Raw genomic sequence first — 52,938 nt, forward strand, 5'->3', positions numbered from 1 at the left:
GTGAGGGAGATTTTAGATGTTACAAAAGAATAAAGCAACGTTTTTATTGTTTTTAATGATGATTTTATTTATACTCAGCTATCCATATCGCGATGGTTTTTGGGGCGGCCTATTCAATGCTGGGATGCTTGCGGCTGTTATTGGGGGCTTAGCTGATTGGTTTGCTGTGCGAGCATTGTTTGAGAAGCCATTGGGAATAGGTTATCGAACAGAAGTAATCCCGCGTAATCGCGAACAGATTTTTTGCGATATGATTACGTTTATTAGTAAAGATTTACTTGGAAAAGAAAACATCATAAGGGTTTTAGATCGTTATTCATTAATGAAGCTAGCGCTTACCTATGTTGATGAATCAAAAGGTGATGAAAAAATCAAACAATTTCTTTATCAGATGGTTACCCTTTTTCTTAAAGAATCGAATAAAGAGCAGTTAGCTAAAATTTTAGAAAATTTATTGCAAGAAAAAGTAAAAGAAATGAATACAATTAAACCGGTGATTGAAGCTTTGATTCATATGCTTGAGCGTGATGAAGAAGATGCTTTCATTAAAGAATTACTCGTAGAATTGGAAGTATATGTTCACCATCCTGCTGTTGTAGGCGTAATTGAGCAAATTGTAACGCAGATTAAACGGCAATATACTGGTCAGACAGAAATGCGTGAAATGGCAAGTCGTTTCTTAGACTTATCAGAAGAAAAAATTGCAAAAATGGTACAGAGAGAAATTATTCAATATTTGCATGACTTACAATTTCGTACACATCCACTAAGAATTGATTTGAAAGTTCGCATCATTGAATGGTTACTTAATCAGAAAGAAAATAAACAACTTGAAGAAAGTTTAAACCAATTCTTAGAATATATGATTAACGAAAAACTAAATGTAAGTAATGCGATTGTAAATTTTTTAAACGTTCTTTTGGAAGAGCAAAAAATGAATTTAAGACGCTTAATTGATCAAATTGTTGATAATCAAATTCAACGATTGCGTAGTGATGATAAATTGCAGGAGAAATGCGAGCAATTTATGAAAGAAATCGTTATGCATGTTATTTCTGAAAAACATATTGTTTTAGAGATGAAAATACGAGAAAAATTAGATGGATTGTCTAATGATGATTTGAAGAATCTTGTGGAAAATCGGGTGGGGGACGACTTGCAGATGATTCGTATTAATGGTTCTGTTGTAGGCGCAATAGCTGGTATGATGCTTTATGTCCTTACATTTCTTGTAGAAAGGTTTGTTTAAGATGCAAAGAAGGCTTAATCAAGCAGACAAAGCTTTAGGGGTTGCTGCAATTTTATTTGTTATTTGTCTGCTATTAAAAATTTATTATCCGCAATCTATTTATATTAAAGGATTGTTATTTTGTGCAGAAGCTGCGTTGATTGGCGGGATAGCCGACTGGTTTGCTGTTACAGCGTTGTTCAAAAAACCGCTTGGTTTCCCTTATCATACGGAAATTATTCCGCGTAAACGTCAGCAAGTCATTGAAGGGTGTATTAAACTCGTACAAAAGGAATTTTTTACGAAAAAGCAAATGTTGTTATGGTCTAAAGAAGGAGGATTTATCGACTATATATTGGCCTACGTAGAAAAAAATAATTTTCAAAAGGAAATCAGCAGAAGAATTCTAGATTATTTTGAGCAGTTATTATCTTCTCTGAACGCAGAAGCGTTGGCAATGCAGCTTGACATGTTAATTCATGAAAAAGTGCAGAACACGAAGTTATTGCCCCAAGTAAAGAATATGATGATAGACTTTATCAATTCTGAGAAAGGGTCTACACAAATAGATATTTTGCTTAAACGGGCGATCCAAAAGGTAGAAGAAGGCGCGATTAACGATAAAGTGAAAGCTTATTTGGAAGAGTATCTGGAGGAAAAGAGTCAAGGGCTATTATCGATGATGATGATGTTTATGGCAAAGCAAAGCAATGTTTTAAATGTTGATGAAATTGCCCAAACTGTACAGGCGCAACTTATTTATACCCTTACAGAGATGCGTGAAAACCATAACCATCAGATGCGAAGAGCTTTGATAGATGAGCTTAAAAATAGTCTGCACCGTTTACCAGACAATATTGAATTATGTCAAAGCTTTGAATCTTTAAAGATGAGCGTTTTTAGCGGATTACAAACCAAGCAGTTATTAAAGGAATTAATTGAATCTATAATAATATCCTTAAAGCGCCCTGAGTCTGAGGAAAATGCACTCGTGAGGCAGGGTCCTTTAGTTGAAATTATTACAACAAATGTTGAGAATGCTTTATATACATTAAAGAATGATATTGTGTTGAAGCGTAATTTAGAATCTTATCTCCAAGATGTTGTGGGGAGAGCATTACTTGAAGGGCGCAATATGATGGCAGTAATTATTCGCGATGTATTAGAAGGGTTAACAAAAGAAGAACTTAATCGATTAATTTATGAAAAAGTTGAAGAAGATTTAATTTGGATTCGAATGAATGGGTGTATAGTTGGGGCATCTATTGGCTGTATTATTTTTATTGGGCTACACTTGGTTGGATAGTTTAAAAAAGACTTTTCTAAAATGAAAAGTCTTTTTTTCGTTGGGGATAATATCCATACATATTTTTTTTTATTAGGGGGAAGTTTTTGATAGGTAGTGTGAAAATAAAGACACTGTTAACAGTGGATAAAGGATAAGTGTATGGAGAATATTGCGGGCAATTTTATTATGATCTTCATTTTATTGGCCAACTTTTTATTTGTTTTATTTATTTTATGTATTGAAAGAAAGAATCCTTCTTTAGCCTTAAGTTGGATTTTAGCGTTAGTGTTCTTACCGATTATCGGGTTTATTTTGTATTTATTATTTGGTACTAATATTGTGATTCGGAAGAAGAAAACTTTGGAAATGAAAAGACAACAGGATCTTTTTTATCATCTAAGTACTATTACAAGAATAAAGCTTAAAGGTGATTCTTTAGCATTACAGCATAACGAATTATTTACTTACCAGAAGCTACTGAATTTTAATTACAATGTTGGCGCATGTGCCTGTACGTTTCATAATGATGTACAAATTTTTATTGATGCCCAAGAAAAATATTTTCAACTTTTACATGATATAGAACAAGCTAAGGAGAGTATTCATTTACTATATTTTATTATTCGTGATGATAAAATTGGCAGAAAAATTATTGCAGCTTTGGCTAAGAAAGCAAAAGAAGGAGTGAAGGTAAGGCTTCTTTATGACCATGCTGGCTGTATTTTGACACCAAGTAGAACTTTTGCACCTATTATTGCCTGTGGTGGAGAGGTGAAACGTTTTTTCCCTATTAGTATAAGCAATTATTTAAGAGTGAATTTTCGTAATCATCGAAAGATTGCTGTTATAGATAGTAAAATCGGGTATTTAGGTGGAATGAATATCGGGGATGAGTATATGGGGCTTAGTCCCGAACATTCTCCTTGGCGGGATACGCATTTAAGAATCCAAGGCGAAAGTGTTTATTTTCTTCAATCTAGATTTATTGAGGACTGGTTATTTGCATGTAATTATCGTAATGTTGAGCAGTTTTCTGATAGTGAAAAGTTTTTTCCACCGGTGAATCAAGAATGTATTATTCCAATGCAAATTGTTTCTAGTGGACCAGATACGGCTGAGGAAGAAATAAAATGGAACTTAATGAATTTATTAAATTCGGCAAAATCTACTGTATGTATTCAGACACCTTACTTTGTACCAGATGAATCATTTATTGAAGCAATAAAAATAACTGTTTTATCAGGAATTAAAGTTATGATTATGATTCCGCATAAAACGGATAATATGGTTGTGCATAAGGTAAGTTTATCTTATCTAGGTGAGCTTCTTGACTATGGAGTTGAGGTTTTCTTATATCCAGGTTTTTTGCATGCAAAGATGATGGTAATTGACGAAACTGTTGCAACAATTGGATCGGCAAATATGGATATGCGCAGTTTTTCTTTGAATTTTGAAGTGAATGCGTTTTTTTACAATGAGGAATTTGCAAAACGCTGTAAAAGAATTTTTTCTGACGATATGAAAGAGGCTCGCCCCTTTACATTGCAAGAATATAATAATCGCAATTGGGGCGAGCGGATGATCGAAGGTATTTTTCGGTTATTAGCTCCGTTGTTATAATTTTACTTTGTTGGCACAGGATTTAATTAATTCTAAAACGATGGTGGCTGTTTTATAAAGATCTTCTTCAAGGATAAACTCTTCTGTTGTATGGACTTTGCTCATTCCTACACCTAGTACAGCACATGGAAGACCTTTAGCATTAAAATAGTTGGCATCACTGCCTCCTCCAGTTGCAGCAAGCTCTAAATTAATATGTGCATTTTTTATTGCTTCTGTTGCAATTTGGATTAATTGACTGCTGGTATCAAGTTCGTAAGAGGAATATTCATGCTCTAAAATAATATCTATGCTGGCTTTATTCTCTATCGCTACTTTGGAAAATGTATCTGACATATGCTTTGTTTGATTCGCTAATTTTTGCGGAGAACAACTACGGGCTTCACAGAATATTTCTACGTATTCTGGAACAATATTTGTTGCAATACCGCCATGAATAATACCGATATTCGCTGTTGTTTCTTCATCAATTCTTCCAGATTTCATAGTGGCAATTGCTTTGCTGGCGATGGTAATTGCATTTATGCCACTTTCAGGAGCAATACCAGCATGAGCGGATTTTCCTTTGATTTTAGCAGTGATATTATCCTGTCCTGGCGCTTTGATAATAACTTTACCTGGATTGCCGCTAGAATCTAGGCAAAAGCCAAAATCTGATTTAATCCATTCTTTATCTAGGTATTTTGAGCCGTTGAGTCCGCCTTCTTCGGCTACAGTAAAAATCACTTGAATGCCGCCATGGGGAATTTCTTTTTCTTCAACGATACGAATAGCTTCGAGAATACTGGCGATACCCGCTTTATCATCACCGCCAAGAATGGTCGTGCCATCAGAGGTAATCATTCCATTTTTTAAACGGGGTTTTACGTTTTCACAAGGGTTAACACAGTCCATATGAGCGGATAATAACAAAGTGGGTGTATTTGCTTTAGTGCTATTCAAATAGGCGATTACGTTACCACAATTGCCACCAAAAGACTCGCCTGTTTTATCTTCAGTTACGGTTAGCCCAATATCCGTTAAGAGATTTTTTAAATAATCTGCTATTTGGCGTTCATTTCCTGTAGGCGAAGATATTTTTACTAAAGTCAAGAATTCTTCTAATATACGTATTTTATTTATCATGAAATCACCGTCCTTTAGTTATTTTTATATATTTTTTGACAATATTATAGATTTATCCTGCCAATAGTATAGACTATTTTGTTTGATGGCAAACATATTAATTCCTAGATAAATTAATTTGCAAATAAATTTAAAGTAATATTTGCATAAATCATTATAAAGATGTTATCATAAAAATATTTGCTATATAAAATCAATTAAGAATAGGAAGAAGGTTTAAATTTTGAAATTAAAAGGAAATTTGATTTTATTACTTGTCGCTATGATTTGGGGCGTGGCTTTCGTTGCGCAGCGGGCAGGAATGGAATATATTGGACCATTTACTTATACGGGAGTACGTTTTGCTTTGGGGTGTTTCTCCTTGTTGCCACTTTTATATTATTTCCGTGATTCAAAAGAGGAGAAGGATAAGCAGGATAGCAAAACAAGTGCTTGGAAAGTTGGCTTATTTACAGGTTTAATTATGTGTATTGCGGTGTCATTACAGCAAATTGGTTTAATCTATACAACTGCCGGTAAGGCGGCTTTTGTTACGTGTTTATATATTATATTTGTTCCGTTAGTTGGGTTTCTTTTAAAACAGCATATTAGTGGAAGTACATGGTTTGGTGCATTCTTATCTATCATAGGACTATATTTTCTTTGTGTAAAAGAAGGATTTTATATGGAATATGGTGATTTATTGGTTGTAGGAAGTGCTTTTTTTTGGACAGTACATATTTTGGTGATTGATCGTTATGCAAAAGCAATTAATTCAATTCAATTGGCATTTTTTCAGTTTTTCTTTTGTGCTTTATTTAGTGGGATAGTAGCAATCGTGGCAGAAACGATTTCTTTAGCAAGTATTATCGATTGTGCAGTACCAATTGCTTATGGAGGGTTAATGTCAGTTGGTGTTGCTTATACGCTTCAAATTGTAGGTCAAAAATATGCAGAGCCTGCGCATGCTGCGGTTATTATGAGTATGGAGACTGTATTCGGTGCATTAGCAGGTTATTTCTTATTGGGGGAAATTCTTGGAGTAAGAGAGCTAACCGGTTGTACGTTAATGATGATTGGTATGTTAGTGACTCAAATGGGCGGATTTAAACAATTAAAAGAAAAAATTAAACGGTATCAAAATTCGTCTGCTACGGAGTAACTTGGAGGCGTTTTTATGAATTGGCAGAGAAATTTATGGACATTATGTTTTAGTGTTATTTTTTCAGCGGCGAGCTATACGATGATTATTCCGTTTTTACCGGTATACTTACTAGAATTGGGCGTATCGGAAGGCGATATTTCTTTATGGTCAGGTGTAGTATTTTCTGCTAGCTTTTTAATTGCAGCAATTATGGCACCGATATGGGGGCGATCTGCGGATAAAAATGGGAAAAAACGAATGGTTCTTAGAGCTGGCTACAGTTTAGCCGCTTGTTATGTGCTAGGTGCAATTGTAACGAATCCATTACAATTGCTAGGAGTGAGAATTTTGCAAGGATTCGCTAATGGATTTTTGCCTGCCTCATTGGCAATTGTGGCATCAAGTGTGCCAAATGAAAAACTCGGGTTTAGTTTAGGCTGTATGCAGACGGGATTATTGATTGGCAGTATTATAGGTCCTTTGCTGGGAGGAACTTTATCACATTACTTAGGAATGCGTATGGCCTTTTTTGCAGCGGCGGGTGCATTGTTTCTCGTTACGGTTGCAGTAGCTTTTTTGGTACAGGAGCCAGAGAGTACAATAAATAACAATCCAAAGGGTGGTTTGTTAGATGATTTAAAAATAGCTTGTAAAGCAAAAGTAATGCGCGAGTTACTTTTGCTTACTTTTGTCGTTCAATTAGCGATTATGGTATTGCAGCCGATTATTACTCTCTATATTGGAAAGTTGCAAGGCAGTATGGAAGGTGTGGCCTTTACTGCTGGCTTGGTATTTAGTTTAGGTGGATTTGCAGGTGCTTTTTCGGCACCTGTTTGGGGAAGAATTGGTCAAAATAAAGGGTATTTCAATGTATTGGCAATTACTTTTCTTGGTGCAGGGATCTTTTGCTTCCTTCAATTTTTTCCAAAAAACGTTTTTATGTTTGGAGCTTTGCAGTTTATGGTAGGAATTTTTATTGTTGGGATTAATCCGGCCATAAGTGCAATTTTAGTAAATGCAAGCGATGAAGGTTTTAGAGGACGTATATTTGGATTATTGACAACAGCAAATCAACTTGGTTCAATGGTTGGCCCTTTAGTGGGCGGCATGATTGCTACATTAATTGGTATTGAATTTGTTTTTGTTTTTACAGGAACTCTATTGATTCTTATTAGCATTGGTGTATTCATAAGATATATGAAAAAAAATAATGCCTAACTTATCATATCCGTTGCAAATTATTTGGGAATACCATAAAATTATATCAATAGAATATTTTGTAGAATGGTATAGGATTTTAAAAATATATGATGCTCTAAGGAGAAAAGAATGCAAGAAATCGCTTTGTTTGGTACGGTTTTTATTGATATTAAAGGATTTTCAAAGAATAAGTATGACCCAGTTGGGCGTAATGTAGGTAATGTACAGTTTATTCATGGTGGCGTCGGAAGAAATGTTGCAGAAGATATGGGAGTATTAGGAACACCTGTGACTTTTGTAAGTACCGTTGATGATACAGCAATGGGAATAGATGTAGAAAAACGTTTATGGGAATATAATATCAATACGGAATATCTAAAAAAAGTTGAACAAAATGGCATGGGGATGTTTATGGCGATTCTAGATAATAACGGGGATTTAGCAGGTTCGATATCAAGCCCTCCAGATTTCACTTTTTTTGAAACGTTGCTGGAAGAAAAATGTGAAGAAATTATCAAGAGATCTTCTCATGTAGCTCTGGAAATTGATTTAAATCAAAAAATCTCTAGAAAGATTGTAGATACAGCAAATCGCTTAAAGAAGCCCATTTATGGCTTACCAGGGAACTTATCTGTTATTTTAGCTGATAAAGATATTTTAATGGGGATGGAATGTTTCATCTGTAATGATATTGAAGCTGAAAAGATTTTCGACTGCTCTTTTGGAAATGATGATCTTGATTTAATTAAAGCAGAGGTTGAAAATTTTGCTAATAAAATGGAGATAAAATCAATGATTGTTACAATGGGAGAAAAAGGTGCGGTATATTATCAAAAATCAATGGCAGAAGCGGTATATCATAAAGTAAATCCTGTTAAGATGATTGATTCTACTGGAGCGGGAGATTCTTTTTTTTCTGGTGTAGTAAGTGCATTAGTACAAAATAAACCATTGGAAGAGTCTGTTAAGTTTGGTAGTGAAGTAGCGGCTTATACGATTCAATCAGCAGAAAGTACGTGTGTAGGATATAAACTTAAATAAAAGATTGGATTAAGAGAAATGGGATATTTTTGTGGAATTCATGAGTTTTTTTTAGAAAACATTGATGAAACTTATCGACAGTTCGCAGCTAAACTTTTACCGGAAGATACAAATCTTTTGGGAATAAGATTGCCGATTTTGAAAAAAATTGCCCAGGAAATAGCGAATAATGACTGGCGGAGTTTTCTAAGAAAAGAAAATGACTTATATTTTGAAGATTTCATGCTAAAAGGATTTGTTATTGGTAAAATACGTGGAAATATAGAAGTTATTTTGCCTTATATTCAAGAATTTGTGCCTAAGATTAATAATTGGTCTCTTTGTGATAGTTTTTGTGCGTCATTAAAAATTACAAATAAGAATAAAAAAGTAATGTGGGATTTTATACAGCCATATTTTCTGTCATCTCAAGAATACGAAATTCGTTTTGCGGTAGTAATGGCTTTGGATTTTTTTCTTGAAGATGAATATATTGAAAAAGTACTGCAAAGATTAGACTCTATAAAACATGAAGGTTACTATGTAAAAATGGCTGTCGCATGGGCACTCTCTGTTTGTTATATTAAGCATAAGAATCATACAGAAGAATTTTTGGGGAAGAATCGATTGGATGATTTTACATTTAATAAAGCGTTGCAAAAGATGATTGAGTCTCGTCGCGTAAATGCTTGCGACAAAGAAAGACTTAAAATCTTGAAACGTAAAAAAAATACTAATTATTAATTTTTCTCTATTAGGAATTAAAACTTTATTCGGATTGTAGTTGAGCTTTAGATAAATCGGTGATTATAATGTAGCTTTTAAATACAAAATATATTTAAAGTTTTGGTGACTAAATCACAGAAAAATAAATAAATTAGGGTATAATAAATAGTAAATTTATATTAAAGTGAAAAGGGGTTATAAACGTGAGTGTGATGAAAATTACAAAAAGTAACTTTGATGCAGAAGTAATTCATTCGGATATTCCTGTTTTACTTGATTTTTGGGCAGAATGGTGTACGCCTTGTAAAATGCTATCCCCAATCATACATGAAATTGCAAATGAAAATACGGGAAAAATTAAGGTCGGAAAAGTGAATGTTGACGAAGAGCCAGAGTTAGCTACGCAATTCCAAGTAATGAGCATTCCCATGTTAATTTTATTTAAAGAGGGGAAAGCTGTAAATACATCTATTGGATTTATGGATAAAGAAGCAATTAAAAAATTTCTTAAATAAACAAATTTAATACAATATAAAACCGCATCGGTAAATAATATCTACCGATGCGGTTTTATATTGTATGCGAAATTTCTTCTAGTAATTGGATAAATCCTAATAGTGAATTTAAATCTTTTTCATTTAATTGATTGATTTTTTGCATTAGTTTTAATCTTAATGGCGTTATCGTGGTAGACATTAATTTTTCGCCTTTTCCTGAAAGAATCCAAGACCGTGAATAACCATAATTGTCTTCTATTATTTTGGCTAAATGCAATGAGATATTTAGTTTTTTTCCATTAGCTAATAAGTTGATATAATTTGCACTAACACCTACGGTTCTTGCAAAATCAACTTGTTTAATATTTTGCTCTTCCAAGATTAAACGGAGTCGAGTTTGTAAAGTGGGCATAAAATTACTCCTTATCCTTATTAAAGCGGTTAACATGAATTTTATGATAAAAATATAAATAATAAGACTTTTATAAATATATCTTTGTAATTATACACAAAGATATATTTATTTTATTATAATATGCAACAAAGAAATATGCAAAGTAAATTTCCTTAGACATGAAAAATTGGACATTTCTAACTATAGTGATATGCAAATTATAGGGAAATAGTATTGACAGAGATTTATTAAAATTTTTTATCAAATAGTTTAGTTAATCTTATGATTTGGATGATAAAATTTTATCAAAAAATAAGTAAAGAGTTAGAAAATTTATGATTATTGTATAGTAAAGAGAGATTTCATATAAGTTTTGTATAAAATACTTATATGGGATTGACATTTATTTATTTTAAATGGTAATATTTTATATAGTTAGATAAAGTTAGATAAAATCGAGGAGGATGCGCATACTTGGTTATAACGAATGATAAATGTATTAGAGATTTTTTAAGATTTATGTATGAAAAATTGACTTGATAGTCGATGGTTTCATTATAGTATGCGATAGAAGCTTATGCAAAGATTTTCCACGTGCAACCTAAGGGTTGGGATGACTTTAGCACGCAATATATATAACGTAGATGGAAAAATGCTATTAGCGGTAGGAACGGTGCTCGATCAACAATATATTATGAAGTTGAAAAACTTATCTATTCCGGGGGTATATGTACATTTAGGTGACCAAGACTTTGACGTAGAACTTCCGGAAGAGGTTTTGTCAGAAGAAACAAAGATTTTAGCAACAAAAAATTTGTTTCGAACATTTCAAAAATGTCAGTTGACCAATAATTTAGATGTAAAAAAAGTTCAAAAAACAACACAAACAATTATAGAAAATTTATTGCAAAATAAAAACAATGTGCATCAGTTAACAGATGTTCGAAGATATGATAACTATACTTTCTATCATTCGATTAGTGTTTGTGCTTTGGCAACGATGTTAGGGATATTACGTGGATACTCACCTAAACGATTATCTGAGGTTTCTATTGGTGCGTTACTACATGATGTAGGTAAAGTCAAAATATCACCGAATATTCTTAATAAACCAGAAAAATTGACAGATGAAGAAATGCAGGTAATGAAGACTCATTCTGAAGAAGGTTTTAAAACTTTAAGGAAGAATCGTGAATTGTCTGTAGTTCCAATGCATGTTGCCTATCAACATCATGAGAAATTTGATGGGACGGGATATCCGAGAGGTTTAAAAGGTGATTCAATTCATGAATATGCTAGAATTGTAGCTATTGCAGATGTGTATGATGCTTTAACTTCTGATCGAGCATATAAAAAAGCGTGTCATCCGTATGAAGCTTACAAAATTATGATAGAAATGGTAAATAGCCATTTTGATCCTGAACTTTTCGAATTATTTTTTAATCATGTAGCAGTTTTTCCTGTGGGTACAACAGTTATGTTAAATGATGGAGGCTATGCTATTGTAATCGAGATTAAAAACGGTGAGACCTTTACTCCAAAAGTAAAATTTTTAGCTGATTCAAATTATAATAAAGTATCGGGGGAAGTTTGCGTTGATTTGGCAAAGCAAAGTCGGTTCTTTATTACAGATGTTTTAAACGATGTAGAAGTGTTTGATTTGTTAGATAGGACGAAACATGTACGTTTTGCGTAATTTAAAGTATTTTTTCTAACTTGGCTTTATCAAGAAGGATTACTTGACCACGGGATAATTTCACAATTCCTTCATTGGAAAAATATTTTAACATACGTGATACGACTTCGCGGGCACTACTGACGTATTTCGCAATTTGTTCGTGGCTCAAATAAATAATGTCGGAATTGTTTTTTTTACTTTCATTAAGTAAAAATAGGGCAAGACGTTTGTCAAAACTCATAAAGAGAATTTGCTGCATTGCCCACATAACTTCAGAGAAACGACGAATGGTAAGCTTAGAAGCAAAGTTTTCTACATAAATATTTTTATTATATAGTTCTTGAAAAAAGTTTGCATTTAAAAGCAATAATTCGGAATCCTGCTCAGCATCAATATGTACATCAAATGTAATGTTTTTTAAAACGCAGGATGCTGATAAAACACAGACTTCACCAGGGGTTAGGCGATATAATGTAATGTCTCTGCCATCTTCAGAGAGTAGATATACTCTGAGTTCGCCGCTTTTTACAATTAAAATCCCCATACAATCTAACTCTGCATGGTATATATGAGTTCCTTTTTTGTAATGAAGAAGGGCAATGTTATCCATGATTAAACTTTGATCAATAGGTGTTATCTTATCCCAAAAAGTTAATGTATTTCTTACAAAATCGATAGAATTCAATTTAGATCTCTCCCAATAATGCTATGGTAAAGGCAGTATCTTCTGATACTGCCTTTAATTATTTTTTTAAGTTCTTTATATATTTAATGACTTCACGTCCTGCAATTGCACCTTCGTGGACTGCTTTAGCAATTTGCAGCATACCACCGGTACAATCTCCAGCGGCATATAAACCAGGCAGGTTAGTAGCCATTCGTTCATTTACGGCAATATTTCTACCATTTAATGTGACACCAAGTTTTCTGGCTAAATCAGCACTTCCCGCAACTCCAATTGCAACGAATAGACCGTTTATCTTTTGCTCTGCAGCATTTTCAAATTCAATAGAGTCAATGATATTATTTCCGTTTATTTTATTGATTTTAGCGGTATTTACTTTAATAGACTCGGGAACTGAGGTTTTGGGCTCTTTTCCATCAGTAAGTAAAGTTACGGATTTTGCAACTGGAAGTAAGACTTGTGCTTCATGTAAAGCATAATTTCCATGGCCTAATACCGCGACATCTTTACCACGGTAAAAAAATGCATCACATTCTGCACAGTAACTTACCCCTCGTCCCTCAAGTTCTTTTAACCCTTTGATTCGAGGAATAGTTCGTATTGCGCCGGTAGTTAAAATCATTGACGGAGCTTTATATTCACCGTGATTTGTCTTAATAATATATTGTCCATCATAGCCTACGCCGACCACTTCGTCATTTATTATTTCAGCACCTAATCGTTTAGCCTGTGAAATACCTATATCGAGGAGTTCGGTCCCTGAAATAGGTTCGGCAAAACCATAATAATTTTCGATTTTTTCTGCTTTTTCTAAGGAACCGCCATCACGACCGATAATTAAGGTTTTTAGATTTGCGCGGCAGGTATATAATGCGGCAGAAATCCCTGCTGGTCCGTTTCCGATAATAATTGTGTCCATGATTTACACCTCCAATATCTTTATTATAGTTGATGTAATAAATTTCTACTACTTATTATTGGCAATATTTTTAGGATAATGTAAAAGCAATTCTATAAGAAGGATGAAAATACCTTTGAAAAAATTTTAATTATACAATATGTATAATTTTATGAATATTATTACATATTTTGCAGGTTTTTTCCTAGGCGAAAACGAATTAGAAAGAAAATATTTGAAATAATGGGGAACATGATTTTTTTTGTAAAAAGAAAAGGAGTGCTAAAAATGAAGAAAAATATAATGCGGATGTTTATGTTAAGTTTACTCGGAGTAACAATGTGTGTAAGTGGATGTAATAATGGATTAACAGACGAACCAGATAAAGTAGATTTCCCGACGAAACCGATTAATGTTATTATGCCGTTTAGTGCAGGTGGGGGTGGCGATTTGCAAGCTAGAGCTTTAGAAAAATTAGCACCTAAATATCTTGGACAGAGCTTTATTGTTACAAATAAAACAGGCGGTGGTGGGACAGTTGGGTGGAATGAGTTAGCTATATCTTCTGCGGATGGATATACGATAGGGATTAGTGCAACGGAGGTGTTGTTGCAGCCGCTTTATGGAGAGACTAAATATCATTATCCAACTGCCTTGGAACCATTGGCACAGATGTCAACAGCTCCATGCTTAATTGTAGTTAAAGCTGATGCTCCATGGGAAAACCTTACTGAATTAATTAATTATTGTAAAGAAAATCCGAGGAAAGTTAAATTTGGGCATGGGGGAATAGGTGCAACAAGTCATTTAGTTGGACAAATATTTGCCCAAAAAGCCGAGATTGATATTGAGCAGGTGCCATTTCGCGGTGGGGCAGAATCTACTGCAGCATTGTTAGGTAATCATGTACAATTTGTTGTTGCTAATCCAGGGGCACTAATTGAACAGATAAGAGGAGGAACTATTAGAGCATTAGCTGTATCTAGTAAGGAGCGATTAATGAGACCTGAACTAGAACAAGTTCCTACCTTTGAAGAATTAGGGTATGATATTATTTTAGAAAATTGGTATGGGGTAGTAGCACCTAAGGAAATTTCACCCGAAGTTAAAGAAAAATTGGTAAAATCAATAAAAGCAATGATTTTAGATTCGAGTTTTAAAGAAAATGTTGAGCAATTAGGATTCCAAGTAGAATATTTAGATGCAGATCAATCTAAAAAGAAATGGATAAAAGATAGTGAAAATTTAAAGAAAATTTTAGATGATACTGGTGTTTTAGAACAAATTCAGGCCCAGAAGAAATAAAGTGCTTAGAATTTTAGTAAAGGCTGTTTAACTACAATAAAAGTAGAGTAAACAGCCTTTGTTTTATTTTTAGAAAGGATAAACTTTTTTTTTCTGGAATTATTTAAGCAGATGTAAATAGGTTAAATATTTTTGATAATTTATGGTTAGAACAGATTCGTGAATAATTAAATATATTTATGAGGAAGTGGATAAGATGATTCGATTTGGAATTGTTGGTACCAGCTGGATTACAGAGGAATTTATTCGTTGTGCAAAACTTTATCCGGAGTTTAAAATGAGTGCAGTCTATTCGAGAACATTAGAAAAAGCTGACGAATTTGCAAACAAAGTAGGGGCAGAGCATATATTTACGGATTTAGAAGCGATGGCGAAAAGTGATTTGATTGATGCTGTGTATATTGCCAGTCCTAATTCACTTCATGCAGAGCAATCACTATTATTTATGGAACATCAAAAGCATGTATTGTGCGAAAAGCCCGCTTCGGCAAATGTAGAAGAATTGAAAAAAATGATACAAACGGCGAAAGCGAATAAGGTTGCTTTTATGGAGGCGATGAAGTCTATTTTACAACCGGGGATGCAGGCAATTAAAGCAAATCTCAATAAAGTTGGCAAAGTAAGACGCTATTTCGGAAACTATTGTCAATATTCATCTCGTTATGATGCATATAAAGCGGGAAAATATAATAATACCTTTAACCCTGCCTTTGCAAACGGTGCACTAATGGATTTGGGGATTTATTGTATTTATCCAATGGTATATCTTTTCGGCAAGCCGGAATCTATTTTAGCAAGTGCAGTAAAACTTTCGTCGGGCGTTGATGGTGAAACAGCACTTATTTGTCGATATAAGGACATGGATGCAGTCATTATGTTTTCAAAGATAACGGCATCTGCTCTTCCTTCGGAAATTCAGGGGGAAGCTGGGACTTTAACCTTTAGTATTATCAATGAGATTAGTAAGGCGAATATTTATTATCACGATAAAAATAAAAAAGTTGAAGTAGTTGAATTTGATCCAATGCGAGATTATATGTATTTTGAAGCAAAAGAATTTATGGAGATGATAAAAGAAAAACGTATTGAATCAGCAGAAAATTCATTTGAGCTTGCGCTTGCAGTAAGAGAAATTATGGATGAAGTGAGACGGCAGATTGGACTTTCTTTTCCAAACGATATCGTAAATTAGTCATCGGATAAAAAATTTTAGGGATGGGTATAAATGAAGCGAATTGAGAAGATTCACGCATATATAAAAGAAAAATCAAATTTGTATAAGTTTTCTGATTTACAAGGCAGAGTAGGGATAGATGCAGGAAAGATTGCTGAGGATTTAGATATTTTGCGCAATAATGTCAGCATGGAGTTAAATGCACTTTATCGGCAAGGCAAAATCATAAAAATTATGGGAAGACCTGTTTTGTTTTTTGATCGACAGGTGTTAGAAAATTTACTTGGTGAATCTTTAGCAAATTCGACGAATCAAGTAAATTCTATCGAAGAAATTTTACCGAAGCATCAAATGAAAACGCCGTTTGATTATCTTGTAGGAGCAGATAGCAGTCTAAAGAAACAGGTTGAGCAAGCAAAGGCGGCAATTTTATATCCCCCAGACGGACTACATACATTAATCCTAGGGCAAACTGGAGTTGGAAAGACTTTGTTTGCGCATATGATGTATGAATATGGAAAAGCTGTGCATAAATTACCTCCTGAAGCACCGTTTATTACTTTTAATTGCGCAGATTATTATAATAATCCACAATTATTGGTATCCCATATTTTTGGACATGTAAAGGGAGCCTTTACAGGAGCCGATAGTAATAAAAGTGGATTGATTGAATCGGCTGATAAAGGGATATTGTTTCTCGATGAAGTCCATCGTCTACCCCCAGAAGGACAGGAAATGATTTTCTATTTCATTGATACGGGAACTTTTAATAAACTGGGCGAGACAACACGCCATAGAAAAGCAAAGGTTTTAATTATCGGTGCGACAACAGAAGATCCAGAATCTTCATTAACGAAGACTTTTGTTCGGCGTATTCCAAATGTAATCACGATTAAGCCTTTGGCTGAACGCACGATGAAGGAAAAAGTTGATATTATTAAGATTTTAATAGCACAGGAAGTGGAACGGATTCAAAAGCCGGTTAAAATTTCTGTAGAATCTATTAAAGGCTTGATTGGTAGTATTTCTTATGGAAATGTAGGGCAGCTTAAATCCAATATTAAACTGCTTTGTGCAAAAGCTTTTCTTAATAGTATCGATAATCCAAATTATATTGAAATTGATTTTAAAATTCTGCCGACAAAAATTAAAAATGGCTTGTTAACGTTGAGTGCAGATCGCAAAGCCTTGGCAGAGCTGAATACCTATATTAATGAATCTTTATTTGTTGTTCCAGAAGGTGTAAAGAATCCTGTTGATTCTAAAGAAAGCCAAGAAGATTTCAATTTGTATCAAGTAGTTGAAGATAAGGTCAATCTTTTAAAAGGAGAAAATATTAGCGACGAATTAATTAAGCAGATTGTGGCAACAGATGTGAATGTATATATTAAATCGTTTTACCATAAGCAAAATATCAATATGTCAGTACGTGAACGGTTGCTTAAAATTGTAGATAAAAGCTTAGCTGATTTTGCTCAGGAGATTAATACATTAGTACAAAATCGTTTAAATAGAGAATATAAAGAACGATTTCTATATGCATTTAGTTTGCATTTAAGTGCGTTTCTAAAAAGAATTAAAGATGAGGAAGAATTGCCAGATATCGAACTTGAGGGCGGAGTTCCCAAGGATTCATTAGAGTTTAAAGTCGCAATAGAGATTAAGGATAAAATTGAGGAACATTACCATATAGAAGTGCCGAGAAATGAAATTGAATATTTTGCATTATTATTGGTTTCAACAATGGAAGATGAAAAAGATGAAAAGGTTGTTATTATTGTCGCAGCACATGGGAAAAGTACAGCTGCCTCAATGGTAGAAGTCGCTCAGGGGTTATTTGGTAGTAATGATGCAAATTTAATAGCTATTGATATGCCTTTAGATATAAATCCTAAAGACATTCTCGAAAAAATGATTTGCAAACTAAATGAATTAAATTATCAAGAAGGTGTTTTATTACTGGTTGATATGGGTTCTTTAGCTAATTTTGGAACGTTGATCATGGAAAAGCTTCCAGTCAAGGTTAAGACGATTGATATGGTGTCAACGCCATTAATTTTAGAGGCAATGAGAAAAGCTGATATTGTGGGGATGGATTTAGATAGTATTTATGACTCGCTAGTGAATTTTAAAGGTTATGATATTGACTTTACTGCACCAGAAGAAAAGGCAAAAGAAGTAATTATTACTATATGCACTTCTGGTGAAGGTGCGGCAGTAAAGCTGAAAGAACTTATTGAAGAAGAATTAGACAGCATTACAAATCGAAAAGTTGATGTAATTCCTATTGGTGTTAATCAGATGAAATCAAGTATACTTGATTTAGAAACAAGTTATAAAATTATTGCTGCGGTTGGCATGGTAAAGCCACCACTAGATATTCCCTTTATCCCCTTGGAAAAAGTAATCAGTGGTGAGGCTAAAGATTTTTTGCGTAAAATATTAAAAAGCGATTTAAAAATTGTCAAAAACGATAAGAATGTTGTGGTACGGAATTTATGTGAAGAATCTTTAGAAAAGTTTTTAACTTATTTAAATCCAAAAAAGATTATGAGTGTATTAATAGACTTTCAAAGTGTATTAGAAAAAGAATCAAAACGAAAATGGAATAATCCACTTAGAATTCGTTTAATTGTTCATTGTGGTTGTGCATTAGAAAGAATGGTCGTTCAAGAGGGGCTAAAATATCAGGGGGAAATTGATGAGGTTGATACACTGAAGGTTAAGATGATAAAAAAGGCCGCAAGTGTATTTGAAAAAACATTGAATATCATATTAAGCGATGATGAAATTTATTACATGGCGCAAATGTTTTAACTTTTCGATACACTATCTTGGGGAAATACTGAGATAGTGTATTTTTCTATTTTAAAATAGTGTATTAATAAATTTTAAGATAGTGTATTATTTAGAGCCGTAGAGTATTGGAAAAGGATATTTTTAGCTTGTAAAGCAGATAATAAAGTAGAATTGATTCAGATAAATCTTTTATTTCTTTTGAATCTTAGTTGCCCTTATTCAGAGACTCAACCGGATCACCTATGCTCTTTGGGGATTATTCACGCTCAGAAAGGTGGGAATTTTAGAGCGGGTTAGTCATCGGATAAAGTTAATTTTAAATAATACACAAAGTTGGCACGCGATTTGCAATATATTATGGGTGTATAGAAAAAAGAAAAGTAACCAGAAGGAGGATACCAAATGCTGGCAGTTATCGTAGGGACTCACGGGAATTTTGCGATAGAACTGATTCGTACTTGTGAAATGATTTGTGGTACTTTATCCAATGTAAAGGCTGTAACTTTACTGCCGGGAGAAGGTGCAGAGGATTTAGCAAGGAAATATGAAACTGCTTTATCTGAACTGGATATTGAGGATGGAGTATTATTTTTGAATGATTTGTTTGGTGGTAGTCCTTATAATGCCGCTTGTCGAATTGCAGCAGGACAGGAAAAGTACGGAGTGGTTACGGGCGTAAACTTGTCAATGCTAATTGAAATGTTCGGATATCAACAAGCGTATTCTGAAGTAGATATCATAGGTGCCATGGAAAAAGCAGTAGACGCAGGCAAAAATGGAATGCAGTGTTTTCATATGAGCACAATTCAAAATGAGGAGGATGATTTATAATGATGAATATTGTATTAGCAAGAATTGATGACCGTTTAATTCATGGACAGGTAGCAACAATTTGGACGAAAGTCACGGGATGCGAACGTATTATCGTTTGTGATGACGATGTTGCCAACGATACGATTAGGAAAACATTACTAACACAAGTTGCTCCTCCAGGAATTAAAGCAAATGTTGTTGATGTAGAGAAAGCAATTCGTGCATATAAAAATCCTAAGTATGAGGGGGTAAAAGTAATGTTGCTTTTCACAAATCCAACGAGCGTTCTTAGAATGGTTGATGGTGGAGTTCAAATTGCCTCGGTTAACATTGGTGGAATGAGCTTTAAAGAAGGTAAAACACAGCTTACACAAGCGGTTTCTGTCGACGATCAAGATCGTAAAGCTTTCCAAGCTTTGCATGAAAAAGGCATTGAGTTAGAAATTAGAAAAGTAAATACAGATACAAAAATTGATTTGATGAGTATATTGAAATAATTGAAAGTAAAATTTTATTTATAAAAAGAGAATAGAGAAAATGGAGGGATAAATCATGGAACTTAGTACTATGCAGATTATTGCGGTTTTTATTGTATCGTGCATTAGTGGCATGGGGAGTGTACTAGACGAGTTTCAAACCCATCGCCCATTAATCGCTTGTACAGCAGTAGGTCTTATTTTAGGTGATATGACAACAGGAATTATTATTGGTGGTACATTAGAAATGATTGCTCTTGGCTGGATGAATATTGGTGCTGCAATGGCGCCAGATGCAGCATTGGCTTCTGTTATTTCTACGATTTTAGTTATTGCAGGACATCAAAGTATTGGTGCTGGTATTGCAATTGCAATGCCGCTTGCCGCAGCAGGTCAAGTACTTACGATTTTTGCAAGAACGATCACGATCTTTTTCCAACATAAAGCGGACGATTTTGCTAAAGCAGGTAATTTAAATGGCGTAGATTTTTGCCATATAGCGGCTTTATTTATTCAAGCATTGCGTGTTGCAGTTCCAGCTGTATTAGTTGCAATGTTTGTCGGTACTGGTGCAGTACAAAGCATGTTGGCTGCGATTCCACCAGTAGTTACTGGTGGATTACAAGTAGCTGGCGGATTTATCGTAGTTGTAGGGTATGCAATGGTAATCAATATGATGGGGGCTAAATATTTAATGCCTTTCTTCTTTTTAGGTTTTGTTTGTGCAGCGTTTACCAATTTCAATCTTGTCGCTTTTGGTGTAATTGGTCTTGTAATGGCAATTGTATATATTCAATTAAATCCTAAATACCAAGTTGCAAGTGCTCCAGCAGTTGCTGGAAATGCATCAGCAAATAACTTAAATGACGATTTAGACGACGATTTAGACGATTAATTTGCGAAATAAAAGGAGGATGATAATCGTGGGAGCAGAGAAAAAATTAACTAAAGGTGATATGTTTAGTGCATTTATTCGCTCAAATTTTTTACAAGGTTCATGGAACTTTGAAAGAATGCAGGCGCTTGGATATTGTTTTGGGATGATTCCAATTATAAAAAGATTGTATCAAGGGCAAGACCGTGTAGACGCATTAAAAAGACATTTGGAATTTTATAATACACAACCATTTGTTACTGCACCGATTATTGGGATTACGGCAGCAATGGAAGAGCAAAGAGCCAATGGAGCGGATATTCCTGATGGTGTAATCAATGGGATTAAAGTAGGAATGATGGGCCCGCTTGCTGGTGTTGGTGATCCGATTTTCTGGGGAACACTTCGTCCAATGGTAGCTGCTATGGGGGCATCACTTGCTTTAGGTGGAAGTTTATTTGGCCCGATTTTATTTTTTGTACTTTTCAATGCAGTTCGCTTAGGTGTTAGATGGTATGGGATTCAGTATGGATATGCAAAAGGAACCGATATCGTAAAAGATCTTGCAGGTAATAAATTGCAAAAGATTACAGAAGGCGCTTCTATTCTTGGCTTATTCGTTATGGGTGCATTAGTTTGTAAGTGGACATCAGTAAATATTCCGCTCGTTGTATCAGAAATAGCAATGCAAGATGGTACAATTGTAGTTACGACTGTACAAGATATTTTAAATCAATTGATGCCTGGCTTAGTGCCACTTTTATTAACATTCATGTGCATGAATTTATTGAAAAAGAAAGTAAATGCACTTTGGATTATCTTTGGTTTATTCGCTATTGGTATCGCAGGTTTTGCATTAGGTATACTAAAATAATTTGGCTCATTCTCTAAAAATATATAAATACTCACACAAAAAAGAGGAAGACTAATGCTAATGTGAATAGTAAATAGTCTTTTTCTTTTTTACAATATTTGAAAAGTTGTAGTAAAAAGAAATTAAAAAATAAGAGAATTACTGTTTTAATGTTTGCATGATAAAACCAAAAAATATATAATAAAGTGAGTAAATGGTAGCCAAGGAGATGAATAAATGGATAGAACAGAAGAAATGAAAGATTTAACTTTATTAGGAAAACAAGGCACTGCCTATAATTATAATTACGATCCTGAAGTATTGGAGACATTTGATAATAAACACATAGATAACGCATATTGGGTGAAATTTAATTGTCCGGAATTTACAAGTTTATGCCCGATCACAGGGCAGCCTGATTTTGCAACAATCTATATCAGCTATATACCGGAAATAAAAATGGTAGAAAGTAAATCTTTGAAACTATATTTATTCAGCTTTAGAAATCATGGTGGATTCCATGAAGATGTTGTAAATATTATCATGAAGGATTTAATAGCTAAAATGGATCCTAAATATATAGAGGTTTGGGGGAAATTTTTACCGCGTGGAGGAATTTCGATTGACCCATATTGTAATTATGGCAGACCGGGAACAAAATACGAAGAAATGGCGTGGGAACGCTTTAAAGCACATGATTTAGTTGGTATGGATAAGGTAGATAATCGTTAAAATAGGGAAACTTCGATAGAGTGGGGTTAGGAATATGAATGAATTATTATCGAACGTATTAACAAGAAAAAGCGTTTATCAATTTGAATCAAGGCAAATTGTTGGGGATGAATTATGTGATATTTTAGAGGCTGGGCAATTTGTGTCAGATACAATTCAAATTCAAAATTGGCATTTTCTCGTTATTCAGAAAATGGAAGTTTTAGATCGTATTCGTCAATTATGGAAAGATGAATTAAGTAATAATCGGGCGATGCAAAATAGTATCTCGATGGCGCCGACATTAATTATTGTATCAAGTCAAAAAGATGATACAGACACGATTAATGCTGCGAATGCAACGATTGGTAATATGATGCTGGCTGGGGATAGAAAGGGTATAGGCTGTTGTTGGCTGCCGCTTATTCAATCCTTATTTAAAAGCGAAGAAGGACGTAAGTTAAAACAAGACTTAAGTATTCCGGAAGAATATATTTATTCTAGTGCATTGGCAATCGGATATAAAGCGAACCTGCATAAACAAGAAGTATTAAAACACAATTGCATCGTAAATTTTATACGTTAATTATGGATAATAAAAACAGCTATGAAATATCTCGATTGAGATGCTTCATAGCTGTTTTGTTTATTTATTAAACTGTTTGCGATATGCAATAAGATCAGGAATACTTACAATCGGAAAGTTATGTTTTTTTGCATAATCGACAAGACCTGGTAAGCGAGTCATTGTTCCATCTGGGTTTGTTATTTCACAAAGAACACCGCATGGTTTCAATCCGGCAAGCCTTGCTAAATCTACAGTCGCTTCGGTATGCCCGTCACGCTCAAGGACACCGCCTTGTTTTGCACGAAGCGGGAACACATGTCCTGGTCTATTTAAATCGGATGGTTTGGCTCCATCGGCAATCGCAGCTTTGACTGTAGTAACGCGATCGGCCGCTGATACTCCTGTCGTTACACCAACAACCGCTTCAATTGATTCGGTAAATCCTGTGCCAAAAGGACTCGTATTATGTTCAACCATCATTGGAATTCCAAGTTCAGCAATTTTGCTTTCTGTTAAACAAAGGCAAACAATGCCACTGCAATCATGAATTTGCAGTGCCATCTGCTCATTGGTTAGAGTTTCCGCAGCGAAAATTAAATCGCCTTCATTTTCGCGATTCTCATCATCGACAACGATGACGCCGCTACCCTGTTGAAATGCGCGGATTGCTTTTTCAACGCGTTCAATTTCTGTACCGAATTGAGATAATAAATTTTCCTTCATCAAAAATTCCTCCAAATGATAATTTGGACTTATAGAAGGGTGAGTAAAAAGACAGAATATTACTGCCTACTCTCTTTCATCCAGACTTTAACTGTCGGTACCGGATTCGCACCGGTTCTGCTGACTTTCTAAAAAGAAACGCTTGCGGACTTTCAATATTGATTACCGCCGATTGGGAATTTCACCCTACCCTGAGAATAAGTCATACAATACTATATGATACTCTTTGAAAGGGTAAAGTCAAGAATTTATTTCTTTTTTGGATATTTTAATTGTACGAGATATTGATTTGCTTTTGCTCGGATTGTGGATCCTCCGCTGCCAAATTCATCATCATTTTGTAAAATTGCCAAATCCCATCTTTCTTTAGAATGCAAGTCCCCATACATTCCATAAGGAACTCCGTTATTTTCATAAGGTGGGAAAATTCTATCGACGTTATCGCCAGCTTCTCCATGAGTCATTACGTGTTCAATATCAATTGGAATATCTAACGCATAGGCGAGAACAGCAATTGATTTGGCTAAATTCTCAATTTGAACTTTGGTCGGCGGTTCGGGCCCTATGTCTTCTGGTGTTGCTTGATATGCGGCATTTATTGTAATGCCAATACTTCCGCTATTTCGCATATACGTATGTGGACGAAGTTCAGATAAACTTTTGCCTGATAAATAGATTGTTCCGTCGTAGTCGATATTGATATGATAAGCATCGAATAATTCGCTATAAGGCATACCAGTCCAATGTAGGTAAATTTTAATGGGACGATTTTTTGCTTGCGCTGCTTTTAATAAAGCTGGTTTGGCGTTATAGGCTAACATTTCAAGTTCTGACAAAGAAATAATGGAGAACTTTTCAGAATCGGAATATTCAGGTGTATTTGCGAAGCTGGATATTGGAAAAAAGCAAAGGCAGAAAATAAAAAACAAAATTTTTTTATAGTTTAACAATGATAAAATTCTCCCATCTACGCAATATTTATCAATTATACTACAATTTAAATTATGGTCAAAGGTAATTTTTACGTTCATGTCGAATTTTACTTCAAAGTAGTTAGCGGTGTCATAGTTAGGAGAGATTGCCTTGGTATATGGAGTTATCGATATTGGCTCAAATACAATTCGAATGACGATTTATAAAGTTGAAAGTGTTAAGTTTCGTGTTTTATTGCATAAGAAAGATGCAACTGGTTTAGCTTCTTATGTAAAAAATGGAGCGATGTCTAAACAAGGAATTGAGAAAGCATGTCATGTTTTAAATGAATATAGAATGATTTTAGAAAATTTTAATGTGCAGAATAAGTATGCTTTTGCTACAGCTGCATTTCGTAATATATCAAATAGTAGGGAAGCTGTAGATGAAATTGAGCAACAAACAAATTTAAAAATAGAAGTGATATCGGGAGAGGAAGAAGGTAAGTTAAGTTTTATTGGTGCATCAAGATTGCAATCATTATCAGATGGAATATTGATTGATATTGGTGGCGGTAGTACGGAATTGGTCATCTATAAAAAAGGAATTTATCAGAAAGCTTTGAGTTTACAAATAGGGTCTTTGAGTGCTTATCGGGATTATATTGTAGGATTACATCCAACAATGGAGGAAAAAGAGAAGATTGAACGGGCTGTTTTAGAAAAATTAGAGCAAACGGATGATAAAGATTTTACACATGCGCAATATAAGTTTGGGTATGGAGTGGGGGGAACGGTAAGAGCGGTAAATAAATTAAAGCAGAATTTTTATCAAAATCTACAATGGCGTAATGAATTGGAATCAAAAGATGTTTATCAAATTACAGAGGTGTTAATGCAAGAAAGAGAAAAAGCTCCACGGCAGCTTTTAGATGTGATTTCCAGAATCGCACCATATCGTTTGCGTACGTTGATGCCTGGATTGATTATTTTAAACACATTGTTAAAAAAGTATGAAAGTTGCTTATTAAGGGTAAGTATGTCTGGTGTTCGAGAAGGTTACTTGTATAGTAAAGTGTTAAGTCACCATACCTAAATTATTCTAGCTTAGGTTTAGGATCATGTAGACAGGTCAAACATTTGTCTTTTGAGTAAAAACATAGAGAAAAAATATTGACAATATAAAACCGATGTGTTAGATTAAGTGTATTAAAAGATGAATAAAGATTGAAACTGGTGATAGGGGAGTAAAATCATTAGCGCACTCACAGAGAGCTAAGGGGGCTGGAACTTAGCAGGAAGCGGAATGAATAAGTGGGCCCTTGAGGGTGTCGTGAACGATTTTAATTTATTAGCGACAACGTATGCTTACGTTAATGAGCTGAGAATGTGATAGCATTCAATAGAGGTGGTCGCTTTTTATAGCGGCAAACAAGGTGGTAAACGCAGATCAAGCATCTGTCCTTATATGGACAGATGCTTTTTTATTTGTATTTTTGAGTAGAGGAGATAGAAAAGATGGCAAAAAGATTATTGATGGGAAATGAAGCAATTGCATTAGGGGCGATTCGTGCTGGTGTAAATGTCGTGTCAGGTTATCCAGGGACACCTTCAACAGAAGTATTGGAGACAATTGCAAAAGCAAAAGCTAATTTATATGTAGAATGGTCAATTAATGAAAAAGTTGCGCTTGAAGTTGCGGCTGGTGCTGCTTATACAGGTGCTAGAAGTTTAGTCACAATGAAACAAGTTGGCTTAAATGTAGCAAGTGACCCATTGATGAGTCTCGCTTATATTGGGGTAAAAGGTGGTATGGTAGTCTTAGTTGCTGATGACCCAGGGCCGATTTCTTCGCAAACAGAACAGGATACACGGCATTTTGCGCAGTTTGCTCATTTACCAGTCTTTGATCCTTCTACTCCAGAAGAAGCATATGAAATGATTGGTGATGCATTTAATTATTCAGAAAAATATCAGACCCCTGTAATTTTTCGCCCAACGACACAAGTTTGTCATGCTTGCTCGACGGTGGATGTAGATGAAAGAGTCGTTAAACGTGAAATTGAAGGCTTTGTAAAAGATCCGAAATGGGTGATTTTCCCGAAGCTATCTTATCAAAATCATTTAAAAATTCATGCTAATGAAGGAAAGATTGGCGAAGATTTTTCAACACTTCATTACAATATGATTACAGGTAAAGGAAAACGCGGCATTGCAGCAAATGGAGTATCGGTTACTTATGTTAAAGAAGTTTTATCAGATGAAAATCTAGAGGCAAAAGTGCTAAAGCTGGCGACGAGTCATCCATTTCCAGAAAATTTAGCAAGAGAGTTTTTAGATGGGGTGGATGAAGTGCTCGTCGTTGAAGAACTTGATCCGGTCATTGAAGAAGCACTTTTAAAAATCTGTGGCAAATATCATTTGCCAGTAGAAATTCGCGGAAAGTTAACGCAAGATACAAATGTTGCAGGGAGTAATAATTATGAAACCGTAAAATCTGCAATACATAAATTTTTTGGCATAGAACAAAAGCAGAGTAATGAAATACCGTTGCCAGAGCTGCCAATTCGTCCGCCGGTATTATGTGCAGGCTGTCCGCATCGAGCTTCATTCTATAGTGTAAAAATGGCAATGAAAAGAGCAAAGCAAAGAGCTGTTTTTACAGGAGATATCGGCTGTTACACGCTAGGCAATGCAAAACCGCTGGATATGGTAGACACTTGTCTTTGTATGGGGGCAGGTATTACGATGGCACAGGGGTTAGTTAGAGCGGATAAGAGTGCAAAACATATTGCTTTCATTGGCGATTCAACGTTTTTCCATACTGGAATTCCAGGAATTATTAATGCCGTTTACAATGGAACGGACATTACCGTAATTATTGTGGATAATTCAACAACCGCGATGACAGGGCATCAACCACATCCGGGAACTGGGAAGACGATGATGGGCGATGTTACGGAGAAAGTCAACATTGAAAAAGTGCTCCGTGGTTGCAATGTTGAATTTATAAAAAGAGCAAATCCATTAGATTTGAAATTGGCGATTGAAACAGTAACAGAGGCGGTAGCATTTCCGAAAGTATCTGTTGTACTGTTCGAAGCACCATGCATTGCAATTGTGAAACCTAAACCTAAATCAAAGGTAAATGAAAAATGTATTGGTTGTAAAAAGTGTATTAGAGAGATTGGCTGTCCGGCGATTTCTTTAACGAGTAATGGTAAAGCGATTGTTGATACAAATTTATGCTATGGTTGTACATTATGCAGTCAGGTTTGTCCGGTAAATGCGATTGGAGGTTGTGAAGCATGAATTTGAATTGTTTATTAGCAGGTGTAGGTGGGCAAGGTACGGTACTCGCATCAAAAATCATAGCGCAGACAGCAATCAATCAAGCTTATCCAGCGCATACCTCTGAAACGATTGGGATGGCACAACGCGGTGGTTCAGTAGTCAGTCATGTAAGGCTTGGACCAAAAAGCTGCTCGCCAGCAATTCCTAAAGGGCAGGCAGAAGTTATCATTGGGTTTGAACCAGCGGAAGCGGTAAGAAACATTTCCTATTTGCATAATGAAGGAGCAGTGTTATTAAATGCGAATCCAATTATGCCTGTTACAGCTTCGCTTGGTGTTGGCGCATATGAAGTGGAAAAGATTATTGCGTTTGCAAAACAGCAAGCAAAAAAAGTGATTGTTATAGATGGAAATGCATTATGTAAAAAAGCAGGTTCGGCAAAAGTATTGAATGTAATCATGCTTGGTGTAGCAATAAAAGCGCAGTTACTTCCCTTTACAAAGGCGGACATTATAAAAACGTTAGAAGAAAATTTACCATCAAGATTTTTAGAGCTAAATCGCAAGGCTTTCGATATTGGATATTCTTACGACGTAAGGGAGTGTGCAAAATGAAACAGGAACAATTTGAAAAATTTCAACGTGTATTTGCTAGAGTAATTGAAAATAGTCCATTTTATCGGGCGAAATATAAAGAGACTGGCTTAGTTTTTGAAGATATCAAATCGCCTGATGACATTGCAAAGATTCCATTTACAACGAAAGGAGAATTGAGAAAAGCCTATCCATTAGATATTCAAGCAGTGCCAGATGAAGAGGTTGTACGTATTCATTCCTCTTCTGGAACGACAGGTGATCCAATTGTTATTCCGTATACAGAAAACGACGTGGAAACATGGGGCATGATGATGCAACGTTGTATGACAATTGCGGGATTAACGAAAAAAGATCGCATACAAATTACACCAGGCTATGGCTTATGGACAGCAGGCATTGGGTTTCAACGTGGAGCAGAAAAACTTGGAGCAATGGCAATCCCAATGGGGCCGGGAAATACAGAAAAACAGTTAAAAATGATGGTGGATTTAGGGGCAACTGCACTTACAGCAACATCTTCTTATGCGTTATTATTGGCTGAAGAGATTGCAAAACGTCAGATGAAAGATAGAATCAAATTAAAAACAGCAATTATTGGTTCAGAGCGCTGGGGCGAAAAAATGCGTAATCGTATTGTTGATGAATTAGGTGTAGATATTTATGATATTTATGGATTAACAGAAATCTATGGGCCTGGTATCTCAATTAGTTGTAAAGAAAATAACGGTTTACACTATTGGGATGACCATTTATATTTTGAAATTATTGATCCTGTGAGTGGTGAAGTTTTACCAGAAGGTGAGCTTGGTGAATTAGTTGTTACAACATTAACAAAAGAAGGAGCACCACTCATTCGTTATCGTACGCATGATTTAACGCGATTATTAAAAGGAAAATGCTCTTGCGGCCTTGAGTACCCTCGTCATGATATTATTCTTGGCAGAACGGATGATATGATAAAGATTAAAGGAGTAAACATCTATCCAGGACAAATTGAAGATGTACTAAAAGGGATTGATGGAACGAGCAGTGAATATCAAATTGTTCTCGACCGTAAAGAAAATAAAGATTGTATGTTACTTCGTGTAGAAAAACAAGCAAATGCAGAAAACTTAGTAATCGAAAAAGCGCTAAAACGTCACTTTAAAACGAAAATTGGCATTATGATAGAAACAGAGGTAGTTTACATTGGTGATTTACCTCGCAGTGAAAAGAAAACAGCCCGTGTGATTGATAAACGTTATTGCTAAAAATAAAAAAAGCCCAAGTAGAGAGTTTTCGCTACTTGGGCTTTTGGTTTTCTTGTTATTTATTTTTCTGGGATTTTAAATGCTGCATATATTTTTTCGTTTCGCTTACAATGATGCCGGATAAACAAATAAGGGCAATTAAGTTAGGCAATGCCATTAACCCGTTTACAATATCGGCAAGAATCCAGATTGCATCGAGCTTTAAGAAAGCACCTGACAAAATCATTAAAATGAAGATATAACGGAAAGGTTTAATGCTTTTTACCCCCCATAAATATACACAGCTGCGCTCCCCATAATAGTTCCAGCCGAGAATTGTGGTAAAGGCAAATAATACAAGACAAAGTGTTAATACTTGTGACCCAAGCATGCCATAGATACTTGAGAAAGCATCAGAAGTCATTGCAGCTCCAGCGGCATCACCTGTCCATACGCCAGTTAAAATCAAAGTTAAGCCAGTCATGGAGCAAATAATAATCGTATCGATAAAAGTACCTGTCATAGAGATTAAGCCTTGTTCAGCAGGCCATTTTGTTTTTGCAGCTGCAGCGGCAATCGGTGCACTTCCAAGACCGGATTCATTAGAGAAAACACCACGAGCAATCCCGTTACGCATTGCCATCATGACTGTTGCTCCAAGAAACCCACCTGTAGCTGCTGTAGCAGAAAATGCACTGCTCACTACAAGGGAAATTGCGTCAGGAAGTTTATCAAAATTAAGAGCAAGAATTGATGCGCAGACAGCAATATAAATTAAAGCCATTGCAGGAACGATTTTAGAAGAAACCTTAGCAATACTTTGAATACCACCTAAAGTAACCGCCGCTACAACGCCAGTTAAAATTAATGAAGTTGCAATAATTGGGAGTCCGAAAGATAATTCTACACTAGATACGATTGCATTCACTTGTGGAAATGTACCGATACCAAGTAAAGCTACAAGAATACAACTAAATGCAAAAAAGATAGCTAAAGGACGAAATTTTTCACCAAGACCTTTTTCAATGTAATACATTGGACCGCCAGCGATTTGACCATTTGCATCTGTGACGCGATATTTTACTGCCAATAAACCTTCGGCATACTTTGTTGCCATGCCGAAGAAAGCGGCAAGCCACATCCAAAATAATGCTCCTGGACCACCTGCTTTAATTGCAGTTGCTACGCCGACAATATTACCTGTTCCAACGGTAGCCGCAAGTGCTAGACATAATGCACTGAAACTTTTTACGTCACCAGAACCTTTGCTTTGTGATGTGAAAATTAATTTTAAGGCTAAAGGTAATCGAAAGACTTGAATAAGACCTAAACGAATTGTAAGTAAAATACCTGTACCAATCAGCAATGTGATTAATGGTGGTCCCCAAACGAAATTATCTATTTCGTTTAATATTTGAAGTAAATCCATGAAATTTATTCTCTCCTTACAAAAAACATTTGTGCCCTAATATTGCACACAATGAATAATATATCACATTTTGTCGGTAGATGATAGGGGGTATTCTGGCTTCTTTATTAAATTATTATTTTCTTGCTATATTATTTTCTTTATATAAAATGGGAAAAAAACTCAAAAAAATAAGCTTTTGCTATTATTTGCCTTATAATGTTATTGGGAAAATGTGTGATTTCAGGTTGTTTTTTAGAGAAGGTAGAGAAGAACGGTTATCATCGAGACAAATTTTAAAAATGAAAATTTAAGCAGTTGCTTCAAAGCATACTATATCGTTCAAGAAATATATTTTTATCATGATAAAATAAAGAAAAGAATTAAATTAGGGGAGATAGTATGAAAGAGTTTCATGCTATCTCCCCTTAATATTCGGTTAAAGATGAATGCTTAGTTTTTATTCGATGATTTAGCAAAATGTTTCGCAATCACTGCCTTGATTTCATCATAAGTGATTTCTTCTGGCAATTCGTCCTTTAATGGGCGAAGCGGTGCGGTGCCAAGTCTGTGAATAACGTTTAGAATTTGCTCTTCATATTCAGGACGAATGAATCTATCCCAATCGACAACGCAATTTTCATTTGCAGCTTTGACTAAATGATTAAAAACCGTTGCAGTGGTTAGCGATCTTTCATTTGCGATTTCCGTCAATGAAAGTCCTTGGGTGAATAAGTTAAGTGTAAGTAAATGGGTAGGGGTTTTTGGTTCGTTGGTTGAAGGTGTCTTTTTCTTTGTCTTTGATGGTGAAGATACTGTATCTTCAGGGCTAAATACACGAATGGCTGTAATGAAAAATTGTCCGTATTTGTTTAGTTTGACTTCGCCAACACCTTTAATATCCTGCATTGCTTCCCGTGTTGTCGGTTGATATTTGCACATTTCATGAAGGGTGCTATCGGCAAAGACTTGATATGGAGGAATTTTTTCTGCATCTGCGATTTCTTTACGCAACTTACGAAGTTCTTGAAATAAAAGGTCGTCTGAGGCTACTTGTTTTGTTTTTATTACTTTCTGCCAGACGCTTTGGTCTCCTTTTAAAACAGCATAAGCCAAAGAAGTAAGGCGAACAACTGGATATTCACTTTCTGTAAGCATGAGATATTGTGTGGCAATTAATCGTTGAATTAAGAGTTTGATATCATTCACGGTTCTATTTGCAAATAAGCCATAGGTAGATAATTTGTCAAAACGAAATTGCAATAATTTTTTATTTTGTGATCCCTTTAAGACTTCGGCAATCATAGTGATTCCAAAACGTTCATTTAAACGAAGAATACAGGAAAATACTTTTTGCGCATCTACGGTGATGTCAATTAATTCGCTTTCATCTGTACAGTTGCTACAATTATCGCAACTTGTTGGGGCATCGGTTTCGCCAAAATACGAAATAATATAATTCCTTAAACAGTTTGGGGTATGGCAATAATCGACCATCATTTGTAATTTGCTTAATTCATGTTGTTTGCGATCTGGGTTTTCTACAGATTTGTCAATCAGAAATTTTTGCAGCATTGTATCTTGTGGGCTGAATAGAAGGGTACATTCCCCTGGCTCGCCATCGCGGCCGCTACGTCCAGCTTCTTGATAATATGCTTCCATGTTGCGTGGCATATTATAATGAATAACATAACGAACATTGGATTTGTCGATTCCCATACCAAAGGCATTGGTAGCAACCATGACTTGAATGTCATCATAAAGAAAGCGATCTTGCTCACGAATGCGTTCTTCATCACTTAAACCCGCATGATAATGTCCTGCTTTATAGCCTTTACTTGATAATAAAGCAAAAATCGCATCGACTTCTTTGCGTGTTGCAGTATAAATAATTCCTGATTGAGAAGCGTGAGTTTTCACATAATGGAGAATGAATTTTTGTTTGTTTTCCCCGCGTAATACATTAAAGTACAAATTAGGACGGTCAAAACCACTTACCTGAATGTTCGGATGATAAAGTCCGAGTAAATTGATGATATCGTCTTTAACCTCAGGGGTAGCTGTTGCAGTAAATGCGCCGATTAATGGACGTTTTGGCAATTGACGAATAAACGGGTAGATGAGTTGATAACTTGGTCGAAAATCATGCCCCCATTGAGAAAGACAGTGTGCTTCATCTATTGCAATCATACTAATTGTAGTTTTAATTAGGCAGGTTTGGAAAAAATCTGCGGACAAACGCTCTGGAGCAACATAGATCAGTTTGTACTTACCTGCGGAAATATCGTATAGACGACGATTTAATTCAGCAGAGGAAAGAGAGCTGTTGATATAAGTAGCAGGTATTCCTTGATTTATGAGGGCATCTACTTGGTCTTTCATTAGGGAAATCAAAGGGGAAATAACAAGTGTACAGCCATCAAACAGAAGTGCCGGTACTTGAAAGCAAATAGATTTACCTGCACCTGTCGGCATGATAGCAACGGTATCTTCGCCAGCTAGGAAACTCTTGATGATTTTTTCTTGACCTGGGCGGAAACTATCGTAGCCATAAAAGCGCTTTAAAATTTGTTTAGCCTGTGAAAACATATAAAATACCTGCCTTTAAAATCGAAATAGTTATGGCTACTTCGACAAAATGCTGGAATATACCTTTAATTATGCTATACTTAAGTTTGATTTTGCTTTAAAAGGAGTCTTGTTGTGGATATAAAAATGAAATTGATTTTTTTTGGTATTGACCTCATTTTACCGCTTTGTATTGGGTATGTATGCCGATATCAAAGTGTAATTAAAGACCATGTCTTTAATAAAATGATTTTAAACAATATCTTAGTTGTTTATCCGATCTTATCTTTTTTGAGCTTTTGGATTTTGCCGTTAACAAGTGATTTGATGTGGCTGCCGGTGATTGGAATTATGATAGGCCTTGTTCCGGGAGTGATTGCCTATTTTGTCGCTGAACGTAAATATACAGAGGATGCGGATCGTGGCAGCTATGTAATGTCAGCAATTCTATCTAACTTGGGGACAATTGGCGGGCTGTGTGTGTTTCTTATTTATGGAGAAACTGGTTATGCCTATCAACAGTTAATAGTGTTATTTCAATACCTATTGATGTTCATGTTTTGCTATCCCCTTGCGCAGTATTATTATCAACGGAGTCATGGCGGGGAGAAAGTAAAGAGGATTTCGGTTTTTTCAATTTTATTTAGTCGTAATCAATTAGCGGTGGTTGGAATTCTGCTTGGTGGTGTTTTACAGGCTTTCGGTGTGCCTCGACCGCATGAATTAGACGGTGTTGCCAGTATTTTTGTTCACTTAGGTGCATGGACAGCACTGCTTCCCGTAGGCTATTCGATGGATTTTGCAAAAATGCGCGGACATTATCATGAATTGCTTGATTTATCGGCGATTAAGTTTCTCGCCACACCGCTTGTTATTTATTTATTTTCTCAATTTGTAATTGCGGATGAAATTATGCGCAATAGTTTACTAATTTTAGCCTGTTGCCCTGCGGCAGTGAATGCAGTAATTATTGCTAGACTATATAAACTTAATATTAATATTTGTGTAGCTGCGTTTATTGTAACAACAGCATTGTTTGTATTTGTAGTATATCCAGCATTGTTTTTCTTGCTAAGCCCTTGGGGAATTTAGCAAATAAGAAGGTTGTTCTCCCCAATAGCATAATTTAGCATATGTTGTATTTGTCTTTTGTGAAGGGGAATTATATCTATAGTGAAATGTAGCTAAAAGAGTAGAAGCGTGAAATAAAAATTTTCCCTCGTTTAAATAGGAAAGGGTGGAGAGATAATATGAGTTGGCTAGATTTGCATATGCATTCAAGAATTAGTGGTGATGGTGAATTTGCACCAGGGAAAATGATGGAGCTTTGCCAGAAAGCCGGTGTAAGAGTAGCGGCAATTGCTGACCATAACTCTATACGTGGTTTGTCTGAAGCCGCAAAAGCGGCAGAAAAATATGCAGTGACCTTGATTCCAGCAGTGGAGCTAGATTGTCAGCATAATGGTATTAATTTGCACGTGCTAGGATATAAGATTGATTATCAAGCGCATGCAAAAATATTTGATGAAATCGAGCAAGAAATCTTTCAGCAAGAAAAGATAGCGAGTGTAAAGCGCCTGCAAAAGATTCGAGAGATGGGAATCTTCATAGATGAAGAAAAAGTTTATCAGCTAGTTGGAAAAGATAGGGTTATTGAAGTAGAAAGTATGGTTTATGTAGCCATGCAAGATACACGCAATTGCCATCATCCTTTATTGCAACCCTATTTCCCTGGGGGAATGCGTAGTGATAGTCCGTTTGTAAATTTTTATTGGGATTATTTTAGTCAGGGGAAACCATCCTATGTACATGTGGAATTTATTCGTCTAGCAGAAGCAGTCGCAGTGATTGAAAAAGCCGGTGGGGTTGCGATTTTGGCACATCCCGGCAATAACATTGGCAGGAAGGAAACATTACTTCATGAAATCATCGAGGCAGGGGTAAAAGGTGTGGAAGTATACAGTTCTTATCATGATTTGTTAACAATTGATTTTTATAAAAGCATGACAGAAAAATATAAGCTACTGACGACTGCTGGAAGTGATTTTCATGGTAGAGCAAAACCATCAATTCGGTTAGGTGATATTTTAGTGGAAAAACGCGAACAAGAGATTTTCACAAGATTGATGGAAGCTGGGAGACGTGACATATAGCAGAATATGGATGAGGTAATATTTAACCAATTAAAATAAGTAAAAAAGCATTGACATTGAGGTGCCCCCATAGGTTAGACATAAATCTAACTCATGGGGGCACCTCAATGTCAATGCTTTTTATTTACTCTACTTCATTATGGTGTTCTGCAATTAAACGCCTCGTCACTTGTTCACCAAATTCCGTTACTGCCATACTACCTAGTTCAATTTCAGCAATATCACATAAGAATTTTTCTTTTGATTTTCCTTCGTTTACAGTTTTCTTGAAGTAATTATATACGTCAGAATCAGTATATAATTTATAATCATAATTATTCAAAGGTAAATGATAATCTAGAGAAATCAAACCTTTTTCAGCTAAAGCAGAAAAGATTCTCCCCATTGCTTTTACATTTTCTAATGTTTCGCTAAGGGCAGTCAAATATACTGGAGCAAGCGCAGTAAATACGGCACCTTCTTCTACGCTGCTTCTCATGATAAACCTAGTCACCGGTAAGTATTTACAATGATGTAATTCAAGCAATACAGATATTTGGGAATTGGTTAGCGATAATTTTGTTACGTTCTCTATTGATTCAATCATAGCATCTTTATCTCGATGCTCTTGGCGATGATTATCATGACAGTCACATGAGCATCCGCAATGATTATCAGTATGATGAGAGTGATGGTGTTCTTTTTTTGTATTCATATTATTACCTCTGTATTTACAAATATTTTATATATTGCATAATAGCATAGTTTTAAAAAAAAAGCTAGCCAAATGATTATCATTATCAACAATCAAAATATCTTTAGGATACAACAATGAAAAAAGCAATAGTTTAAATATTTTGTTGAATTAGGGCGGATAGGTTTTAATAAACTAGACATAAAAATTAAGGCCGTATAAAATAACAGCTACATTTCAAACTTGGATATAAAAATAAAAAGAAAAATGATTCAACTCATAGAGGCGAAGCTATGGCTGAACCATTTTCTTTTACAAAGTAATGGAGTTATATAAAATCAGTTTATCTGACTTTGACATTGGAAAATTTAAAAAATAAGGCATTGTATACGAAAAGATTTATTTTAAAAAGCAAGATAATATAAAACCACCGAGAGTACCACCGATAATTGCATTAATAAAAGTTGGAATGGATTTTGGCAGACTATCGCCAGAATAAATGGATGCTGCCCATAAGCCGAATCCTGCTGCCCAGGCCATATCTACCCAAGCGTGACCGGATTGAAATATCATGCTTAATCCGTGATTTAGGGTCCAACAAGTTCCGACGACGAATCCGGCAAAGAGCCAACCACCTACAGGACCGAAATTTTTAATTAAGGGATCAACACATACTCGAAGTAAAAACGGGAAGATAAAAGCTCCAACAAAAGTAGCTATCATTAAATTGACTGTCATAAAACTCACCTCCTGAATTTTCAATTATTCGTTAGGATGCTTTTAGAGAATTTTCTTTCTTTGTTTCCGCAACAGGCTGAATGTTTTTTTGGAATGTAGCTGCTGTAATACCACCAGTAATACCGCCCAAGACTACAACCAGTATAGTTGGTATAGATTCCATAAGAGGAACTACAGAACCAGCCATAAATACATCTCTCATTGTGCCGCAGATTGCGATTCCTAATGCCATGTCTACCCAAGCTCCGCCTGCTGGATTATGCATAATACCAACAAAATGATTCATAAACCACATAATACTAATAATCATAAATCCTGCAAACCAACCGCCACCAATACCATAAGCATTGGAAAAGGCTCCCCATACACTCATTACGAATATACCAGCTATTGCTGTTCCAACAATTGTTCTCAATGCGCTCATCAAATTCACCCCCCTTATTTTATAATAGGAAAAGTTTTTCCTATACCTTCTAATAATGCAAGAAGCGTGCCAACTATTAAATTTTTAGAAATAAATAAGAAAAGCCAGTATTTATAAGGGGAGTTGTAAATGCAAATATAAAATTTTTTATTTAAAAACTTTTATATTTGCATTTACAGGTAAATAATTACCTGTAAATCGGGGAATTTTTCCCATGATAAGTGTAGCGAATTTTATCATATTTTCTTTTTATGTATATCGTGGTATGATGAAGAAGAAAAAAATCGTGGGAGGATTTATATGCGTAATGGGGATAAAATCAGAGCAATGAATGATGCTGAATTAGCTGCATTTATGAATGATTTTTCACAGTCATCATGTCAATATTGTTGTTTTGCAGGTGAACAGACAGGGACTATGGAGACGGTTTGTATGGCGCCTCCAATGTATGACTGCGAACGTGGATATCAAGAATGGATCAAACGTGAAGCTATAGAAGAGGTTAAATAAATTTTTTGGCTGCTGGATGAGATTTCAGCAGTTTTTCACTTTATTTAAGAATATAGCTGAGTGAAAGTCGTACAAAGAATTTTCAAATAATCAGACTTTACAATATAAATTGGATTCTTTTTAGTAAGGGGTGGATTTTTATGAAGGGAAAAATGCGCAAAGTTTTAGCTGCTCTTATTACTACCTATTTAATGAGTAATGCGACAATAACTTTTGCAATGCCATTGACGCTATCTATTGATGAGGCGATTGATATGGCTTTAAAAAATAATTATAATATCAAGATTGCTGAAAAAGACGAAGCAAAAGCTCAGGCAGCATTAAAAAGTGCAAAGTCACAGCAGGATCCATCTGTGAGTGCAAACGTTAGTATGGGGATAACGGATGTGAATGATAATGGTTTTGAGCGAAGCAACAATAACAATATTCGTTTGTCTATGCCGCTTTATACGGGTGGAAAAAATGAGTTGAATATTGAAAAAGCAAAAGACTCAATTACAGCGAGTGAACTTGCTCTAATCCGTACGAAAGAAAATACGATGCTTGATACGATAACGGCCTATTACAATGTTTTAGAAGCGGAAAAGATTGTTGCTGTTGATAAGGAAACGGTAGATAATTATCAAGAGCATTTGAATGATGTAAAAAATCTTTACCAGGCAGGTAGTACGCCAAAAGTAGATTTATTGAGATCGGAAGTAGAATTAGTAAATGCACAGCAGACATTACTTAAATCACAAAATTCTTATGATATTGCAGTAAGTAAATTGAAGAATATCATTAAATTTGATAGTGAAGATGCGATTGACTTGTTAGATGATGTAGAATATCATGCGGTTGAACACAATTTATTGGAATGTATTGCTTATGCAAAAGAAAATCGTGTGGATTTAAAAAAATATCAAGTGGCAATAGAGCAGGCACAAAAAGATATTGATATTGCCAAAGGAGATAAAAAACCATCGGTTTCACTTTCCGTAGGTACAGGGTGGAATAAACAAATTTTGCCTGATCATGCAAACCATTCATTAACTGCCGCAGTCGAAGCAAGCTGGAATTTATTTGACGGTAATATTACTGCTGCGAAAATTAAAGATGCTGAATTATCTTTGGAACAAGCAGAGCTTGAATATTACAAACAAGCAGATGCGATTGATTTAGAAGTTAGAGAAGCGTATTTGAATATGCAAGAAGCAGAAAAACGTTTCCATACAACAAAAGTAGCAGTTAGTAAGGCAGAAGAAGATTATTTTATCGCGAAAGAAAAATATAAAGCCGGTGCAGGCGTTATATTAGATATTATTGATGCGCAGTTAGCGCTGACTACGGCAAAGACGAACTATATTCAAGCGCAATATGATTATGCATCGTATAAAGCTACGCTTGATAATGTGATGGGTGTTAGCGAGGAGGCGGAATAATGAACAAGAAAACGATGAAATGGGTTGCGGTTGCAGTTATTTTTATTGGATTGGCTGGTGGTGGTTACCTATATTATCAGAGCAAACAAACAACTGGGGCTCCGATTGGACAAACGGTAAAAGTAGAGCGTGGTAAAGCTAGTTCTACCGTGTCGGCAACGGGGACAATTAAGCCGGTAAATTCAGTAGAAATCAGTTCTAAGATTACAGCGAGAATCAAAGAAATTCCAGTAAAAGAGAATGATCATGTTAAGCAAAATCAAACGCTCGTTATCCTTGAAGATAAAGAACTCGATACAAAGCTTGATCAAGCACAATATAAAGTAACAAATGCAAAAGCAAAATATGATCGTACTGCTTATTTGCATTCTATTGGTGCAAAATCGGATTCAGAGTTAGAAGATGCTCTTTATGAATATCAAAATGCATTATCTAGCCTTGAAGGGGTGCAATCCAATGTGGATGATACGATTATTGTCTCACCAATTGATGGCTATGTAATTGGTGAACCACTTAGTGTAGGAACTCTAGTGGCACAAGGGGTAAATAATCCTACGGTCATCATGAATATTGTGGATTTATCCACCAAGCAGATTCGTGCAAAAGTAGATGAGACGGATATTGGAAACGTGAAAATTGGGCAGAGTGCTACGTTTACTGTAGATGCGTATAATGGTAAAACTTTTACTGCAAAAGTAGCAAATATTTCTCAGACGGATGTAAATAAGAGTTGGTCGAGTTCAACGACAACATCTTCAAGTGTTATTTATTATGATGTAACCTTAGATGTAGAAGATCCGGATAATTTACTAAAACCATCGATGACAGCACGGGTGAATATTAATGTAGCTGAAAAAGATCATGTGCTGCTGGTACCGCTTGCCGCATTAAAGACCAATAATGAAGGACAATATGTTGAACGCGTAAATGTAGATGGAACGACGGAAAATGTACAGGTAACGGTAGGAATTTATAGTGATGATAAAGTAGAGATTACCAGCGGATTGGCTGAAGGGGATATGTTGGCTGTTTCTTATACCAAATCAAAAAATAGCAGTTCTAGCAATGGAAATCGTCAGCATCCGCCGATGTAGGAAGGAGTAAGCGATGACGATAAAACTTTCTGACATTCGAAAAATTTATACGATTGGAGACTCTACTGTTGCTGCACTAGATGGCGTAAACCTTCATATTAGAAAAGGTGAATTTGCAGCGATTATGGGACCTTCTGGCTCAGGAAAATCTACATTGATGAATATATTAGGCTGTTTAGATCGACCAACTTCTGGGTCTTATGTTTTGGATAATGAAGAAGTTGCAAAGTTAAATGATGATGATTTAGCAATTACGCGAAACAAAAAAATTGGTTTTGTATTTCAAAATTTTAATTTATTATCGCGAATTAGTGCTTTAGAAAATGTGGCATTGCCCTTAATTTATGCTGGCGTTGATCGGAAGACACGTTTAAATAGAGCGAGAGAATTACTTAATTCTGTTGGTTTAGAAAAACGTATGGATCATCTGCCAAACGAATTATCAGGTGGACAGCGCCAAAGAGTCGCGATTGCAAGAGCTTTGGTCAATGATCCGCGCATTATTATGGCGGATGAACCGACTGGAAACCTCGATACAAAATCGAGTGTTGAAATTATGGGGTTATTTGGTCAATTGCATAAACAAGGGAAGACGATTATCCTCGTTACCCACGAACCTGACATTGCTGAATATGCTGAGCGTCAATTGATAGTACGTGATGGAAAGCTGGTGCGCGATGAGGTGAAGGGGGGGAAAAGTGATGTTTAGAGAAAGTGTACGCATTGCTTTTCATGCCCTGATAGCAAATAAAATGCGGTCAATCTTAACGATGCTCGGAATTATTATTGGTGTTGGTGCGGTGATTGCGATGGTATCAATAGGAATGGGCGTGCGAGACAACGTACAATCTTCAATCGCAAGTTTAGGTAGTAATATGCTAATCGTATCACCGGGTTCGTCGAATTCTGGTGGTGTCCGTGGTGGTGCTGGCAGTATGATTACGCTAAAAACAGAAGATGCTGATGCAATTCGTGAACATATAAAAAATATTGACTATGTTTCACCAACGGTAAGCAAATCTTATCAGGTCGTGGCGGGAAATCAGAACTGGAATACGAGCGTACAAGGGGTAACTTCAGAGTTCATGTCAATTCGCAATCTGACGGTTGGCAGTGGGACGTTTATCAGTGAACAGGATTTAAACTCTAGAACTCGTGTGGCTGTTATTGGAGCGACGGTAGCTGAAAATTTATTTGGTGAAATGAACCCAACGGGGCAAAATATTCGGATCAATAATACCCCTTATAAAGTGATTGGTGTACTAGATAGTAAGGGTCAGTCCTCGATGGGGCAAGACCAAGATGATATTATCATCGTTCCGTTGACGACTGCGCAAGAAAGATTATTAGGGATAAACTATATTCAATCTATTAATATACAAGTTTCTTCAGCAGAGGCAATTGATCAGGTACAGGCGCAAATTGAGAACCTGCTCCGTCAGCGTCATAAGATTATTGGTGATAAAGAAGATGATTTTACGGTACACAATTTAACGAGTTTGTTAGAAATGATGACGGAAACAACGGGAATGATTACACTTCTATTGGGAAGTATTGCAGCCATTTCACTTTTGGTAGGTGGAATCGGAATTATGAATATTATGATGGTATCTGTGACGGAAAGAACTCGAGAAATAGGAATTCGTAAAGCGCTCGGGGCAACATATCATAATATTATGATGCAATTTTTGATTGAGTCCGTAGTAATCGGTGTCATTGGAGGATTGATTGGTATTCTTATCGGATGTTTTGTAGCTGTTTTAATCTCTAAATTAGGAGGATTAAATACAACAATTACTCTGGCACCAATTATCATTTCTTTTAGTTTTTCAGTAGGGATTGGATTATTTTTTGGAATTTATCCAGCGAGAAAAGCCGCTTTGCTTGATCCAATTGAAGCTTTACGTTATGAATAATTGTTCAGCGGTTTGTATGAAGTATTATCTTTGTATGAATCGCTGAATTTTTATTTAGAGGAGCTTTAAAATAGCAGGAACTTTTTAGCGAAAGAGCGAATATTCTGAAACAAGAAGATGTAGATTTGGTTTGTTGTTAGTAAACCGATATCTGGGAGGTGCTATTTTATGAAAGTAAAAGATATTATGACGAGAGAGGTTGTCTCCGTTTTACCGGGAGCTTCGATTGAGGAAATTGCGAAAGTTTTAGTAGAAAATAAAATATCGGGTGTTCCGGTAGTTGATGATGTTGGTAATCTTGTTGGGATTGTCAGTGAAGGCGATTTACTACATAAAGAGGTTTCACCACAAGTTCCAGATATAGTGAATATTTTAGGGGCATTTATTTTTTATAATGGTGTTGAACGCTATAATGAAGAAGTAAAGAAATTAATGGCTCGATCAGCAGAGGAAATTATGACAAGTAAAGTAATAACGATTGAGCAAGATATGGAAGTTAGTAAAGCGTGTCAGCTAATGATGAAGCATCAAATTAAGCGCATTCCGGTAATGAAAGGTTGGCAGCTTGTCGGTATTATAAGTCGTGTGGATGTAATTAAGACATTGATAAATAAATCAATTTAGTATACTATAAAAATAGAAATTTTTTAGAAATGTATAGAAGCCTGCTTGCAAAACAAAAGAGCTTTTTAAATGAATAATGAACTTTAGGTGACGAAGCTTTCTATTGAATTTGAGTATACAGTTAAAGAGTATTGCAAAATGCAATGCTCTTTTTGTGTTTTTTAATGAAAAATTAATATGAGGAGGAAAGTGAGTGAAACGTCTACATTGAATTTATTGAAAGATATATCTATTGATGTATTAAAGCTCGACAAGGGTTTCTTTAGGCAAGATGAATCGACGCAAAAAAGAACATATTATTCTTGAAAGTATCGTTGATGTGGCACATAAGTTAAATATCAAAGTTGTGGCAGAAGGGGGAGAAAATATCTATTAAGTAAATTTAAAAAAAATGATTGATTGTAATATTGTACAAGGCGATTATTATTCGAAACCAATTGAAAAAATAGCTTTTGAAAAGTTACTATTATTATGATAAACAAAATAAAAAACAACAAAATTTACACTTCGGATAGCCATAAAACACCATTGCGAGATGAATGGCAGTGTGGTTAAATATTTTTAGTGGATGAATTTTGACTTAGATAAGGAGTCCATGATGAAAAAAATTATTTTAGCCTGCTGTCTAATTCTTCTTAGCACATTTCAACCAGTAAATGCATTTAGTTCTGACGGTGGATTTGATTTGCAAGTGTCAAGACCGGAGTTAAAGTTAAAGGCAAATTTCTTAGGTCAAGAGATTGATATTACGGAAAAGGCTGGTGTAATGAAGGGAGATTCCGTTCAAAGTAGTTTATTTATCAATGATAGAGTTCGTCTCTCTTATGCTGACTTTAGTTATGAAGGTCAGAAACAGTTCTTTTCTAAGGTAAGCTTAAATAATGATTTAACTAGTCAATGGAATTTGACTTATGGTGGGATTGGTTATTTAATGCCGATTGCTAGTCCGTTTGGGGTAGATATGCATATGATTTTTGATGTAAAAGGGTATGAGATGCAATCGAATATGCAGGCACATCTAATGGAAAATGAAGTTTTAAACCAAGAGATTTTTAATTTGCGAGGCATTGCCCCAGCACTTGGTTTTGGTGTTACTAAAAATATTCAAGATAAAGTACAGGTGTATGGTGAGGTTATGGGATTACCTTTAGGTGATTTAGGGTCATATTTTGACCTAGACGCAGGGATAAAAATTAAAATGAATGATATTGCAATGAATTTAGGCTATCGTTCAGTGCATATTGAAAGCGCATATTATAGTTTGAAAAATTTTTTTGATGCGAAATTTCAAGGCCCTTATTTTGGGCTATCTTATGCTTTTTAGTAAAATAAAAATGCTTATATATAGGCAGAAATCCATGTTAAGGTCGCAAGGAAACTTGCGACCTATTTTATTATGTGGTAAAACCCCCATCTACAGGAAGGTTGACTCCTGTAATATGACTTGCTTCATCCGAAACTAAAAATAAGACGGCGTTTGCTACTTCAGCTGGGGCGGCAACTCTATTTTGTGGAGATAGAAGGTGATTCGGTAAGGCAGGTTCCTTTCCAGGTGCTTTACGATTTTCATTGACGCGGTCAATTCCGGCATCAAGCATTGGAGTCTGGATAACTCCCGGACTTACAGAGTTAACTCGGATTCCTTTAGTTGCGTAATCTAATGCCATACATTTTGTCAGCCCGATTACCGCGTGTTTTGAAGTACCGTAAGCGATATTTCCAGGAAAGCCAATCATGCCTGCGATAGAAGCAATATTAACGATTGCACTTTCACTTGTTTGTTTCAACATTTGATTTACTACATAATGTGAACAATAGACCATAGTCATAACATTGCAATCAAGAACTTTTTTGAAGGAAGATATATCTTCTATATTATGAATTGCCCCTTTAACCCCCAAAACTCCTGCATTGTTTATCAAAACATCAACACGACCATATTTATTGACCGTAAAATCTACTAGGTCTTGAACATTTTCTTTAATTGTCATGTCAATTGGTAAAAAATCAACAGCAGGATTTAATTTGCGCAGCTTATCACGTGCTTGTTTTCCTATGCCTTCTTTAAGATCGGAAAAAACGATGGATGCGCCTTCTCGAGCAGCCATTTCAGCGATTGAATAACCGATTCCTCCTGCTGCGCCAGTGATGATAAAAACTTTGTCTGCAAATCTTTGTTTCGTCATAAAGCAGCCTCCATAGTAGAATTTGTTTAGTCATATCATGTCTTGAATTTTCAGAACTATGTAGGTAGGAAAATATTGTTTATTAAGCAAAAAAGATAAAAAGAATTAATGCAGGAGATAAGAAAGTGAGCGGTGTACATTGGATTACAAATAATACAGATTATCCCCTAGTGAGTCTTATAAATATGGGGTTAAAAAAGCAGTGATATGAATTGTGTCAAAAAAGTATACGAAAAAAGTACAAAAATATTTATACATAAATATTGAATAATCTACAAGAGTCAAAAGAGTAGGAAACTGATTTATTTTCCTGCTCTTTTTCTCTTTTATCTAGTACTTAAGTACCAATTTTGTAAAAATAATAATTATGAAACAAATAATGACATAGTTTTACATTGGTTAGGTGTAAAATGCAATTTGAAAGGAGTTTTTGAAATTGCAAAATAAGGAGTTCACGGATGAAACTTAATTACTATAGTATCAAATACAGAAAATATTTTAGTAAGATTACACTAGCTAGTCTAATTGTCCTACAAATAAGCGCAGGCTATTCTTTGGCAGCGAATATTTCACCGACAGTGAGAGAAGAGCAAAACCAACGATTTATTCAAGAAAATTTTGAAAAAGAAGCGCGGCAAAAGCAAAAAGACGTGTTTATGCAAGAAAAAGAACAGGGGAGTGAACAGTTTTCCCTGCCTCAAGAAGACCTTACCTTCTATATCAAACAAATCAAACTAGAAGGACAAGAAGTCAATCAATTTCCCTGGCTAACCAAGCAACTAACACATTATCAAGAACAAAACATCGGCATACAAGGCGTACAAAAAATTGCCAAACAACTAGAAAATAGTTTAATTAATCGTGGCTACATCACAACGCGCATTGTTATTCCAGAACAAGATTTATCTACCGGAACACTAACCTTAAGCCTTATTGTCGGAAAAATCAATCAAATCCGCTTTGAACCTCCAAATAGTCAAGACAATTGGCGTACCGCTTTTCCAACTAAGCCGGGAGATATTCTAAACCTTCGTCATCTAGAACAAGGACTAGAACAACTAAAACGCATTCAATCCCGTGAAGTAGACATGCAAATCGTTCCCGCCGAACAGCTTGGAATGAGCGATATCGTAATCACAGCAAAACAAACAACCCCAATCAGTTTAAGCACTAATATTGGAGACTACGGAAGTGAAGCAACAGGAAAACTACAAATTTATAACAACTTAAAAATAGACAATCTCTTTAATGCCAATGACATTTTAACCATAAACATCAATGACGACGCAGAAAAGCAAGGCGATAAAAAAGGTACGCACGGAGAAGGCTTTAACTACTCCATTCCATATGGAAACTGGACATACACCTTCTCGAAAAACAACTATCAATATCACCAGACCATAATAAGCAATATAGATCACCTTACTTTCTCAGGAGCAAGTGAAGAATACAAATTTCAAACAGAAAAACTAATTTCCCGTAACCAAACGAGCAAAACCTACTTAGAAATGGGAATTCAACATAAAAAAAGCCGCAGCTATCTACAAGATGCGGAAATTTTAGTACAACGAAAAGACACAACAGCGTTAAATCTTGGTCTTTACCATAGAAGATACATCAACCAAGACATTCTAGACTTAAACCTATCCTATAAACGAGGCGTTCCCTGGTTAAATGCACAAGAAGACTTAGCCGATAAAAATAACCAGCTTCCAACCACCCACTACAACCTATGGAACTTTGATGCTACCTACATAAAGCCAATCTCCATCGGGAAAAAACAACTCCAATATCGATTCACCTTTAGCGGACAATATACGAAAGACTACCTCTATGCAGTTGACTGCATTAGTATAGGAAACAGATACACAGTACGAGGCTTTGACGGAGAAGAAACACTAATCGGCGAAAAAGGCTTCTACCTACAAAACGAACTAAGTATTCCAATTGAAGATAAACACCAACTATTTATTGGAATAGACTATGGGCGCGTGACTGGACCGTCAACCAAAGAATACACCAATAAATATCTATTAGGAGCAGTAGCTGGACTACGAGGGCAACTCATAAAAAACATGCAATACGAAGTTTTTGTCGGTTGGCCGCTAAAACATCCAGAAGAAATAAATACATCAAACCAAACCTATGGATTTCAAGTCATGTACAAATTCTAATTCCCTTCAAGGACGAGGAGAGTAAAAATAATGGAAAATCAGAATAACACAGCAAAAAGATTTAGATACAAAATAATAAGCTATATTACCCTTATCATCTATCTACTTCAACCAATCACCATACTACTAGCGAATCCACAAACAACTGTAGCACCGAACGGTGTAGAAATTGTAGAAATCAATGCACCCAATCAAAATGGGCTATCCCATAATCAATACAATCAATTTAACGTAAAAGAAAACGGACTTATCTTTAACAACTCAGGCGCAATCGTAAACACAACCCTTGCAGGCTATATTCTAGGCAATCCGAATATAGGAACAAATCCAGCAAGGGTTATTCTAAACGAAGTCATGGGTACGCAGCCAAGCTACTTAAATGGATATATGGAGATTACCGGAAAGAAAGCTGAACTTATCATTGCCAATCCAAATGGAATTGTTGGCAATGGATTCGGCTTTATCAATGTATCAAAAGCAACGCTTACCACAGGAACGCCAACCTTCGGCAATCAAGGAACATTAGACGGATTTAATGTAAACACTGGAACAATCTCGATACAAGGGCAAGGACTCACCGCAAACACAATTGATCGTGTTGACTTAATTGCCAAAGCGGTAGAAGTCAATGCCGGCATATGGGCAAAAGACCTCAATGTAGTAACAGGAGATAATGTAGTAGACACTGACTTAAATATTCAATCTACAAAACAAAATGAAAATAGCGGTGTAGCACTAGATGTAGGCATTTTAGGCGGAATGTATGCAGACAAAATAAAACTTATCGGCACACAAAACGGTGTAGGTGTAAATAGCAAAGGAACAATTGTCGCAACAGACAGCCTTAAACTAAATCAACAAGGAAAAATCTTTTTAGAAGGAACAACACTTGCGAATCAAGAGCTAGATGTTTTAACGCAAGATGAACTAGAAAATCAAGGACAACTCTATACAAATGGAAACCTATCCATCCAAAGCGAAACAATTACGAATAAAAATTTAATTGCAGCGAAGCAAGCGGCAAAACTAAACTCAAATACAATAACCTCTACAGGAATTTTAGGTGCAGGCATCAATGAAGATAAAACGTTGGCTAAAACAGGCAGTCTAGAAATAAAAGCGGCTGCAATTGCACTTAAAAATGCCAAAACCTATGCAGGCAAAGATATTACTATACAGGCAAAGCAATCCATAGAAAATGACAACAGTACAATTTTAGCAAACGATACAACTACGCTAATAGCAAAAGAAAATATAAACAACACTCAAAATAGCCAGATTGTCAGCGGCAAGACAATGCTCCTCCAAGCTGGAAATACAATTGAAAACAATCAAAGCAGCCTATTTAGTGCAGGAGATATTACACTTCAAACAGATAATGACTTAATTAACAAAAGCGGAACAATTGAAGCACAAAAAAAATTAACAACAAAGGCAAAACAACTTCTTAACGATGAGCAAAGTAAAATCATCAGCATAGAAGGAGAGCTTGGAGCCAATGCGCAAACCATCCAAAATCAAGGACTTATAGGCAGTAATCAAACGGTAACTTTATCCGCAGCAGATATCGCCAATCAAGCTGGGAAGATTATCTCACAAACAGAAATCAACCTTCAAGCACAAAATACACTCAATAACAACAATGGCAATATTCAAACGCAAAAAATAAGTACAATTCAAGCAAAAGATTTACAAAATGCAAATGGACATATTGAGGCAGGGCAAGGAATTAATCTTCATACCAATTCGATGCAGGGACATGGAATCATCCAAGCAGAACAATTTATAAACGTTGACGTCAATGGAGACTATACAAACAGCCAAGAAAGTAGCCTAAAATCTAATGGAACCCTAAATGTTAAAGCAACAGGCAATATTGTTAACCAAGGAATGATGAATGCTGTAAACCAAATTGGAATCAATGGAAACGGACTTAATAATACAGGAACAATTACAGCAAACGAAAAAATTGAAATAAAAACCTTAGATACCTTAAATAATAATGGAAGAATAGATAGTAACCAAATTTCGCTAGATAGTAATATCGTTCATAACAAAGGTACTATCATAGGAGAAAATCTAACAGTAAATACAAACGACTTAACCAATACGGGAAGTCAAGCAATTTTAGCTACAACACAAGATGCAAACTTATACGTAAAAAATACTTTAGATAATCAAGACCATGCGACCATTTATAGTTTAGGGAATATCAAAGTTGCGGCAAATGAAACTGGTGATATGGCAAATCAGATTTTAAACCAATCGGCGATGATTGAAGCTGGAGAAAATATTGACCTTAGTGCTAAAGAGATTACCAATAAACGCACGGAATTTGAAATGGGCGAAATGGTAACAGTTGAGTGTGAAGAAATAAAAAAGCCAAAACCATGGACAGGGGAGGTAATAATAGAGAAAATACCAAAAGAAAAAGAAGAAATAGTTTCCATAAAATATAATAATATTTATGCTGAGATTAGCGGATATAGCAAAGTTTATAGAAAATATACAGAAACAGAAAAAAAGACAATCATAGAAAAAGATTCAGGCGTTGCAACGATACAAGCCGGACAAGATCTAAAAATTCAAGTAGATAGCTTGACAAACTATGTAAGCCGAATTCTGGCTAATCAAAATCTAGCCATTACAAGTAATGAAGTAAATAATATTGCGATAGACCATAAGATTACAACCATCAAAGATGGTGACTTAATGGAATACACAAAAACAACTCATTCTTCCCCATCAGGAGGCGGTGGCGGAGGGTCAAATCCACATACGGTAGAGACAACAAAGAAAATAGGGGATTACCATGAAGAAACAGTTGAACTTATTCCAGGTTATGATTCAACGATCAGTGGCAATCAATCTGTAGAAATAAATACGATAGGACTAAATAATACAAGTACAACGAAGACTGAAAATATATTAGAAAATGCGACCGTTATAAAAAATACTCAAAATACTATCGAAGATAAAAATGCTACAATAAACAAAGATCATAGCTTTGTATTACCAGAGAATGGGCTTTACCATATTAGTAAAACACCGACGAGTAAATATCTAGTGGAGACCGATGCTAGGTTTACAAATTATAAGAATTTTATTTCCAGTGACTATCTATTATCAAGAATTGATTATCCATCAGATAAAGTGCAAAAAAGACTTGGAGATGGATTTTATGAGCAAGAGTTAGTAAAAAAACAATTGAGTGAAAAAACTGGTAGCAATCTTTTAACTGGATATACAGATGGAGAAGAACAATTTAAACAACTTCTTGAAAATGCTGCAAACGTCACCGAATCATTACAATTAAAAATCGGAATAAGCTTAACTCCAGAACAAATCAATGCATTAAATAAAGATGTCGTTTGGCTCGAAGAAAAAGAAATTGACGGTGAAAAAGTATTAGTTCCAGTCGTATATTTAGCAAATACAAATCAAGCGATACTAAAAGAAAACGGTGCAATTATTTCTGGTGGAAATGTAAAAGTAGATGCCTTGGAAAATGTTCTGAATCAAGGAAATATAAAAGCAAACCAGAAGCTTGATTTAAACGTAAAAAATATCTCCAATCAAGGCGGAACAATACAAGCAGGGAATCAATTAAATATAACGGCACAAGAAAATATTTTAAATCAAAGTGCAAAGATTTTAGGTAGAGATATTACATTAAATGCAGGACAAGATATAAAAAATGAGCTGATAACCAGTACAATTTCCTATGGAGATACTGGTAAAAAAGTATTCATGAATCAACAGGCTGAAATTTCAGCAACAGAAAGCTTAAAAATAGATGCCAATAGAGATTTTGTCAACAATGGAAGTAAAGCTTCTGGAAAAGACATTACAATAGATGCTGGAAGAAATGTAGATATCGGAACAAGTATAAGCGAAAAGAAAACGGATACCTGGGATAAATCACATAAAATTCATGAAGAAAAAATAAATACAATAAGCCAAATTAACGCAAGTGGCAATCTTGCAATCAATGCCCAACATGATATTGATATAAAAGGCAGTACTCTTATCGCCAAGGAAGATATTTCTCTTACAAGCGGCAATAATCTCAATATAACAAGCGAAGTAGATACAATTTATGATAAAGATAAATTATCTTACGGTCCTTTTAAACGAAAAGAAACAGAAACCACACAAAATAAAAATGTACTTTCTAGCCTTAATGCAGGAGAAAATATTACGCTAAACAGTAATCATGATATGAATCTACAAGGCGCACAAATCATAGCACAAGATAAAATTGATGTATCTGCCAAAGGCAATATCACCTTAGAAAATGTAAAAGACGAAATAGAGACGAAAGAATATAAAAGAATTAGTGGTGGCTGGGCAAAAACCAATACAGATAACGAAACTGTTATTGGAACAAATTTAACAGCAAACGGCGATATCTCTATCAAAGCAGATGGAGATAACAGCAAGATTCAAATCACAAGCAGTCAAGTCACAAGCAAAAAAGGTGAAATGAATGTAGAAGCAGCAAAAGATATAACCATTGATTCGGCTACCGAAAAACATGAACGAGAATATATTTCACACCAGAAGAAAAGTGGAGCATTCTCAAGTAAAACAACAGATATCTATGACTATCAAAGACTTGATGCAGTTGTAGGCAGTGATTTATCAGGAGAAAAAATAAAAATTAAATCAGGAAATGACATTGCTGTGCAAGCAGGGACAATCATTGCAACAAATGAAGTAAATTTACAAGCAAAAAATGATATACAAATTACAAGTGCAACGCAGACAAGTGAAAGCGAATACATTAAAGAAGTAAGAAAATCAGGCATCTTTGGTGGCGGTGGATTAGGAATTACCATCGGTAAGCAAAAACAAAAAGACAGCTATGCGAACCAAAACAGTGAACAAATTGGCAGTATTGTTGGTAGTATAGATAATAACGTTACGATAGAAACCGGTGAAGGAGTAAAAATAACTGCCAGCGAAGTAATCGCAGGTAAAGATATTAACATCACCGGAAAAAACGTAACGATAGAAAATGCTGACAATACATATAATGCACAAGAAAGGCACGAATTCAAACAAAGTGGACTCACAGTATCGCTAGGCGGTCAAACTATAGAAACGGCACAATCTATTGCAGCCTCACTAAAGCGAGCAGACCAAGTAGAAGATGAACGCCTAAAACAGCTTTATCAATACAAAGCCTATGAAACACTAAAAGAAAATAAAGGTGCTTTAGAAGGCATAAAAAATATT

General features: G+C 35.3%; 45 protein-coding genes and 1 riboswitch. Of the genes, 33 read left to right on the plus strand and 12 right to left on the minus strand.

What is annotated here, in order from left to right; all coding sequences use genetic code 11:
* Positions 1–16 precede the first annotated feature (16 nt).
* The 3 genes from ACWZFG_RS08000 to cls all read left to right on the plus strand — a co-directional run bounded on the left by ACWZFG_RS08000 (position 17) and on the right by cls (position 4,136).
* Positions 17–1,249: a DUF445 domain-containing protein gene (locus ACWZFG_RS08000; RefSeq protein ID WP_418626496.1), complete on the plus strand. Its 1,233-nt coding sequence runs from the start codon at positions 17–19 to the stop codon at positions 1,247–1,249.
* Position 1,250: 1 nt separating this feature from the next.
* The gene (locus tag ACWZFG_RS08005; RefSeq protein WP_455577378.1) at positions 1,251–2,534 is read left to right on the plus strand and encodes a DUF445 domain-containing protein; all 1,284 of its coding nucleotides are present in this window, start codon (positions 1,251–1,253) and stop codon (positions 2,532–2,534) included.
* 141 nt (positions 2,535–2,675) lie between these two features.
* Positions 2,676–4,136: a cardiolipin synthase gene (gene cls / locus ACWZFG_RS08010; protein ID WP_455577379.1), complete on the plus strand. Its 1,461-nt coding sequence runs from the start codon at positions 2,676–2,678 to the stop codon at positions 4,134–4,136.
* Here the strand turns inward: cls and ACWZFG_RS08015 are convergent.
* The gene (locus ACWZFG_RS08015; RefSeq protein ID WP_455577380.1) at positions 4,131–5,261 is read right to left on the minus strand and encodes a M20/M25/M40 family metallo-hydrolase; all 1,131 of its coding nucleotides are present in this window, start codon (positions 5,259–5,261) and stop codon (positions 4,131–4,133) included. The genes cls and ACWZFG_RS08015 overlap by 6 nt on opposite strands.
* Before the next feature lie 223 nt (positions 5,262–5,484).
* Here ACWZFG_RS08015 and ACWZFG_RS08020 point away from each other — a divergent pair, with 223 nt between their 5' ends.
* The 5 genes from ACWZFG_RS08020 to trxA all read left to right on the plus strand — a co-directional run bounded on the left by ACWZFG_RS08020 (position 5,485) and on the right by trxA (position 9,845).
* Complete coding sequence (locus tag ACWZFG_RS08020) at positions 5,485–6,402, plus strand: DMT family transporter (RefSeq protein ID WP_455577381.1); 918 nt, start codon at positions 5,485–5,487, stop codon at positions 6,400–6,402.
* A gap of 15 nt (positions 6,403–6,417) precedes the next feature.
* Positions 6,418–7,602, plus strand: a complete 1,185-nt coding sequence (locus ACWZFG_RS08025) for an MFS transporter (RefSeq protein ID WP_455577382.1) — start codon at positions 6,418–6,420, stop codon at positions 7,600–7,602.
* 111 nt (positions 7,603–7,713) lie between these two features.
* The gene (locus tag ACWZFG_RS08030) at positions 7,714–8,625 is read left to right on the plus strand and encodes a PfkB family carbohydrate kinase (protein ID WP_455577383.1); all 912 of its coding nucleotides are present in this window, start codon (positions 7,714–7,716) and stop codon (positions 8,623–8,625) included.
* Positions 8,626–8,643: 18 nt separating this feature from the next.
* On the plus strand, positions 8,644–9,348 hold the full coding sequence (locus ACWZFG_RS08035; RefSeq protein ID WP_418627300.1) for a DNA alkylation repair protein: 705 nt from the start codon (positions 8,644–8,646) through the stop codon (positions 9,346–9,348).
* A 194-nt stretch (positions 9,349–9,542) separates the two neighbouring features.
* Positions 9,543–9,845, plus strand: coding sequence for a thioredoxin (gene trxA / locus ACWZFG_RS08040; RefSeq protein ID WP_434064772.1), 303 nt, complete (start codon positions 9,543–9,545; stop codon positions 9,843–9,845).
* Positions 9,846–9,900: 55 nt separating this feature from the next.
* On the opposite strand, the gene ACWZFG_RS08045 is transcribed toward trxA, so the two are convergent.
* Positions 9,901–10,239: a helix-turn-helix domain-containing protein gene (locus tag ACWZFG_RS08045; RefSeq protein WP_418627301.1), complete on the minus strand. Its 339-nt coding sequence runs from the start codon at positions 10,237–10,239 to the stop codon at positions 9,901–9,903.
* A gap of 559 nt (positions 10,240–10,798) precedes the next feature.
* Between ACWZFG_RS08045 and ACWZFG_RS08050 the strand changes: the two genes are divergently transcribed.
* Entirely contained in the window at positions 10,799–11,917 is a 1,119-nt protein-coding gene (locus ACWZFG_RS08050; protein ID WP_147670006.1) for an HD-GYP domain-containing protein, read from the plus strand.
* Between the two features lies 1 nt (position 11,918).
* On the opposite strand, the gene ACWZFG_RS08055 is transcribed toward ACWZFG_RS08050, so the two are convergent.
* Both ACWZFG_RS08055 and ACWZFG_RS08060 read right to left on the minus strand, forming a co-directional pair.
* The gene (locus ACWZFG_RS08055) at positions 11,919–12,584 is read right to left on the minus strand and encodes a Crp/Fnr family transcriptional regulator (protein ID WP_418627302.1); all 666 of its coding nucleotides are present in this window, start codon (positions 12,582–12,584) and stop codon (positions 11,919–11,921) included.
* 58 nt (positions 12,585–12,642) lie between these two features.
* Entirely contained in the window at positions 12,643–13,503 is an 861-nt protein-coding gene (locus tag ACWZFG_RS08060) for an NAD(P)/FAD-dependent oxidoreductase (RefSeq protein ID WP_418627303.1), read from the minus strand.
* Between the two features lie 267 nt (positions 13,504–13,770).
* Here ACWZFG_RS08060 and ACWZFG_RS08065 point away from each other — a divergent pair, with 267 nt between their 5' ends.
* The 9 genes from ACWZFG_RS08065 (at position 13,771) to ACWZFG_RS08105 (ending at position 23,073) form a co-directional block, all read left to right on the plus strand.
* The gene (locus ACWZFG_RS08065; protein WP_418627304.1) at positions 13,771–14,787 is read left to right on the plus strand and encodes a Bug family tripartite tricarboxylate transporter substrate binding protein; all 1,017 of its coding nucleotides are present in this window, start codon (positions 13,771–13,773) and stop codon (positions 14,785–14,787) included.
* 196 nt (positions 14,788–14,983) lie between these two features.
* Positions 14,984–15,979, plus strand: coding sequence for a Gfo/Idh/MocA family protein (locus tag ACWZFG_RS08070; protein WP_455577384.1), 996 nt, complete (start codon positions 14,984–14,986; stop codon positions 15,977–15,979).
* Between the two features lie 33 nt (positions 15,980–16,012).
* A complete protein-coding gene (locus ACWZFG_RS08075) occupies positions 16,013–18,778 on the plus strand; it encodes a sigma 54-interacting transcriptional regulator (RefSeq protein ID WP_455577385.1) in 2,766 nt (921 codons plus the stop codon).
* 384 nt (positions 18,779–19,162) lie between these two features.
* Positions 19,163–19,591: a PTS sugar transporter subunit IIA gene (locus ACWZFG_RS08080; RefSeq protein ID WP_147670002.1), complete on the plus strand. Its 429-nt coding sequence runs from the start codon at positions 19,163–19,165 to the stop codon at positions 19,589–19,591.
* 2 nt (positions 19,592–19,593) lie between these two features.
* Positions 19,594–20,070, plus strand: coding sequence for a mannose/fructose/sorbose PTS transporter subunit IIB (locus ACWZFG_RS08085; RefSeq protein WP_418627314.1), 477 nt, complete (start codon positions 19,594–19,596; stop codon positions 20,068–20,070).
* A 55-nt stretch (positions 20,071–20,125) separates the two neighbouring features.
* Positions 20,126–20,944, plus strand: coding sequence for a PTS mannose/fructose/sorbose transporter subunit IIC (locus ACWZFG_RS08090; protein WP_418627307.1), 819 nt, complete (start codon positions 20,126–20,128; stop codon positions 20,942–20,944).
* 28 nt (positions 20,945–20,972) lie between these two features.
* A complete protein-coding gene (gene manZ / locus ACWZFG_RS08095; protein WP_418627308.1) occupies positions 20,973–21,797 on the plus strand; it encodes a PTS mannose transporter subunit IID in 825 nt (274 codons plus the stop codon).
* Positions 21,798–22,013: 216 nt separating this feature from the next.
* Entirely contained in the window at positions 22,014–22,508 is a 495-nt protein-coding gene (gene queF, locus ACWZFG_RS08100; protein WP_418627309.1) for a preQ(1) synthase, read from the plus strand.
* Between the two features lie 34 nt (positions 22,509–22,542).
* Positions 22,543–23,073, plus strand: a complete 531-nt coding sequence (locus ACWZFG_RS08105) for a nitroreductase family protein (protein WP_455577386.1) — start codon at positions 22,543–22,545, stop codon at positions 23,071–23,073.
* Between the two features lie 60 nt (positions 23,074–23,133).
* On the opposite strand, the gene ribB is transcribed toward ACWZFG_RS08105, so the two are convergent.
* Both ribB and ACWZFG_RS08115 read right to left on the minus strand, forming a co-directional pair.
* Positions 23,134–23,778: a 3,4-dihydroxy-2-butanone-4-phosphate synthase gene (ribB, locus tag ACWZFG_RS08110; protein WP_418627311.1), complete on the minus strand. Its 645-nt coding sequence runs from the start codon at positions 23,776–23,778 to the stop codon at positions 23,134–23,136.
* A gap of 64 nt (positions 23,779–23,842) precedes the next feature.
* Positions 23,843–23,981, minus strand: a riboswitch (FMN riboswitch).
* A 45-nt stretch (positions 23,982–24,026) separates the two neighbouring features.
* Positions 24,027–24,614 carry an N-acetylmuramoyl-L-alanine amidase gene (locus ACWZFG_RS08115; RefSeq protein ID WP_455577387.1) on the minus strand — a complete coding sequence of 196 codons (588 nt, stop codon included), beginning with the start codon at positions 24,612–24,614 and terminating at the stop codon, positions 24,027–24,029.
* Positions 24,615–24,861: 247 nt separating this feature from the next.
* Between ACWZFG_RS08115 and ACWZFG_RS08120 the strand changes: the two genes are divergently transcribed.
* The 4 genes from ACWZFG_RS08120 to ACWZFG_RS08135 all read left to right on the plus strand — a co-directional run bounded on the left by ACWZFG_RS08120 (position 24,862) and on the right by ACWZFG_RS08135 (position 29,829).
* Positions 24,862–25,785, plus strand: a complete 924-nt coding sequence (locus ACWZFG_RS08120) for a Ppx/GppA phosphatase family protein (RefSeq protein WP_455577388.1) — start codon at positions 24,862–24,864, stop codon at positions 25,783–25,785.
* Between the two features lie 422 nt (positions 25,786–26,207).
* Positions 26,208–28,001: an indolepyruvate ferredoxin oxidoreductase subunit alpha gene (iorA, locus tag ACWZFG_RS08125; RefSeq protein ID WP_455577389.1), complete on the plus strand. Its 1,794-nt coding sequence runs from the start codon at positions 26,208–26,210 to the stop codon at positions 27,999–28,001.
* Positions 27,998–28,597, plus strand: a complete 600-nt coding sequence (locus ACWZFG_RS08130; protein ID WP_418627251.1) for an indolepyruvate oxidoreductase subunit beta — start codon at positions 27,998–28,000, stop codon at positions 28,595–28,597. The genes iorA and ACWZFG_RS08130 overlap by 4 nt, the downstream gene beginning before the upstream one ends.
* Positions 28,594–29,829, plus strand: coding sequence for a phenylacetate--CoA ligase family protein (locus tag ACWZFG_RS08135; RefSeq protein WP_418627252.1), 1,236 nt, complete (start codon positions 28,594–28,596; stop codon positions 29,827–29,829). The genes ACWZFG_RS08130 and ACWZFG_RS08135 overlap by 4 nt, the downstream gene beginning before the upstream one ends.
* A 55-nt stretch (positions 29,830–29,884) precedes the next feature.
* On the opposite strand, the gene ACWZFG_RS08140 is transcribed toward ACWZFG_RS08135, so the two are convergent.
* Together ACWZFG_RS08140 and recQ are read right to left on the minus strand one after the other, a co-directional pair.
* Positions 29,885–31,237 carry an alanine/glycine:cation symporter family protein gene (locus tag ACWZFG_RS08140; protein ID WP_455577390.1) on the minus strand — a complete coding sequence of 451 codons (1,353 nt, stop codon included), beginning with the start codon at positions 31,235–31,237 and terminating at the stop codon, positions 29,885–29,887.
* A gap of 432 nt (positions 31,238–31,669) precedes the next feature.
* Complete coding sequence (gene recQ, locus ACWZFG_RS08145; RefSeq protein WP_455577391.1) at positions 31,670–33,805, minus strand: DNA helicase RecQ; 2,136 nt, start codon at positions 33,803–33,805, stop codon at positions 31,670–31,672.
* A gap of 114 nt (positions 33,806–33,919) precedes the next feature.
* On the opposite strand from recQ, the gene ACWZFG_RS08150 reads away from it, so the two are divergent.
* Both ACWZFG_RS08150 and ACWZFG_RS08155 read left to right on the plus strand, forming a co-directional pair.
* Positions 33,920–34,876, plus strand: coding sequence for an AEC family transporter (locus ACWZFG_RS08150; RefSeq protein WP_455577392.1), 957 nt, complete (start codon positions 33,920–33,922; stop codon positions 34,874–34,876).
* Between the two features lie 158 nt (positions 34,877–35,034).
* Positions 35,035–35,937, plus strand: coding sequence for a PHP domain-containing protein (locus ACWZFG_RS08155; protein WP_455577393.1), 903 nt, complete (start codon positions 35,035–35,037; stop codon positions 35,935–35,937).
* Positions 35,938–36,061: 124 nt separating this feature from the next.
* On the opposite strand, the gene ACWZFG_RS08160 is transcribed toward ACWZFG_RS08155, so the two are convergent.
* The 3 genes from ACWZFG_RS08160 to ACWZFG_RS08170 all read right to left on the minus strand — a co-directional run bounded on the left by ACWZFG_RS08160 (position 36,062) and on the right by ACWZFG_RS08170 (position 37,772).
* Entirely contained in the window at positions 36,062–36,631 is a 570-nt protein-coding gene (locus ACWZFG_RS08160) for a hypothetical protein (protein ID WP_418627257.1), read from the minus strand.
* 378 nt (positions 36,632–37,009) lie between these two features.
* On the minus strand, positions 37,010–37,348 hold the full coding sequence (locus tag ACWZFG_RS08165) for a Lin0368 family putative glycerol transporter subunit (protein WP_147669986.1): 339 nt from the start codon (positions 37,346–37,348) through the stop codon (positions 37,010–37,012).
* A gap of 31 nt (positions 37,349–37,379) precedes the next feature.
* On the minus strand, positions 37,380–37,772 hold the full coding sequence (locus ACWZFG_RS08170; protein ID WP_418627258.1) for a Lin0368 family putative glycerol transporter subunit: 393 nt from the start codon (positions 37,770–37,772) through the stop codon (positions 37,380–37,382).
* A 300-nt stretch (positions 37,773–38,072) separates the two neighbouring features.
* Between ACWZFG_RS08170 and ACWZFG_RS08175 the strand changes: the two genes are divergently transcribed.
* The 7 genes from ACWZFG_RS08175 to ACWZFG_RS08205 all read left to right on the plus strand — a co-directional run bounded on the left by ACWZFG_RS08175 (position 38,073) and on the right by ACWZFG_RS08205 (position 44,661).
* The gene (locus ACWZFG_RS08175; protein WP_418627259.1) at positions 38,073–38,282 is read left to right on the plus strand and encodes a hypothetical protein; all 210 of its coding nucleotides are present in this window, start codon (positions 38,073–38,075) and stop codon (positions 38,280–38,282) included.
* 140 nt (positions 38,283–38,422) lie between these two features.
* On the plus strand, positions 38,423–39,703 hold the full coding sequence (locus ACWZFG_RS08180) for a TolC family protein (protein WP_455577394.1): 1,281 nt from the start codon (positions 38,423–38,425) through the stop codon (positions 39,701–39,703).
* Positions 39,703–40,797 carry an efflux RND transporter periplasmic adaptor subunit gene (locus ACWZFG_RS08185; protein ID WP_455577395.1) on the plus strand — a complete coding sequence of 365 codons (1,095 nt, stop codon included), beginning with the start codon at positions 39,703–39,705 and terminating at the stop codon, positions 40,795–40,797. Before ACWZFG_RS08180 ends, ACWZFG_RS08185 begins: the two co-directional genes overlap by 1 nt.
* A 13-nt stretch (positions 40,798–40,810) precedes the next feature.
* On the plus strand, positions 40,811–41,506 hold the full coding sequence (locus ACWZFG_RS08190) for an ABC transporter ATP-binding protein (protein ID WP_455577396.1): 696 nt from the start codon (positions 40,811–40,813) through the stop codon (positions 41,504–41,506).
* Entirely contained in the window at positions 41,496–42,713 is a 1,218-nt protein-coding gene (locus ACWZFG_RS08195; RefSeq protein WP_147669981.1) for an ABC transporter permease, read from the plus strand. The genes ACWZFG_RS08190 and ACWZFG_RS08195 overlap by 11 nt, the downstream gene beginning before the upstream one ends.
* Before the next feature lie 168 nt (positions 42,714–42,881).
* On the plus strand, positions 42,882–43,337 hold the full coding sequence (locus ACWZFG_RS08200) for a CBS domain-containing protein (RefSeq protein WP_418627263.1): 456 nt from the start codon (positions 42,882–42,884) through the stop codon (positions 43,335–43,337).
* A gap of 598 nt (positions 43,338–43,935) precedes the next feature.
* Positions 43,936–44,661 (plus strand): hypothetical protein, encoded by a 726-nt coding sequence (locus tag ACWZFG_RS08205; RefSeq protein WP_418627265.1) that lies wholly within the window; start codon positions 43,936–43,938, stop codon positions 44,659–44,661.
* Between the two features lie 70 nt (positions 44,662–44,731).
* On the opposite strand, the gene ACWZFG_RS08210 is transcribed toward ACWZFG_RS08205, so the two are convergent.
* The gene (locus tag ACWZFG_RS08210; protein WP_418627266.1) at positions 44,732–45,523 is read right to left on the minus strand and encodes an SDR family NAD(P)-dependent oxidoreductase; all 792 of its coding nucleotides are present in this window, start codon (positions 45,521–45,523) and stop codon (positions 44,732–44,734) included.
* Between the two features lie 554 nt (positions 45,524–46,077).
* Between ACWZFG_RS08210 and ACWZFG_RS08215 the strand changes: the two genes are divergently transcribed.
* Together ACWZFG_RS08215 and ACWZFG_RS08220 are read left to right on the plus strand one after the other, a co-directional pair.
* Positions 46,078–47,697 (plus strand): ShlB/FhaC/HecB family hemolysin secretion/activation protein, encoded by a 1,620-nt coding sequence (locus ACWZFG_RS08215; protein WP_455577397.1) that lies wholly within the window; start codon positions 46,078–46,080, stop codon positions 47,695–47,697.
* 30 nt (positions 47,698–47,727) lie between these two features.
* The coding region (locus ACWZFG_RS08220; RefSeq protein WP_455577398.1) for a two-partner secretion domain-containing protein at positions 47,728–52,938 on the plus strand (5,211 nt) is incomplete at its 3' end.

The organism is Anaerosinus sp. (assembly GCF_965318445.1).

Coding starts and splice junctions, on each gene's coding strand:
- ACWZFG_RS08000 (WP_418626496.1), top strand. CDS start 17: ATGTTACAAAAGAATAAAGCAACGTTTTTATTGTTTTTAATGATGATT.
- ACWZFG_RS08005 (WP_455577378.1), top strand. CDS start 1,251: ATGCAAAGAAGGCTTAATCAAGCAGACAAAGCTTTAGGGGTTGCTGCA.
- cls (WP_455577379.1), top strand. CDS start 2,676: ATGGAGAATATTGCGGGCAATTTTATTATGATCTTCATTTTATTGGCC.
- ACWZFG_RS08015 (WP_455577380.1), bottom strand. CDS start 5,261: ATGATAAATAAAATACGTATATTAGAAGAATTCTTGACTTTAGTAAAA.
- ACWZFG_RS08025 (WP_455577382.1), top strand. CDS start 6,418: ATGAATTGGCAGAGAAATTTATGGACATTATGTTTTAGTGTTATTTTT.
- ACWZFG_RS08030 (WP_455577383.1), top strand. CDS start 7,714: ATGCAAGAAATCGCTTTGTTTGGTACGGTTTTTATTGATATTAAAGGA.
- ACWZFG_RS08035 (WP_418627300.1), top strand. CDS start 8,644: ATGGGATATTTTTGTGGAATTCATGAGTTTTTTTTAGAAAACATTGAT.
- trxA (WP_434064772.1), top strand. CDS start 9,543: ATGAAAATTACAAAAAGTAACTTTGATGCAGAAGTAATTCATTCGGAT.
- ACWZFG_RS08045 (WP_418627301.1), bottom strand. CDS start 10,239: ATGCCCACTTTACAAACTCGACTCCGTTTAATCTTGGAAGAGCAAAAT.
- ACWZFG_RS08050 (WP_147670006.1), top strand. CDS start 10,799: ATGCAAAGATTTTCCACGTGCAACCTAAGGGTTGGGATGACTTTAGCA.
- ACWZFG_RS08060 (WP_418627303.1), bottom strand. CDS start 13,503: ATGGACACAATTATTATCGGAAACGGACCAGCAGGGATTTCTGCCGCA.
- ACWZFG_RS08065 (WP_418627304.1), top strand. CDS start 13,771: ATGAAGAAAAATATAATGCGGATGTTTATGTTAAGTTTACTCGGAGTA.
- ACWZFG_RS08070 (WP_455577384.1), top strand. CDS start 14,984: ATGATTCGATTTGGAATTGTTGGTACCAGCTGGATTACAGAGGAATTT.
- ACWZFG_RS08075 (WP_455577385.1), top strand. CDS start 16,013: ATGAAGCGAATTGAGAAGATTCACGCATATATAAAAGAAAAATCAAAT.
- ACWZFG_RS08080 (WP_147670002.1), top strand. CDS start 19,163: ATGCTGGCAGTTATCGTAGGGACTCACGGGAATTTTGCGATAGAACTG.
- ACWZFG_RS08085 (WP_418627314.1), top strand. CDS start 19,594: ATGAATATTGTATTAGCAAGAATTGATGACCGTTTAATTCATGGACAG.
- ACWZFG_RS08090 (WP_418627307.1), top strand. CDS start 20,126: ATGGAACTTAGTACTATGCAGATTATTGCGGTTTTTATTGTATCGTGC.
- queF (WP_418627309.1), top strand. CDS start 22,014: ATGGATAGAACAGAAGAAATGAAAGATTTAACTTTATTAGGAAAACAA.
- ACWZFG_RS08105 (WP_455577386.1), top strand. CDS start 22,543: ATGAATGAATTATTATCGAACGTATTAACAAGAAAAAGCGTTTATCAA.
- ribB (WP_418627311.1), bottom strand. CDS start 23,778: ATGAAGGAAAATTTATTATCTCAATTCGGTACAGAAATTGAACGCGTT.
- iorA (WP_455577389.1), top strand. CDS start 26,208: ATGGCAAAAAGATTATTGATGGGAAATGAAGCAATTGCATTAGGGGCG.
- ACWZFG_RS08130 (WP_418627251.1), top strand. CDS start 27,998: ATGAATTTGAATTGTTTATTAGCAGGTGTAGGTGGGCAAGGTACGGTA.
- ACWZFG_RS08135 (WP_418627252.1), top strand. CDS start 28,594: ATGAAACAGGAACAATTTGAAAAATTTCAACGTGTATTTGCTAGAGTA.
- ACWZFG_RS08140 (WP_455577390.1), bottom strand. CDS start 31,237: ATGGATTTACTTCAAATATTAAACGAAATAGATAATTTCGTTTGGGGA.
- recQ (WP_455577391.1), bottom strand. CDS start 33,805: ATGTTTTCACAGGCTAAACAAATTTTAAAGCGCTTTTATGGCTACGAT.
- ACWZFG_RS08155 (WP_455577393.1), top strand. CDS start 35,035: ATGAGTTGGCTAGATTTGCATATGCATTCAAGAATTAGTGGTGATGGT.
- ACWZFG_RS08160 (WP_418627257.1), bottom strand. CDS start 36,631: ATGAATACAAAAAAAGAACACCATCACTCTCATCATACTGATAATCAT.
- ACWZFG_RS08165 (WP_147669986.1), bottom strand. CDS start 37,348: ATGACAGTCAATTTAATGATAGCTACTTTTGTTGGAGCTTTTATCTTC.
- ACWZFG_RS08170 (WP_418627258.1), bottom strand. CDS start 37,772: ATGAGCGCATTGAGAACAATTGTTGGAACAGCAATAGCTGGTATATTC.
- ACWZFG_RS08175 (WP_418627259.1), top strand. CDS start 38,073: ATGCGTAATGGGGATAAAATCAGAGCAATGAATGATGCTGAATTAGCT.
- ACWZFG_RS08180 (WP_455577394.1), top strand. CDS start 38,423: ATGAAGGGAAAAATGCGCAAAGTTTTAGCTGCTCTTATTACTACCTAT.
- ACWZFG_RS08185 (WP_455577395.1), top strand. CDS start 39,703: ATGAACAAGAAAACGATGAAATGGGTTGCGGTTGCAGTTATTTTTATT.
- ACWZFG_RS08190 (WP_455577396.1), top strand. CDS start 40,811: ATGACGATAAAACTTTCTGACATTCGAAAAATTTATACGATTGGAGAC.
- ACWZFG_RS08200 (WP_418627263.1), top strand. CDS start 42,882: ATGAAAGTAAAAGATATTATGACGAGAGAGGTTGTCTCCGTTTTACCG.
- ACWZFG_RS08205 (WP_418627265.1), top strand. CDS start 43,936: ATGAAAAAAATTATTTTAGCCTGCTGTCTAATTCTTCTTAGCACATTT.
- ACWZFG_RS08210 (WP_418627266.1), bottom strand. CDS start 45,523: ATGACGAAACAAAGATTTGCAGACAAAGTTTTTATCATCACTGGCGCA.